A 57424-nucleotide genomic window follows, 5' to 3' on the forward strand; every position below is an offset into this window, starting at 1 on the left:
CAGCGGCCTGATCGAAGCCATCGGCGACTGGGTCCTGAACCGCGCCTGTCAGGAAGCCGCCGGCTGGCCGGACAAGAGCCTTCGTGTCGCCGTCAACGTGTCCGCGGCCCAGTTCATGGCCGGAGAAACCCACAAGAAGGTTGCGCGCGCCCTGCGGGATTCAGGTCTCGATCCGTGCCGTCTTGAAATCGAGATCACGGAAAGTCTGCTGATTTCGAATACCGACGCGGTCGTTGAAACCCTCAACCAGATCCGCGATATGGGTGTCTCGATCGCCATGGACGACTTCGGCACCGGCTATTCGTCGCTGAGCTACCTGAGCCGTTTCCCCTTCGACAAGATCAAGATCGACCGGTCCTTCATCCACAATCTCGGCAAGGACGCCGGCACCGATGCCATCGTCACTTCGATCATCGGCCTTGGCCGCTCCCTTGATGTCCTGATCACCGCCGAAGGCGTGGAAAACCAGGAACAGGTTACCCTGCTGCGCGCGGCCGGCTGTAACCTCGTCCAGGGCTATCTTTTCGGCCGACCGGGATCGGTGGAAGCCCATGCCAATTTCATGGCCCGCAACGACCCTCGGCCGGCAATGGTCCATACCAAGGCGCATGCGAGCATCGCGCAGGCCGCCGAAGAACTCGCCGATACAGAGATCGAGGCAGCGGACCAAGAGCAGAACGCGCAGCCTCAGCCTCCCGTCAGCGCGACGGGCTGAGCGTCAGCCGTTGGTCGACTGGTTCACCCGCGCAATCAGTTCCTCACCGGTTTCCTTCCGCTCCGAATAGCGGTCGACCAGATAGTCTTTCCGCCCACGCAGGAGCAGCGTGAATTTCATCAGCTCCTCCATGACATCTCGACCACCCGGTTATAGAGCCCGGAAGGGTGCATCCGGCCATCCTCGTCAAACTGCTGGAAAGCCTTGGGCACGGAGGACTGGTTCGGGATGGTGAACATGCGCATCCAGCGGCCGAGCACCCGCATCTGGTTGAGCGCGTTGAACGACTGGGACCCGCCGGAGACCTGCATCAGCGCCAGCACCTTGCCCTGGGTCGGACGCACGGCGCCGATACTGAGCGGGATCCAGTCGATCTGGGCCTTCATGATGCCGGTCATGGCCCCGTGGCGCTCCGGCGAACACCAGACCTGGGCTTCCGACCAGGCGCTCAATTCGCGCAGTTCCTGAACCTTGGGATGGTCCGGACCGGTATCGTCCGGTAACGGCAGGCCGGACGGATCGAAGATCCGCGTCTCCGCGCCGAAAGACTGAAGCAGCCGCGCCGCCTCCTGGACGAGAAACCGACTGTAGGACCGCTCGCGCAAAGACCCGTAGAGAAGCAGGATGCGCGGCGGATGGCTCAGCTCCGCAGGCGTTTCCAACGTCTGCCGGTCGATCGGCCGGAAGTGTTCGGCGGCGATATTGGGAAGATCGGAACAGTCTGGCTTTTCTGTCGTCACCGTCACGCGCCCTTCTTCACCACCTCGCCGTCCTCCTTGACGAAGTCTCCGATGTCCTGCGGCAGCAGGTCCAGAACCGTTTCGGACGGCCGGCACAGACGGACACCCTTCTCGGAGACCACGATCGGGCGGTTGATCAGGATCGGATGTTCCATCATGAAATCGATCAATTCGTCATCCGACCACTTGTCTTCGCCAAGCCCCAGTTCGTCGTAGGGTGTCCCCTTCTGGCGCAGAACTTCGCGCACAGGCACCCCCATGCGCTTGATCATGCTGACCAGTTCTTCCCGGCTCGGCGGGGTCTTCAGATATTCGACGACGGTCGGCTCGACACCCGCCTTGCGGATCATTTCCAGCGTGTTGCGTGAGGTGCCGCACTTCGGGTTGTGGTAGATGGTAATCGTCATTTGGTCAGGTAACCTCTTCGTTGGCCGGCGTCGCAACGCCACAAATTTCCGGTCTGCCACCGCAGCAATCCTCGGTCAGAAAACCGAGCAGACCGCGCATCCGATCGAAACAAACCGTATAATAGATCCGCCGCCCGTCGCGCCGGGACGTCACAAGCCCGCCGCGTTCGAGCGCCGAAAGATGGAAGGACATGCGCGTCGGCGCCACCGACAACCTGTCCGCGACATCCCCCGAAGCCATACCCGCCGGCCCTGCCTTCACCAGAAGCCGGAAGGCCGCGAGCCGATCTTCCTGGGCAAGCGCTGCCAATGCGGCTATGGCGGTGTCATCCTTCATATTTCGACATTACAAGAATATTTGTAATATTCAATGGCAGGATAACGATTGATCCCTTTGCTCCGGATTCGATTGACCGAGATCACATGGCAGCAGCAGCGCGGGCGGCCTGGTCGTAATTGCCCGAAACCAGGCGCAGGGTTGCGGCAAGGCGGGAGAGTTCATTCTCGTCGAGCCCAAGCGCCTTCATCGGCTTGACCAGAAGCGCTTCCCGCAAGCGGCGGTATTCCAGGCAAGCCGTTTCGCCGCTTTCGGTGATTTCCGCCGTCTTCTCCTTGCCGCGCCGGCCGGATTTGATCAGGCCGGCCTTTTCCAGCTTCTTCATCGCATAGGTCACTGTATGTGTGTCCTCGATGTTGAGCACGAGGCAGATATCGGACAGGGTCTTCGGGCGTCCGCGATGATTGATCGTATGCAGGACAAGAACGTCGAGCGGGCTCATGCCTTCGGTGCCCGAAGCGGCCATGCAGCGCACCATCCAGCGGTGATAGGCATTGACCATCATGGTCACTGCGAACTCGACTTCGGAAAGCGCCGGCATGGCGCCGGACGCCAGATGGGCCGACGACACCACAGGGCCGATGCTGGCGGGCTGATCCGGCGTCTTGTCACTCATTGGATATGTCCTTGTCCTCCCAACCGCCTCGCAACCGGCTGGCTTCTTTGCGCCCCTTCTAATGCGACATCATGTTCTGGGGCAACCACAGAGCCAGTTCGGGGAAGATGACGATCAGCACCACGGCCAGGATCATCAGCAGGAAGAACGGCAGGGCCATTCGCGCGACCTTGAAGATGTTGTGGCCGGTCATGCCCTGCAGCACGAACAGGTTGAAGCCCACAGGCGGCGTGATCTGGCTCATTTCCACGACCAGCACCAGGTAGATGCCGAACCAGATGAGATCGAGACCGGCCTGTTCGACCATGGGCAGGATCACCGACGTGGTCAGCACGACGACCGAAATCCCGTCCAGGAAACAGCCGAGCACGATGAAGAACACCGTGAGCGCCGCAAGCAGCTGCAGCGGCGACAGGCCGAGCGAACCGATCCAGCCGGCCAGTTCCCGCGGGATACCGGTAAAGCCCATGGCGACGGTCAGGAAGGCAGCACCCGCCAGGATGAAAGCGATCATGCAGGACGTCCGTGTCGCCCCCATCAGGGCGTCGGTGAAGCTCTTCTTCGTCAACGTGCCGGAGCCCCAAGACAGAAGAAGCGAAAGAACCACACCAATGGCGGCCGCTTCGGTCGGCGCGGCGAGGCCTGCGTAGATCGAACCGATCACACCGGCAATCAGGGCGATCACCGGGAACAGGCGGCGGGTGGCCTTGACCCGGTCCCAGAATGGAATCTGCGGCTCCTTCCCCGGCATCTTGGATGCATTGAGCGTTGCCCAGATCGCCACATAGCCCATGAACAACACGCAGAGCATGGCGCCCGGAATGACGCCAGCCATGAACAGACGGGCGATGGACTGCTCTGTGGCGGCCCCGTAGACGATCAGGATGATCGACGGCGGGATCAAAAGGCCAAGCGTGCCGGATCCCGCCAGCGTGCCGATGGCCATGCGTTCGTCATAGCCACGCTGCTTCAGTTCCGGCAGGGACATCTTGCCGATGGTCGCGGTGGTCGCCGCCGACGAGCCGGAGACAGCGGCGAAAATCCCGCAGCCCAGGATATTCACATGCAACAGCCGTCCAGGCAGGTTCCGCATCCACGGCGAAAGGCCGGCGAACATGTCCTCCGACAGCCGCGAGCGGAACAGGATCTCGCCCATCCAGATGAACATCGGCAGGGCGGTCAGGTCCCAGGAATTGGCCGCCCCCCACACGGTGGTTGCCAGAACCGGGCCGGCGGGAGCCGACACCAGAAACATCATGGCGATCAGCGCGACACCGAAGAGCGCCACAGCGACCCAGATACCGGTGGCCAGCGCCGCCAGCATCCCCAGTCCCAGGAACAGGGCGATAAGGGAGAGATCCATTATTCCACTCCCTCAATCGCATCGCTGAGGTCGGCCGCCTGATAACTGACCGGCCTGCCCCGCAACGCGCATAGAAAATCATCGAGGATCGAAATCGCAAAAACAGCCAGACCCGTGGTCATCACCAGTTGGGGAACCCACAGCGGAATGGGAATGATGCCGAAGGAAACCTCGTTATAGACATAGCTGTCATTCACCATCCAGCCTGCATGCCAGGTGAAGAAACCGACGAGAACCAGCGCCACGCCAAGGCACCAGACCTCAAAGGCCCTCGCGACCGGTGCCGAGACATGCTGCAGCAGGATGGACACCCGGATGTGGTCTCCCATGCGCAAAGTGGAGGCCAACGCCAGGAACGAAGCGCCAACCAGCAGGAACCCGGCGATCTCGGCAAGGGAAGGAACCAGAAGGCCGAGTGGCTCAAGGCCGATCAGCTTTCGAAACCCGTCGATGAGCCGGCAGGACACCTGGATGACGACAAGCGTGGCAATCGTTACGAGGCAGGCAGCGGCCAGTCCGCCGGCCAGACGGTAAAGCGCATTGAGAAAGGCGCGCATCGGCAGGGTCTCCCGCACGGACAGGAACCATTAGAGCGACCTGCGTCCAAGTTGACTCAACTCACTCTAACAAAAGAGCCGGGCGTGTTGCCCGGCTCTTTCATAGGATCACTTACTTGGAAAAGGTTTCGATGATCGCCTTGCCATCGTCACCGGCGCTGTCCTGCCATTCGGTAACCATGGTCGCACCGATTTCCTTCAAGGAGGACTGCAGCGCCTCGGAGGGAGCCGCAACCGTGATGCCGTTGTCCTTCAGCATCTGGGTCTTTTCAGCTGTTTCCGCCTTGGAGGCTTCCCAGCCGCGGGTTTCCGCGGTGGCAGCGGCTTCCATGACGGCAGCCTTTTCCGCGTCGGAGAGACCGTCAAAGGCCTTCTTGTTCACGAACACCATGTTCTTCGGCAGCCAGGCCTGGGCATCGTAGTAATGATCCAGGTAGTCCCAGGCCTTGGAGTTGGCACCGGTCGACGGCGAGGTGATCATCGCTTCGACGCGGCCGGTGGAGAAAGCGGTCGGCAGATCCGGCACTTCCACCTGGGTCGGCACGGCACCGGCCAGCTGGGCGATCCGTTCGGTCGACGCGTTATAGGCGCGGAACTTCAGACCCTTCAGGTCATCGATGGTGTTGATGTCCTTCTTGGCATAGATGCCCTGCGGCGGCCCACGGCACGGCAAAGAGCAACTGCAGCCCCTGCTCACCGAGTTTCTTTTCCAGGTACGGCTTGGACGCCTGGTAGAGCTTGAACGCGTCGTCATAGGAGGTTGCAACGAACGGCACGGAATCCACGCCGAAGACCGGATCTTCGTTCGACAGGCGCGACACCAGCACTTCGCCGATCGGCGCCAGGCCCCTTGCGGACCGCGTTCTTGATTTCCGGATGCTTGAACAGCGAGCCGGCGGAATGGATCTGAATGGTCAGCGAACCGCTAGTCTTGTCGGAGACGTCCTTGGCGAACTCGGCGATATTGACCGTGTGGAAGTTGCTGTCGCCATAAGGCGTCGGCATGTCCCACTTCGTCTGCGCGGAAGCAGAAGCAAGGCCCGAAAGACCGATAACGGCAGCAGCGGCAAGGCGCACGCCTGCCTTTGAAAAATGGCTTAGATGCAGCATGTTATACTCCTCTTGGAAGCGGGACTTTTGTCCTCGTTCGGTGACCCGGCAGGCCCTTCCCGCCCCTTTGACAAGAAGGCAAAACCAAGTCCAGATGACAGGCTAGACGTAGCGGAAAGAAATATCAACAATTTATCGACAAATTGTAATTGTTCGCATTATTCTTGAATACGACAATCGATGCACGGGGGAGAAAACGCATGGCCGTCCGATACGAAATCCTGGTCCCGGGCTCGAGCCTCGCATTCGACGGCGGCTTCTTCGGCATCTCCTCGATCGTTCTCATCGAGACCGGCGGCAAGCGGGCGCTGTTCGACTGCGGCCACGGCACCACCCGCAGAATGCTGCGTGAACGGCTCGCCGGGCTCGATCTGGGCCCTGGACGACATCGACCTTCTGATCTTCTCACACGGGCATTTCGATCACGTCCTGAACCTGGACCTGTTTCCAAAGGCGCCGATCCTGATGAGCCTTGACGAACGCGACTATGTCGAAACGCCGTTCGAAGATGACTTGGTAACGCCCCGCTTTCTGCCCGCCTTGCTTTCAGACCGTGACGTCCAGCTGATCGACGGCGAGGCCGAAATCCTGCCCGGCGTTACATCCTTTCCGACCCCGGGCCATGCACCGGGGCATATCTCGCTTGAGCTTGCCACCGACGACGGACCCGTCGTCCTTGCGGCCGATGCCTTGAAGACCGCCCGCGAAGCCCTTTCCGGCATCCCGGACATGGAGATCGATCCGCAGAAGCGCGGCAAGGCGGCAATTCAGGAAGTGCTGCGCCGGGGAAAAGTGATCGTGCCCGGCCACCACCCGACCCTCTACAAGGATGAGACCGGCAAACTCACCTGGAGCGACCTCCAGGAGATGCCGCTCCTGATCCGTTAAGCCGTCAAGCTTTGGGGCAATCTTGAAGCGGGCACCCTTGCAAGTCTCCAGAACCCTGCGCAAGGCGATGAGAAAGTATCCGGCCGGAGCCAGCGCGATCAGCGAAATCGGTACGACGACGCCGTAACCCCGGCTGATGAACATCACGGCGGTCACGACGAACAGCGATAGCCGCTCATAGCGCAGAAAACCGCCTTCCATCCCAAGCCGGGTAATCAGCACCAGCGGCACGACCAGCAGAGCCGTGTCGTAATCGAGAAAATAGGGCGAAGCGACACCCGCACCCGCCACCAGCAGCGCACCTTTGAGCGCCATCGGGATCGGACGGGTCCAGGCCCAGATGACCGAGAGGAGAACGCCGCCGGCCGCAGCGACCTGCACCCCCATCGCGATTTGGGCTGTCACCCCGAACTGTCTCAAAAAGCCGTAGGGCGAGGCGTATTTCTGCATGGGAACGCAAGCCTCGAGCAGGCAGCTTTTGACGAAATCCATGCTCGCCAGAAACGCGATCCAGGATTCCAAGCCGAAAAGAAGCACACTGAGCAGGGCAATACCGACGCTGGTTAAAGCCGCCGAGAAAAACGCCCGGTACTCCCTCCCCGCCAGAAGGGCGAAGGGAATAAGCAGCCCCATGTGGGGCTTATAGGCCAGAAGCCCTATCAGGACGCCGGCCAGCAGCGGCCGCCCTCGTTCAAGACCGACAATCGCCCCGCCGATCAGGACCGCGTTCAGAATGCCGTTCTGGCCGTAGAGGACACAAAAGAGCACGCCCGGAAACACAAGCGCCATCCATCCCGCCTGACGGCACTTGGCAAGCAGTGCACAGACACAGGCCAGCAGCGCCAGACCAAACGCCTGAAACGCGATCGCGGCTACCGGATAGGGAACGAGCGCGAACGGGAAGATATAGAGAAACCAGGTCGGCGGATTGAAAAAGCCGAGCCCTGTCTTTCCGAACACGTCCTTCTGGAAATCGACAAAGGCATGAAAATCGTAAGGGGTCAGGAAATCGCCCTTGAGCGCGAAATGGGAACCGCTCCAGAAGGCGATGAAGTCGCTGAAGAAATTGTTTGAAATCCCGAGCGGACGGTTTGCCAGTTCGATACCGATCCGCGCCGCATACACAAACAGGATAAAGACAGCGACACCTTCGAGCAAAGACCTGGAACCGAGAAGACCTTCTATCCGGTCGAGAGCGCCGGTACGGCCTGCCGGATTTCCAGTTTCAGTCTGCGCCATCGCCGGCATGTCCCCGATCATCAATTGAGCCTCCTGCTATACCGCGAACGCTTTAAAATCGGCTAAACAGGCGGAAATTGAGCGCCGCAACATTTTTTCATCGACAATTTATCGATAAAATGTAAACGTAAGATCAAGGCAAGGCTGGCAGTGGCTGGAGGAATTTGCGGCTGCAGGTGAGAATGCGGTAGCCATGCCGGCAGGACGACGACAATCAAAAGAGGGAAAGAACATGACGGCCAAATGGGATTTCTGGATCGATCGCGGCGGCACCTTCACCGATATCGTCGGCCGTGCGCCGGACGGCAGCATCCATCCCCACAAGGTGCTGTCTGAAAAATCCCGAGGCCTACCGCGACGCCGCCATCCAGGGCATCCGCGAGCTGATGGGCATCGAGACCGGGGCAGCGATCCCATCGGACCGGATCGCCACTGTCAAGATGGGTACAACGGTTGCCACCAACGCCCTGCTGGAGCGCAAGGGCGAGCGTACCGCTCTGTTCATCACCAAGGGTTTCCGCGACGCGCTGGAAATCGGCTATCAGGCCCGTCCCGACATCTTCGCCAAGGAAATCATCAAGCCGGAACTGCTTTACGAGCAGGTCTTCGAAATCGACGAGCGCGTGCGCGCCGACGGTGCACTCGAAACCCCACTCGACGCCGACGGCGGTAAAAAGGCCCTGCAGGCGGCCTATGACGACGGCATCCGCTCCATCGCCATCGTGCTGATGCATGCCTATGCCTTTCCGGACCACGAGGTGAAACTGGCAGCAATCGCCCGCGAGATCGGCTTCCCTCAGATTTCGGTCTCCCACGAGGTCTCGCCGCTGATGAAGCTGGTCGGCCGCGGCGACACCACCGTCGTCGACGCCTATCTGTCGCCGATCCTGCGCCGCTACGTGAACCAGGTGCAGGAAGAACTGGGCGAAGGTCCGCGGCTGATGTTCATGCAGTCGTCCGGCGGTCTGACCGCAGCGGATCTGTTCCAGGGTAAGGACGCGATCCTCTCCGGCCCCGCCGGCGGCGTCGTCGGCGCGGTCGAAACCTCCAAGATGGCCGGCTTCGACAAGATCATCGGCTTCGACATGGGCGGCACCTCGACCGACGTCTGCCATTTCGACGGCGACTACGAACGCGCCTTCGAGACCGAAGTTGCCGGTGTGCGGATGCGCGCGCCGATGATGATGATCCACACGGTCGCAGCCGGCGGCGGCTCGATCCTGCATTACAAGGACGGACGCTTCCAGGTCGGCCCGGATTCCGCCGGCGCCAATCCGGGTCCCGCCTGTTACCGCCGCGGCGGCCCGCTGACGGTCACCGACGCCAATCTGATGACCGGCAAGCTGGCCCCGGACTTCTTCCCGAAAATCTTCGGCCCGAACCGAGACGAACCGCTGGACGAAACCGCGGTCAAAACCAAATTCGCCGAGCTGGCTGACAAGATCGGCGACGGCCGGTCTCCCGAAGACGTCGCCGACGGCTTCCTGAAGATCGCCGTGGAGAACATGGCCAACGCGATCAAGAAGATCTCCGTCCAGCGCGGCTATGACGTCACCGAATACGCCCTGACCTGCTTCGGCGGCGCCGGCGGCCAGACCGGCTGCATGGTCGCCGACACGCTCGGCATGACCACGGTGATCGTGCACCCCTTCTCCGGCATCCTCTCCGCTTACGGCATGGGCCTTGCCGACATCAGCGCCAGCCGCCAGCAGGCGGTCGTCAAACGGCTCGAACAGAACCTCCTGCCCGAACTCGACAAGCTGCGCGGCGAACTTGCGGCGATCACGGAAGCCGAGCTTGCATCACAGGAGATCGGCCCTGACGCACGCCAGACCCGCACCATCGTGCACCTGCGCTACGAGGGCACCGACACGCCGCTGCCGGTCGAGCTCGCAGGCCTCGACACCATGCGCTACGCCTTCGAGGAAGCGCACAAAAAGCAGTTCGGTTTCGCCTATGAGGAAAAGCCGGTTGTGGTCGAGGCGCTGGAGGTGGAAACCTTCGGCGGCGGCGCGGGCATTTCCGAACCGGATCTGGGACTTTCCGGAGAGATCCCCGCAGCGGTCACGGCGACGAAATTCTTCTCCGACGGTGCCTGGCACGAAGGCTGCATCTACAAGCGCGATGCGCTCACGCCCGGCATGACCGTCGACGGTCCTGCCCTGATCATCGAACCGCATGCGACCATCGTGGTCGAACCCGGCTGGCAGGCGCAGATTAACGCCAAGGACCACGTGATCCTCAACCGCGTCGTTCCGCTCGCCCGCGCCGAGGCCATCGGCACCCATGCCGATCCGGTCATGCTGGAAGTGTTCAACAACCTGTTCATGTCGATCGCTGAGCAGATGGGCGTGACCCTGCAGAACACCGCCTATTCGGTGAACATCAAGGAACGGCTCGACTTCTCCTGTGCGGTCTTCGACCATGACGGTGCGCTGGTCGCCAACGCGCCGCACATGCCCGTGCATCTGGGCTCCATGGACCGCTCCGTGGAAACCGTCATCAAGCTCAACGAGGGCAAGATCAAACCGGGCGACGTCTTCGCCCTCAACGCGCCCTATAACGGCGGCACCCACCTGCCCGATATCACGGTGGTCTCGCCGGTCTTCGATGATGACGGCAAGGAGATCCTGTTCTGGGCGGCCTCGCGCGGTCACCACGCCGATGTCGGCGGCTCCGCGCCCGGCTCCATGACCCCGCGCGCCACCACCGTGGACGAGGAAGGCGTCCTGTTCGACAATTTCAAGATCGTCGATCAGGGCCAGTTCCGCGAGGCGGAGCTGGTGGAGCTGCTTACCAACCACCCCTACCCGGCCCGCAACCCACACCAGAACGTCGCCGATCTCTCCGCCCAGATCGCGGCCAATGAAAAAGGCATCCAGGAACTGCGGAAGATGGTCACCCACTTCGGCCTCGACGTGGTCCAGGCCTATATGGGCCACGTTCAGGACAACGCGGAAGAAAGCGTTCGCCGGGTGATCTCGGCCCTGAAGGACAGCGAATACGAATACCCGACCGACCAGGGCTCGGTGATCAAGGTGAAAATCACCGTCGACAAGGCGAACCGCGAAGCGACCGTCGACTTCACCGGCACGTCGGGCGTGAAGCCGAACAACTTCAACGCGCCTGAGCCTGTGACCCGCGCGGCGGTGCTTTACTGCTTCCGGGTGATGGTGGAAGGCGACATCCCGATGAACGCCGGCTGCCTCAAGCCGATCCGCATCGTCCTGCCGGACGACTGCATGCTTCGGCCATCCTATCCGGCCGCGGTGGTGGCCGGCAACGTGGAGACCTCGCAGCACGTCACCAACGCGCTCTTTGCCGCGCTCGGCGCCATGGCCAACAGCCAGGGCACCATGAACAACCTGACCTTCGGCAACGACACCTACCAGTACTATGAAACCATCTGCTCCGGCTCCCCGGCCGGTCCCGGTTTCAACGGCACCGACGGTGTCCATGTCCACATGACCAACTCGCGGCTCACCGATCCGGAAGTGCTCGAGTTCCGCTTCCCCGTGCTCCTTGAGGATTTCCATATCCGCAAGGGCTCCGGAGGAACCGGCAAGTGGCACGCGGGCGACGGCACGAAGCGCACCCTGCGCTTCCTGGAAAAGATGGATTGCGCCATCCTCGCCTCCCACCGCACCATTCACCCCAAGGGCCTGGACGGCGGCACCGACGGCGAACTCGGCCGCACCGAAGTCCGTCGCCTGGACGGCAAGGTCGAAGTACTGGAAGGCTGCGACCAGACCATCCTGGAAGCGGGCGAAGCCGTCACCGTCATCACCCCGACCTCGGGGGGATGGGGCAAGGCCTGATCGATCAGGGTCAGAACCCAATAATCTATTATTCTCATGGCCCGGGGCGCGAACATGCGCTCCGGGTTTTCTATTCCCGCCACTGCACCAACACGAAACAGAAACCTGCCGCGATCGTATTTCGTTGGCAGCAGACTTCCTGCGCATCCCGAGGCATCAGCCGACCAAATTGCGACAACCTCACCCAGTAGTGGAAATATTTTCGCCCACACTCATAATTTTAACAGAATGGAAACACTACTAAACTGTAAAATGATGGAACGTATTCGGCTACACATGGCACTATTACCAATATAAAAAATAACCAGAGGAAACCAAAAGGTAAAATATAACTATAATTGAGAAGCGAACTCACGGAATCCGGAAATATCGCGCCAGTAAACATATGCGCACATCCAACCGATTCACCGCAACTGACGGGTTAAAATGAACATCATCGCTTTTCGGTCGGTATCCTCCAAGATCCTGGCGCTGGTCGCCCTCCTGAGCCTCGCGCTTGTTATTGTCGCGGTTGTCGGCATCTATCAGATGAGCCGGATCGGCGGCGAGCTCTACGCGATCGCCGAAGAGGATATCCCCCTCACGGAAACCGTGAGCGCAGTTACCGCGCATCAGCTCGAACAGGCCGTCATGCTGGAACGGATGTTGCGCTTCGGCGGCATCAAGAGCCACGATGCCGAAGAAGGGTTCCACACCAGCGTTCAGCGCTTCGAAGAACTGGCCCTGGAAGTCGACAAGGTCATTGCTTCGGCGGAGACCCTCGCCCGTCGCGGCCTGGACCATGCAGCGACGGCCGAAATGAAAGACAAATTCCGGACCGTGCTTGCCAGCCTGGAGAAAATCCACACCGAGCACGACCGCTTCAACGAGGATTCGCGCCAGGTCACCAAACTGATTGAGGGCGGCAGGATCGAGGAGGCGAGCACGCTTGCCGAAACGGTTGAAGCAGAAGAAGAAAGCCTCGACCACGAAATGGTCGCGCTGATGACGGATCTGCAGGCCTTCACCGCCAAAGCGGCCTTGTCGGCCGAACAGCACGAAATCGCCGGCATCCGCCAGTTGATCATCGTCTCCCTCGTTTCCATTCTGGTCGGCGTCGGCCTATCGCTGATCCTTTCTATCAAGTCGATCAGCCGCCCGCTCAAACGGGTCACGCACGCTCTGAACCGGCTCGCCGAGGACGACACCTCGATCGAATTGAAAACGGGCGGCGCAGACGAAATCGGCCAGCTCACCCGGACCTTCGCCAACTTCCGCGAAAAGACAATCGAGATCAAACGCCTCCAGGCCCAGGCCAAGGAAGAAGAAGAGCGCATCGAGCGGGAAAAGCGGGAAGTCACCCTGCGCATGGCCGATGAGCTGGAAAGCACGGTCAAATCTGTTTCCGACCGGATCGGCGAGGCCGTGAATGAACTGGCGATGACAGCCAACCGCATGTCTGCAACCGCCGTTCAGACCTCCGAGCGCGCCAACGGTGTCGCCAGTGCGGCAGAGCAATCCTCCACCGGGATTCAATCGGTCGCGGCCTCCACGGAAGAGCTGGTTACCTCGATCCAGGAAATCAGCCGGCAGGCTTGTTCGGCAATGGAGCTGGCGACCGCGACCAACGAACGTGTCGCCGCCTCCAACAAAACGGTCGAAGGCCTGTCCCATTCCGCGCAGAGCATTGACGCGGTGGTGAAGCTCATCAACGACATCGCCGATCAGACCAATCTGTTAGCCCTGAATGCGACCATCGAAGCGGCCAGAGCGGGTGAGGCCGGCAAGGGCTTTGCGGTCGTTGCCTCGGAGGTCAAGGCGCTCGCAAACCAGACGAGCAGCGCCACCGAAGAGATCAGCCGGCAGATCAAGGAAATGCAGACCGGCTCCAGCCAGACCGCCGAAGCCATCATGGCCATTGTCGAAGCGATCACCGACATGAACCAGCAGATCACCGGCATCGCCTCGGCCGTTGAAGAACAGAACTCCGCCGCTGCGGAAATATCGCGCTGCGTGACCGATGTCGCCCAGGGCAGCAGCGACATCACGACCAGCATCAGCGATGTCAGCCACGGTGCGACCGATTCCAGCGCCGGTGCCCAGCAGGTCCTCGACACGGTAGGCATGCTTTCGGATCAATCGGCACAGCTCCAGCGCGAGCTTGACGGTTTCCTTCTGAATATCCGCGCGGCCTGACCGCTTCAGTCTCTCCGGATCGGGGAACCGGTAGCCACACCGGTTCCCGTCATAACGCTCTCAGAGTCGAGGTTAGCTCCGCGCCTTTTTAGCCAGGTCCACCAGTACCCCGCGCACCTGATCCGGCGTTTGCAGAGGTTCATCGAACCAAAGGCGCCGGACATCATCGCCGGCGGCAAGGTCCAGCCCTTCCGGATCCAGGGTGGCGAGCCGCCAGTTGGCGGGATCGGCGCCGCACAGGACCTCCGCATAGAGCTTGACCGCATCGCTGTGGTCGGCGTTCATATGGGCGACGGCTCCGGCCTCCATCTCCGCAAACTGCATCCAGTCCCCTTGCAGGGCCAGGTCCTCGCGCTTGAGTTCATAGGCCTTGCCGAAACCGCCGTTCAGACTGGCACGCTCCATCTCCAGCCGAAAAAAGGCGAAATCGCCGAAATCGACATAGAGTTCCGCCTTGGGATTGCGCGCAAGATAGCGCCGCCGCAGCCGGGCGTGATCGTCGCTGCCCCGCTCGATGCGCCGGGCTTGCGTAAACAGGGTGATCCGCGCATGGGCGAGCGGATCGCCCTTGCCCGGCTCGCCGACCAGTAGGGATGATCGTGGATCGGCCAGAATGGCCGCCGTATGGCCTGAAAGCGTGGATGTGAGGATCACCGGTGTGCCGTCGATATCGGTTGCCAGCGCAACCCGGCTGGCAAGGGGATGGCCGGTCACCGGTTCGATCGCGGCAAGTGCACCGAAGCGCGCGCTACGGATCAGCTCTCTTGCCAATCGCCGCGCCGTGTCGTCGGTCTCACGCAAGACATCTTTCTTCTTTTCCGGTTCCTGGTTCGGGGCCGTCATGGCTACTCCTTGAATGCGTCCGCGTTAAAACCCGTTCCTCTCTCTCCATCGCGGCGGACCATAGCACTCCACCCGAAAGAGTGGAGGCATTTTCCGTGGTCGGATGCCGTTTGAGAAACCTGAACGCCAGATGAACGCCGGCCTCAGGATCGGTTCAGTGCCGTTCAGGCAAATTGGTTTCATCAAATCACGGCGACCCGACACGAGCCTCGGGACAGCCCCAAGGAGCCAAGACCATGACCACGATCACCACACGCGTTCTCGCAATCGCTCTGTCCGGCGCCCTGCTTATGCCGGCGATCTCCACCGCCGAGGCCGGTCCCCGCCATGGCTGGAACGATCATCGCGGTGGTTGGAACGATCACCGCGGCGGCCGGGATCGCCATCAGCCCCAGCATCGCCACGGCGGACACAAGAAGAAGAACAATGATGTCGGCGCGGCGGTTGCCGCAGGCATCATCGGCCTTGCCGCCGGCGCCATTCTGCTGGGCGCCACCAATCAGAGAAGTTATGCGGAACCGGCTCCGAACTACTATCCGCCGACGCCTTATCCGGGCCGCGTGTCCGGCACCGGCTACCAGCCCTGGAGCCCGGCCTGGTACGACTACTGTTCCTCCAGGTTCCGCACGTTCAATCCGTCGACCGGCACCTACACGACCTACCGGGGCGAGCAGAAGTTCTGCCAGTAACCGGCACGAATTCCGCCCGGGCACCTAGACCCGTCCGGCACCAGGTCAGCCGAACTGACCAATTGCCAATGGACGCAGCCTGACGGCAGCAAGGGACCGTTCTCCCCGGCGGTCCCTTCGCCCGTTCATTGGCAAATGCGATAGGTGCAGGTCTTGCCGTGGCAGCCGATATCCACGTGGATATGGCCTTCATGGTAATCATCCGCGCCCGGTCCGAGGACGGTTGTAAAGCGCTTGCAGGCCGTATCGTGAACGGCGTGCAGGAACTTTCTGCGGGGCTCCGTGTCCGCCCCCTCGCCTGACCAGTCGTTTTCTACGGAAACGACGTCGCCTGAAACGAACTCGAAACCCAAGATATCGAGCGCATTGCCCACCGCATGTTCCGACAGCTTGCCGTCTTCCAGGTTGTTCCTCCGGCGGCACTGGTAGCCCGGACCGGCATGAACCGCCTTCAGGCGCTCGCCCTTCGTTGCCATGGCGATCTGCGCCAGGTCCTCTGCAATCCATTTGGAAAGCGCCCCGGCAAAGCGGCAGTTGACCATCGGCTCGGGAACGAACTTCACGTTGGCCGTTCCGTTCACCCCGGCCAGCCGGACAGCGGATGAAAATCCGCAACCGTTTTCCCCGACGATGGCCGGCAGATCGACGACGTCCGCGAATTGCTGGGTGCACGGGACAGGCGCGGCGTCAGGCATCTCCTCCGCCGCTTCGGCTTGTGGGGGTGCAGTGTTTTCGCTCACGGAAAGGTCCGGTTTCGGCACAGGGACAGGAACCGCCCCGCTTTGCCTTTCCGGCCGCTTTTCCGGCACCGGCGTTACCGACGGCACCACGAAGCCGTAACCGGCATCCGATAGGCAAACTGTTGCGGCGGCCAGAAAGGCTGCGGCAATCCGGCGCCCTCCACGGCCCATGAAATCCATCCGTCCTCTTCCCTTGGAACCTCACCTGCGATACCGATAGCAAACACAGCAAAATAAGACGATTTAGCGGCTCAGAGCCAGATTACACCAAGAGACGGCCATGACACTGGAACTCTATTCGGCATATGTCGTTGCAACACTGATCCTGCTTGCGATCCCCGGTCCGACCATCATGCTGGTGATCAGTTACGCCCTTGCGCAGGGCCGCCGGTCCGCGACCGCGAGCGTGCTCGGTGTCGCTCTCGGCGACGCGACGGCCGCGACCGCCTCTCTCCTGGGCGTCGGCGCACTTCTGGCGGCATCGGCCAGCCTGTTTGCCGTCCTCAAATGGGTCGGCGCCGCTTACCTGTTCTGGATCGGGCTAAAAATGTGGCGCGCCCGCGCCCATGGCCTGGATACGGTTGCCGTCGCACAGGTGCCGCCGCTCAAGGTGTTCCGGCATGCCTATATCGTCACCGCGCTCAACCCCAAGGGCATCGTCTTCTTCATGGCCTTCCTGCCGCATTTCGTCGTGGCGGACGCTCCGGTTGCCCCGCAGCTTGTCCTTCTGGGAACGACCTTTGTCGTGCTCGGCATTGCCAACGCCGCCGTCTACGCCCTGGCGGCGGCCGCCATTGGCGAACGGATGCGCAGCCCCTCGCTGGTCCGTCTGATCAATCGTGTTGGGGGAGGTTTCCTGATGTCCGCCGCCTTCATGACGGCAACGCTGCAACGCAGTTCAGGCTGAACGCATCTGTCTTAGCGGTGGACCGCGAACGCGATATCTGACTTCGGCGAATCCTTTTCCGGTTCGCCCGGCTTCTTCATGTTCTTTTCCGCGTTTTCGCGAATGGCGATGAGCGACCGGCTCGCGGCATCATCGGTAAACTGCTTGTAGCGCTGGATGGCGTCGTTGACCGCCAGACCGGACATGCCCAGGTGCCGGGCCCGCATCGTCAGGATATTCTTGAACGCGTCTTCGGAGACGCCATTCGCCTTGCAGATGATGATAAGCGGCTTGTCCGACTTGCTGTAGACCAGCTTTGAAACAGCCGCGACCGGAAGATGGCTGACCTTGGCGAGCAGAATTCCTAGTTCGGTCGCCCGGTCGGAGCGTGCGAACAACCGCACCGCATCATCCAGCTTGGCCTTGCCGCTCTGGACATCCTTGATCAGCTGATCCGACTGCTCCTTGGCTTCCGAAATCCGGCGCGCACGCGCGGCCACTTCCTCTGCTGCCCGCTCGGCCATCACCTGGACCAACGTATTGTCCGCGCCGAGTTCCTTGACCCGTTCGGTCAGTTCTTCGGAGAGGAACGGCACAAGCATTCGCGCCGCATCGCTTGGTAGATCCGTGCGATTGATCAGGGCTTCCTGAATCGCCGGATAGGCCATAGAACGGTCGACCAGCCGGAGAAACGTTTCTTCGCTGAAACTGGCTCCAGCGTTATTGGCAACCTTTGTCAGGACCTGATTGTCTCCACGCGATACGATGACGCGGGTCACGATCTCATCGACGGTCTCGCGTCCGGAGATGGCCTTCAAGTGATCCATGGAGCCGGTCGTGGCGATGTCCGCGAGATCCTCCGCCTGCAGCACCGGAGACTCCTCCAGAACAGGCTGTGCAATATCGATCTGATCCTTGGCAAGCGTGACCATGAGCTCGTGAGGCGCAGAAGCATGGGAACAAACCCGCTTTGCCAGCGCCCGTCGAGCCTCGTCCTCTAACTGGCCTAGCACACGCATCACGATGTCGCCGAACATCAGGCTAACCTGTTCAGCCTGATCGGATTCCGCGGACACAAAAAGGTCCGTCAGGGCCGCAACCAGACTTTTGCGTCCACCCGAGCTATTGTCTTTTGCAAGCTGGGAAAGCTTTGTCAGCATTGAGCCTCCCTGGCGCGATTCACTCCCATTTTCGAAAGACTAGCCAGCGCGCGTTAATATTGCGCTACTATTATTAGAAATAATTATTAACGATAAGCCACCAGGGGCGCAGAACTTAGATTCAAATTCCGCCGAGCGAAATTTGAATACAAACAATCAAGAAAAGGCACTCCCGAAACCTCAGTATTTGGCAGATGCTATTGCAGTCTGCCGTGGTTGTCGGCACCTCCGATTTCAACAGGCCTGCTGCGATGCAGCATCTTTTTTCCTTCGCAACCGCTGCGCTCTCCCCTAAAGTCACAATGTTCTGGAAGGTAATCGGGAGGCCAAAATGATCCTGACACGCAACCTGAATATGATAGCCTTTTTTGTCGCATTCCTGTTTTTGACGGCAATCGTGCTCGGTATTTTCTGATCAATCCGGCATCGCACGGCGATCTGAAGCCGAGAATAAACAAAACGGTATATGCCGCCGAAGGTGAAGGAGTCGCCGGGCGGTTTTCCTGAATGAATCTAACTGGTGCTTAGGGCAGACGAGCCCGGAGGACAGCGTCCTCCGGCAAAATGGACTGCCGTCCAGACTTCATACCGAAATTGCGAAAGCCGGCTGCGAAGGCCGGCTTTCCGTGTTCGTTGGATAGCTCCCGCCTGAACGACACCTCTGTCCTTGGAACGCCTGTCCCTTTGAACCGCGACGATCGTTCCCGAATACAGAACCGCCCTCAGCCGCAGTTCAAGGAAGCGCCCTACTCGGCCGCCTCCATGCGCCGCGGATCGTAGTTCAGGATCGGCGCGAGCCAGCGTTCGGCGAGACCGAGGTCCCAGCCCTTGCGGGCGGCATAATCAACAACCTGATCCCGCTCGATCTTGCCGACGCCGAAATAGTGGCTCTCCGGATGGGCGAAATAGAGCCCGGACACCGAGGACCCCGGCTTCATGGCAAAGCTTTCCGTCAGTTCGATACCAGTCGCCTTTTCCGCATCCAGCAGCGCAAACAAGGTTTCCTTTTCCGTGTGATCCGGCTGGGCCGGATAGCCCGGCGCCGGGCGGATACCCTGGTATTTTTCCGCGATCAGATCCTCTGGTGAGAGGTTCTCATCCGCGGCATAGCCCCACAGTTCGGTTCGGACGATCTGGTGCAGCTTTTCCGCAAAGGCTTCGGCCAGCCGGTCCGCCAGGGCCTGGCTCAGGATCTTGTTGTAGTCGTCGCCGGCTTTTGCGTAGTGCTGAGCCAACTCGTCCTCGCCGTGGCCGGACGTGACGGCGAACCCGCCGATATAATCCGCAATGCCGCTCTCCTCGGGCGCGACGAAGTCCGACAACGCCAGGTTCGCGCGACCGCCGGCCGTGCGCGCCATCTGCTGGCGCAGGCTGTGCAGGATCGCGCGGTCGGCGCTGCGGCTTTCATCCGCGTAGACGACGATATCGTCGCCCCGAGCAGCTGCGGGCCAGAGCCCGGCAACTCCACGCGCGGTCAGAAGCTTCTTCTCGACGATCTCGTCGAGCATCCGCCTTGCGTCGTCGTGAAGCGCCTTGGCCGCCGGGCCGTAGCGGTTGTCGGTCAGGACCTGGGGATACTGTCCCTTGATCTCCCAGGTCGAAAAGAACGGCGTCCAGTCGATGACGGGAACCAGATCCTCCAGAGGGAAATTGTCGAAGACCTTCGTGCCGAGCATTATCGGCTGGACCGGCGCGGCCGACGCGAAATCAACGGCGAGCTTGTTGGCCCGCGCCTCTTCGATGCTGACGCGCTGCGCCTGATTGCGTCCCGCATGCTTCTCCGCGATGTCGACGTATTCCTCGCGGACTTCCGCATAGAGCTTCTTGCGCTGTTCCTGGTTCATCAGCCGGCTGGCAACCCCGACCGCCCGTCCGGCATCGGTGACGTAAATCGCCTGTCCGCGCTCATAGTTCGGATGGATCTTCACCGCCGTATGGATCCGGCTGGTGGTCGCCCCGCCGATCATCAGCGGCACATCGAAGCCTTCGCGTTCCAGTTCTGCCGCCACATGGCACATTTCATCGAGCGACGGCGTGATCAGGCCGCTGAGGCCGATGATGTCGACCTTCTCCTGCCGCGCCGTTTCCATGATCTTCGCGACCGGCACCATGACGCCCAGGTCGATCACCTCGAAATTGTTGCACTGGAGAACCACGCCGACGATGTTCTTGCCGATGTCGTGCACATCGCCCTTCACCGTCGCCATCAGGATCTTGCCGTTGGAGGACTGTCCCGTCTGGCCGAGTTCTTCCTTTTCCTTCTCCATGAAGGGCATCAGATAGGCCACGGCCTTCTTCATCACCCGGGCGGATTTCACCACCTGGGGCAGGAACATCTGACCCGAGCCGAAGAGATCGCCGACGACGTTCATGCCGTCCATCAGCGGCCCTTCGATCACGTGGAGAGGCCGGTCGAACGACTGGCGCGCCTCTTCCGTGTCCTCGACCACATATTCGTCGATCCCGTTGACGAGCGCATGCTCAAGACGCTTGGCCACGTCCCAGGTCCGCCACGTCAGGTCCGCTTCCTTCTTCTGGCCGCCTTCGCCTTTCCAGCGCTCGGCCGCTTCCAGCAGCCGGTCGGTCGCGTCCGGGCGCCGGTTGAGGACCACGTCCTCGCAAAGTTCGCGCAGCTCCGGTTCCAGCTTGTCATAGACGGCAAGCTGGCCGGCATTGACGATGGCCATGTCCATGCCCTTGGCAATCGCATGGTAGAGGAACACCGAATGCATCGCCTGGCGCACCTTCTCGTTCCCGCGGAACGAAAACGACAGGTTGGACACCCCGCCCGACACATGGGCGTGTTCCAGGTTCTCCCGGATCCAGCCGGTCGCCTCGATGAAATCGACACCGTAGTTGTTGTGGTCCTCGATGCCGGTCGCCACGGCAAAGATGTTCGGGTCGAAGATGATGTCTTCCGGCGGGAAACCGACCTTTTCCGTCAGGATCTTATAGGAGCGCCCGCAGATCTCGATCTTGCGCTCGAACGTGTCCGCCTGCCCCTTTTCGTCGAACGCCATGATGACGACGGCAGCACCGTATCGGCGCACCTTCTTGGCCTGTTCGATAAAGGCCTGTTCGCCTTCCTTCATGGAAATGGAATTGACGACGCCCTTGCCCTGGATGCACTTCAGACCGGCTTCGATCACGCTCCACTTGGAACTGTCGACCATGACCGGAACCCGGGCGATATCCGGCTCGGCGGCCACCAGGTTGAGGAAGGTGACCATCGCCTCTTCGGAATCAAGCAGGCCTTCGTCCATGTTGACGTCGATGATCTGCGCGCCGTTTTCCACCTGGTCGCGGGCAACGTCGAGGGCGGTCGCGTAATCGCCTTCCTTGATCAGTTTCCGGAACCGGGCGGAGCCGGTCACGTTGGTGCGTTCGCCCACGTTGACGAAATTGGTTTCCGGCGTCAGCACGAAGGGCTCGAGACCCGACAGGCGCATGTGACGCGGAATATCCGGAATGACGCGCGGCGCCTTGCCGGCAACCGCTTCCGCGATCGCCTTGATATGCGCCGGCGTCGTGCCGCAGCAGCCGCCGATCACGTTGACCAGACCGGAGTTGGCAAATTCCTTCAGAAGCCCGGCCATATGTTCCGGGCTTTCGTCATATTCGCCGAACTCGTTCGGCAGTCCCGCGTTCGGATAGGCGCAGACCAGCGTGTCGGCCACACGGGCCAGCTCCGCCAGGTGGGCGCGCATTTCCTTTGCGCCCAGCGCACAGTTCAGGCCGACGGTGACCGGATTAGCATGACGGATCGAATTCCAGAAAGCCTCCGGCGTCTGTCCGGACAGTGTTCGTCCGGAGAGATCTGTGATCGTCCCCGACACCATCACGGGTAAGGTCTTGCCCAGTTCCTCAAACACCTCCTCGATGGCGAAAAGGGCCGCCTTGGCGTTCAGCGTATCGAAGATGGTTTCAAGCAGCAGGATATCCGCGCCGCCTTTGATCAGCCCGCGGGCCGCCTCGCCATAGGCCTTGCGCAGATCGTCGAAGGTCACTGCCCGGAAGCCCGGGTTGTTCACATCCGGGGAGATGGACGCGGTCCGGTTGGTCGGGCCGAGCGCGCCGGCAACGAACCGCGGCCGGGACGGGTCCTCCGCCTCCATTTCCTTACAGGCCTGCAGCGCAAGCTGGGCACCCGCCAGATTGAGCTCATAGGCGACCTCTTCCAGACCGTAGTCCGCCTGGGCGATGGTCGTGGAGGAAAAGGTGTTGGTCGCAACGATGTCCGCGCCAGCCTTCAGATAATCCAGATGGATCTGCCGGATCGCATGCGGATGGGTCAGATTCAAAAGGTCGTTGTTGCCCTTCAGGTCCGAAGCCCAGTCCTTGAACCGTTCACCGCGGAACGCCGCCTCGTCGAGCTTCAGGTTCTGGATTTCGGTGCCCATGGCGCCGTCCAGCACCAGAATGCGCGTCGCCGCCGCGCTCGCAACGCGGTCAAAAGTATCGGTCTTTGTCACTCTATTGCCCTTTCGGCGCCTTTCAGGCGGCCTTTTTTTCCCGCGCCTGCGGACCCATGCCGAGCATATGGCAGATCGCATAGGTCAGATCGGCCCGGTTCATGGTGTAGAAGTGGAAGTCGGAAATGCCCCGGTCGACCAGATCCATCACCTGCTCATAGGCGATGCCGGCACCGACCAGCTTGCGGGTCTCCGGATCGTTGTGGAGACCGGCAAACCGGCGCGCCAGCCAGTCCGGGATCGACGTGCCGCATTTTGCGGAAAAGGTCACCGTCTGCTCGAAGTTATGGATCGGCAGAATGCCCGGGATGACCGGAATGGTGATCCCCGCCCGGGTAACCCGCTCCAGGTAGTCCTCGAACATGTCGTTGTCGAAGAAATACTGGGTGATGACCCGGTTCGCCCCGGCGTCGACCTTGCGCTTCAGGTTGTCGATTTCGCCCTGCCAGTCCGCGCTTTCCGGGTGTCTCTCCGGATAACCGGAAACCGAGATGTCGAAATCCGCGATCCTTTTGATGCCCGCCACCAGATCGGACGCATAGGCATACCCGTCCGCATGGGGCTCGTAGATCGATCCGATCCCGTTGAGCGGGTCGCCGCGCAGGGCGACCAGGCTGCGCACGCCCAGATCCCAGTATTCCCGGATGATCTCGTCGACTTCCCCCTTCGAGGCCCCGACACAGGTCAGATGGGCCGCCGGACGCAGATCGGTTTCCTTGAGAAACCGTGCAACGGTCTTGTGGGTGGTTTCCCGTGTCGTGCCGCCGGCCCCGTAGGTCACGGAAACGAAGGAAGGCGCCAGCGGCTCCAGCCGTTCGGCAACCGACCAGAGATTTTCCGCCATCTTTTCCGACTTGGGCGGAAAGAATTCAAAGGACGCCGTGATCGGCGAGGAGGAAGCCAGGCGCGAGCGCCGTGTCAGGAAATCTTGGGTCATGGTCAGGCAACCTCTCGGGTGGGGTCGGCTACAGGCAGGTCGGTCACAACGCGCCGGTCCTGTGCAAGCCAGAGTGTCACAGTCAATTTTGTGTCGTCGTTTTCTTGTGGTGTCAGGTCGGTGACCTGTTCCAGGTCGAGATCCAGCGTTTCCAGCCAGCGCTCCATCTGGTCATGACCGAAGCCAAGGCGGCGGTGGGCATGGGATTCGCGCAGGAACTCCAGTTCGTGCGGCGCGAAGTCGATGATCAGCAGACGTCCGCCGGGCCGCAGGGCCCGGGCCGCTTCGGCCAGCGCGCGCGCCGGATCATCAAGGAAGTGCAGCACCTGATGGATCGCGACCACGTCGAAGGACCTGGGCGGAACATTCAGGGCATAGATGTCGCCGTAGCGGACCTGGGCCTGGCTCAGACCGGCGCGCGAAAGATTGGCGCGCGCCACGGCAAGCATATCATGGGAGGCATCGATCCCGAGTGCGGAGACGTAGTGATCGGACAAAACTTCCAAGAGCCGGCCGGTGCCGGTACCAAGATCCAGGAAGGTCTGGAACGGCTTGTCGCCGAGCACCGCCAGCAGCGCCTTCTCGACCTCCGCGTCCGCCGCATGCAGCGAGCGTTCCTGGTCCCAGGTCAGTGCCTTGGAGGCAAAATAGGCGGCCGCTTCCTCGGCCTTGGCCTTGCGGATTGCCTTGAACCGTTCCTGATCCCCGATCAGGATCGGATCTTCCGCGGAAATCCGGGCGACGAGATCGCGGGCGATATCGCCCGCCGGGCCGTCCGCCAGCCTGTAATACACCCACCCGCCTTCGGGAAAACGCAGGATCAGACCGGCTTCCGCCAGCAGTTTCAGATGCCGCGAAATCCGCGGTTGGCTCTGGCGCAGGATTTCGGTGGCGTCCTTGACGGTCAGTTCGCTCTCGGCCAGCAGCGCGATCAGGCGCAGACGCGTCGCCTCTCCGATCGCCCGCAGCGTGTTCAAGGTCGCATCTACCGAAAGTGTCTGTTCGTCCGCCATCTCAGCCGTCAGGTCTCGTACGTTGATATAAAGATATCTTTATACGAACAACTCGACTGAGGCAAGAGTCGAGTGAAAGGGTCACCGGAGCAAAGTGAACACATTGTAAAGACCCCGGCACGGGATCGCGGTGCGTCAGGCCTTCCATCAGAAAGACAAAAGGGCGCCGGCTCGTATCCGGCGCCCCTTTAGGGAATTAACAGAAGAGAAAACGTGCCGGCATGTCCGGATGCGCAGATGTTTTAATGGCAAATCATCTGACGCTTGTGGCAAGCCAGGTGCGCCGGCCCCTCAATGCTGCCCTCCCGGATTACCTTCATCGTCCGCCATCATGGACTGTGCCGCGGCCCCTGCGGCCGCGGTCTTGGCAGCCTCACTGATGGCCGGCTGATCATCCGCCGAATTTTCGTTGTCCGAGGCGACATGAACGGTGACCTGGCGGTGAGCGAACTTGATGCCGTTTTCCCGGAACAGGTCTTGCAGGCCGGCATAGACGACCTTGCGCAGGATGAACTGCTTGCCGGGCTTGGTCATGAATTTCACCCGGGCCACCATCGCCGAATCTTCCATCGACATGATGCCCTGCGATTTCAGCGGCTGCAGGAACATCGGACCGTATTCCTCGTCCTCCATGAGCTGCTGGCCGAACTTCTTGATGATCTTGCGCATCTTTTCGACGTCGGTGTCATAGGTCACCCGGAACGCCAGCTTCATCATCGCCCAGTCGCGGGAGAAGTTCTGAACATGCTGGATTTCACCGAAGGGAATTGTCGTCAGCGCGCCGCGGTGATGACGCAACTGCATGGAACGGATGGAAATCTTCTCCACGACGCCCTTGGCGCTGCCGATGTCGATGTATTCCCCTTTTCGGAACGCATCGTCGATCAGGTAGAACGCACCTGAAAAGATATCCCGGATGAGGGTCTGTGCGCCGAAGCCGACCGCGAGGCCGACAACACCGGCGCCGGCGAAGATCGGAGCGATGTTCACGCCTAGATCCGAAAGGACGATCATGGCCGAGATGGCGACAATCGTGACCAGCAGGAAGTTACGGAAGATGGGCAGCAGCGTGGCGATCCGGCTTTCCCCGGTGCCGCCGACTTCAGCTTCGCTGTCGTGGCCCGCCCCCGGGTTTTCCTTGGCGATCTGCAGATCGATTGCCAGAGCCACCGCGCGATAGGCCATGTAGCCGAGGAAAGTCACCAGCAGGACATCCAGGAACCCGCCGAAGAAACTGTCCCGTTCCGTCAGTGACACGCCCCAGCTGCTGGCCGCCAGATTAAGACCGCAGAATGCAGACAACAGGAGCGCGCCATGGTCGAGCAGATGGCGGAACGGCTGGCGGCCTGCTTCCCGGTCCGTGGCCTCGGCGAAAGCCTGCGCCTCGATGCTGTGCGGGTCGTCGACTTCACCTTCGCCTTCGTTTTCCTCCAGGCGCCGGATGTCTTCCGCGATGCCGGCCTGAACCTTTGCCGTATCCAGGCGCGGCAACAGCACCTTGTCGATAAGCAGAACAAGCAGACCATAAGCGGCGGCACCCACGATCAGCCCGAGGATCGGCGCTCCGACGAGACCGGAAGCGGACGGCAGGTTCAAAAGCATCCGGACTGCCGTCGTCGCCCAGGCGACGATAAAGTAAGCGATGGCGATCACGTGCCAGTACCGGCCGAGCAGATCGCGCCACATGGGCGCGTCTTCGCCCTGCTCGCCCCGGATGATGGTCCCGATCCCCCGCCGATAGGCAATCGCGATTCCGCTCAGGATCAGGGTGGAGACGAGCGAACCGGCGATCAGGGAAAGATTCTGCGCCCTGACCGGCAGGCCGAGCAGCCCCATCCACAGGCTGAACCCGAGGAAGACCCCAACGGCTGCCGCCCCGAAGACAAGGCTCAGATAGAGCCCCCAGGCCTGTCCGTTGGACATCTTCAGCAATCGGAGCCTGGGCGAATCCGGGGCCAGTATCGTCCGAACGATGATGCGCACGAACAGCACCAGCGCCATTATGCCGAGGAAAACGAGCGACGTGCGGCCGGAAATCTCAACGCCACCATTGAGAAGCAGGACAACGGCACCCGAGACCAGAACGAACGCCATGAGCCCGAAGGCCATCAGGATCGCGCGCAGGAAGAGATAGGAGATCTTGTCCGCCCGATGGGGCAACTCTTCTTCGTAGAAATGGGCGAACTGTTTCCGGCCCATGCGGTCCACGAGATGAAGCGCGCCCAATCCGAGCAGCGCCGCAATGATGGCGTTCAGGACCGCACTCCAGACCCATCCCGACCCGGCGGTTGGGTCATGGGCGGAAATAGCCGACTGGAATGCTGCGGGAAAATTCGGCGCGGCCAGCAGAACGTCGCTGAAGACCTCCTGCGCCTTGCCGATCCGGTCCAGGTAGCCTTCGACGGCGGATTGCGCACTCTGCGATGCTGCCGTCGTTTTCTCGCTCTCTGCCGCAGCGGGTGTCGCAGCCTCCGGCGCCTTTTCGGCCTCCTTGGACAGAACCTGCTTCAGGATAGCGGCTTGGGCGTTGGCCGGCGCCGTCAGGCTTATAAAGCCGGGCGAAGCAAGCAAAGCAAACGCAACCACGAGAGCTGCCGCAACCAGTTTAAATCCGGACCGCCTTTGTGCAAAGGATCGCAGATTGACAAGTATCTTCATTGAACAGCCTCCCGCCCCTGGGCCGAATTGCAAATGACCTCAAGTCATCATAACGGTCCAATATCAACAAATAGCTTAACATGAATGACGGCGGGAATTCGACGATCCGGACAGGCGCTGGTTCACACAAAGAAACAGCCTGACCGATTGGTCAGGCTGCCAGTAAGCGGGGATATGCAACTTGTCGGTCAGTGCAGGACGGTGTGATTCCAGTGAGCCATCTTGCGTTTGGCATCGCCAACGGTCATGCGTTCGAAGGTCTTCATGGCACGGCTGCGATCGTCCAGCGACAGGCGATGGCGCCAGGGGCCGATCGACAGCAGGGCACCAACCGTGATCGCCGACAGGCCGCTTGCTTTGGCCGTGATCAGGAACGGTTCCGGATCGGAGCGGACCATCCAGTGGCTGACTTCTTCCACGCCGCAGCGCACCAGCCAGGCGAAGGCGGCAACCGCTTCCGGGAACCTGTCTTCGGACGCGAACCGCCGGAGCGTCGCCTCGGAGACCATGCCGCGCTTGGCCAGCAACAGGACGCGGCTGCGGGCGGTTTCGAAATCATAACGGCCGAGCCAATACTGGTTGGACATGCGCTGTGCGGCAATTTCCGTTGCTTCGTCCAGACGCTCGGCTTCCGTGCTATCCCCGCGGGAGCGCAGCCGGCGGCGAATCTCTTCGCCCGCGACGGCGACCAGGGAACGGATATGCGCTTCGGCCAGATCCCCACGTTCGCTCAGAGACGACTGCAGCGTCGCATCGGAAGCGGAATCGCCGATCAGGGCCATCATTGCGGCGTCGGACAACACGGCGCCTTCGTTGCTGGCTACCTTGCGCTTCACGCGCAGATCGCCGCGGCGAACCAGAACCTCGGTCACTTCTTCCGACAGGACATCGCGATGGGCGATCGCCAGGCGGTGGCTGTTGCCGCTGGCATCGGCGATCCGAACCAAATCGGCATCGCGAAGCACAGTGGACTTCTTCAGGAGCGGTTCCGCAACCTCGATCTGGTCGTCGGCGAGGCGGCGGATCGTTTCCTCGGGACCGCGGCGCAGACCAGCCATCTGTTCGGCGACGAACCTGCGCACTTCCGTCTCGACCATATCGACAAGACGGATCAGGACTGAGTCATATATGTCGACCTGTTCATCCGAACAGCGGTCGGAAGTCAGCGCGAACAAGGTGGCCACATGACGTGCAAGTTCCGCACGGCGGGCGCTGCCAGCTTCACCGGAAAGCTCCGAAAAGTTCACCAGCTCGGTTTTCAACGCATCAGACATGGTTCGTTACCCGATTGAGGACTAAATCTGATCCGAAGATGAAGGTGAGCTTTAAAGAAGAAAAAAACGCAAAGCCGGGAAATCGAAATGTTTTTTGTTAAAACTTGCGGGTAATTCGATACACATTGCCGACACCTCACCCAACCAGCTGATTTTTATGGCATTCTGCGATCAGAACGGGATTGCGGAAGGGCAAGAACCGGCAAAAAATTTCTTGCAGAAAGACGAATCTTTTTTGCAACGCCCAGCTTGCTCCAGGCTTGGGAAACCGGAAAGATCCGTAAAAGTAACGTTTTTGGAGACTGCGGATGACCGACGCCCCCCGCCCCGGAGAAATCGCCCTTTCCCGAGACCCGGGCAGCCTGAAGCCCGACGCCGGGCTTGTATTCATCGGCCAGATAAAGACACCCTGGACCGACCGCCATTCCTGCCCGCGCAGCGGCGGCGGCTCCGATGAGATCTGCGAAGTCACGCTGGAGGCAGACTATGAACCGGGATTGCAGTCGATCGACAGCTGCAGCCATCTGATCGTGCTGTACTGGATGCATCAGGCCCGGCGCGACCTGATCGTCCAGTCCCCCGCCTTCGACAGCACCACCCACGGCTGCTTTGCGTTGCGCACCCCGATCCGGCCCAATCCGGTTTCCTTGTCGGTGGTGGAACTGATTGAGCGCGAGGGACCGGTCCTGAAGGTCCGCGGCCTCGATTGTCTTGACGGCACGCCGCTGATCGACATCAAGCCATATTTTGCAAAAAACGATTCCGTGCCTGATGCCCGTGTCGGCTGGCACGAACACCGCACCCACCCGGATCGGCGTTCTCCGGAACTCTAGACAAAAGAAGGGGCGGATTGCTCCGCCCCTCAAGTGGCACCAAACGTTTACCGGCTGCATGACCGGTAGATTGCCTTCACTCAGGCAATATCGAAGCGGTCTGCGTTCATGACCTTGGTCCAGGCCGCGACGAAGTCCTTGACGAACTTCTCCGCGCTGTCGTCCTGGGCATAGACTTCCGCATAAGCCCGCAGGATCGAGTTGGAACCGAAGACAAGGTCCATCCGGGTCGCCGTCCACTTGGTGGAACCGGTCTTGCGGTCCTGGATCTCATAGACACCATTATCCGCCGGGACCCACTTGTAGGCCATGTCGGTCAGGTTGACGAAGAAGTCGGTCGTCAGCGCACCCACGCGGTCCGTGAAGACACCGTGCTTGGTGCCGCCATGGTTGGTGCCCAAAGCGCGCATGCCGCCGACCAGGACGGTCATTTCGGCCGCGGTCAGACCCATCAGCTGGGCCCGGTCGAGCATCATCTCTTCCGCACTGACCACATAGTCCTTCTTCAGCCAGTTGCGGAAACCGTCGGCAAGCGGTTCCAGCACGTCGAACGACTCCGCGTCGGTCATCGCGTCGGTCGCGTCACCACGGCCCGGTGCGAAGGGAACCGAAACGTCGTAACCGGCAGCCTTTGCGGCCTGCTCGATACCGACATTGCCGGCCAGCACGATCACATCGGCGATGCTTGCGCCGGTTTCCGCCGCGATCGGCTCCAGAACGCCCAGAACCTTGGCGAGACGAGCCGGCTCATTGCCTTCCCAGTCCTTCTGCGGAGCAAGGCGGATACGGGCACCGTTGGCGCCACCACGCATGTCCGACCCACGGTAGGTGCGGGCGCTGTCCCATGCGGTCGAGACCATTTCGGCGAGGGACAGACCGCTTGCCGCGATCTTGGACTTGACCGCATCGACATCATAGTTGGTCGGGCCGGCCGGGATCGGATCCTGCCAGATCAGGTCTTCTGCCGGGACGTCCGGACCGACGTAACGGACCTTCGGCCCCATGTCGCGGTGAGTCAGCTTGAACCATGCGCGGGCAAAGGTGTCCTTGAAGTAGTCCGGATCGGCCATGAACTTTTCGCAGATAGCGCGATAGGTCGGGTCCATCTTCATGGCCATGTCGGCGTCGGTCATCATAGGCATGCGGCGAACCGACGGATCGCTCGCGTCGACCGGCATGTCTTCTTCCTTGATACCGACAGGCTGCCACTGGTTGGCACCGGCCGGGCTCTTGGTCAGTTCCCACTCATAGCCGAACAGCAGATCGAAATAGCCCATGTCGAAGACCGTCGGATTGGTCGTCCATGCACCTTCGATACCGGAGGTGACGGCTTCGCTGGCCTTGCCGTGCTGGTTGGGGTTCACCCAGCCCATGCCCTGGTTTTCGAGGCCGGCTGCTTCCGGCTCCGGACCAAGCGCGCCGGCGTCACCGTTCCCGTGTGCCTTGCCGACCGTGTGGCCACCGGCGGTCAGGGCCGCGGTTTCTTCGTCGTTCATGGCCATGCGGGCGAAGGTTTCGCGGACATGAAGCGCCGACTTCAGCGGATCCGGCTGACCGTTCACGCCTTCCGGGTTGACGTAGATGAGGCCCATCTGCACGGCGGCAAGCGGGTTTTCCATGGTGTCCGGCTTGGCGACATCGCCGTAGCGGCCGTCACTCGGCGCCAGCCATTCCTTTTCCGCACCCCAGTAGGTGTCGATTTCCGGATGCCAGATGTCATTGCGGCCGAAGCCGAAGCCGAAGACCTTCAGGCCCATGTTTTCATAGGCGATGGTACCGGCCAGGATGATCAGGTCAGCCCAGGAGACCTTGTTGCCGTATTTCTTCTTGAGCGGCCACAGCAGGCGCCGCGCCTTGTCGAGGCTCGCATTGTCCGGCCAGGAGTTCAGGGGCGCGAAACGGATGTTGCCGCAGCCGCCGCCGCCGCGACCGTCGGCCAGACGGTAGGAGCCTGCCGAGTGCCATGCGAGGCGGATCATCAGGCCGCCGTAATGACCCCAGTCTGCCGGCCACCAGTCCTGGCTCTCCGTCATCAGCGCATGCATGTCCTTCTTCAGCGCTTCAAAGTCGAGCTTCTTCAGCTCCTCGCGGTAGTCGAAGTCCTTGCCCAACGGATTGGTCTTGGTGTCATGCTGATGAAGAATGTCCAGATTCAGGGATTTGGGCCACCAGTCCATTACCGATGCACCCGTTTCGGTCAAACCGCCGTGCATCACCGGGCATCCGCCCGATTTTTCGACTTTAGCGTCCATTTTGTGCTCCAATCATTTTCTTACGGAAATTTGAGATAGCTCCGAGCGGCGCTACCTGGCTCCTCGTTCCGTTCGCGATCGCTTTCGTTGGTGGGGGCGCCACCGCATCAAGGCCTCGAACGTCGTCCTCCCGTCCGTTGGACTGTGAAAATTATATAGGACCACCGTGACGATCAGATCCAATTGGATTGATTCCAAACTGCAATCAGTTATTCTTATCAACCATGATATCCTTGAGACAATTACGTTATCTCGATGCACTGGCCACGCACCTGCATTTCCGCAAGGCGGCGGATGCCGTCGCCGTGTCCCAACCGGCCCTATCCATGCAGATCAAGGATCTGGAGGAGGACCTCGGGGTGAAGCTGGTCGAACGCCTGCCGACAGCCGTCCGGCTAACGCCGGAAGGCGAGGAAGTCGTCGCCCGCGCGCGCAAGATCCTGACCGAAGTGGCCGACCTGACGGATTATGCCCGCCAGCGCGCCCAGCCGCTCGCCGGCGCCCTGCGCCTCGGCATCATTCCCTCGATCGCCCCGTATCTGCTGCCGAAGATCCTGCCGGCGCTGTCCCGGTCCCATCCGGACCTGAAACTGACGATTCGCGAAACGCTCACGGAAACGCTGACGGAGGAACTGCTCGCGGGGCAGCTCGACGCCATTGTCATCGCCTTGCCGGTCGAAAGCACCCTGCTCAGGGCCGAACCGCTGTTCATCGACCGGTTTCTGCTCGCCCGGGCCAAGGAGCCCGACTGCGATCTGCGCCGGCGGGTCGCTCCGGAAGAGATCAACCCGGACAGCCTGCTGCTCCTGGAAGAAGGCCATTGCCTGCGCGACCAGGCACTCAACTACTGCCAGAACCTTCCCGTGCCGGACAAGGCGCCCTCACTGGGCGCGACCAGCCTTGCGACCGTGATGCAGATGGTTGCCGCCGGCTATGGCGTCACCCTGCTGCCGGAAATCTGCGCCGACGTGGAAGTCCGCGACGACCGGGTCGACCTGCTGCGCTTCCAGGACCCCCAACCGGCCCGCACCGTCGGCCTCGTCTGGCGCAAGTCCTCACCCCGGGTCCGGGACTTCGAAAGCCTGCTGGAGACCCTGAGGCAAACGGTCAGCGAAGCGGGCTGCCGGATGGCGGGGTGAGGAAAGTGGGGCCATGGAAGTGCTCCTGAAGCCCCCCTAGAACCCGCATGCGATTTACCGGGATTCCGAGGTTGTCAAAGCGCCTTTTCCGGTTCCGGAGTTTGACTTCCGCCATCGCTGGGCGGAATGGCGGCGCGTTCGAGCGCGGACAATTCAAAGGCACGCAGACGTTTGTAAATGGACATCAATTCTACGATCGTCGGCCAGGAATTTACAAGAATTTGAAACGACGAGGCGACCTGCGAGAAGGCCGTCAGGATCTGCTGCATAACCCCCAGAGATATTCTCTGCGCAACTGCTGCAGTTATTGTCGGGATCAGTATGAAATAACCGAAGACGTTGTTTGCATTGATATAAAGAGATCGAACCATATTGAAATAGACGTAGTGAAAATAGATTCGGAAATAATTTCGCCGTACGTTTATGAACAATTCAGACAAGGTAAGCGGCTGAGCCCTGTCTTCGTGATCCTCCCCATAGACGAGTTCTTTACGATAGGCAGCCTCCACCCGCTGGTTGTGGAATTGCAAACCAGGCAGTTTAATTCCGGCAACCGCCATAAGGACCGTGCCAAAGATCGACCAGAAAATGGCGGCGGAGACAAGAGGCGCTGGAATTTCACCAACAATCGGCAGCTCTTTCACATGTTTGGACAATTCCAGCAAAATCGGCAAAAACGCAATCAACGTCATGACGGCATCGATCATGGAAATGCCGAGATCTTCCATGATTTGGGCAAAGCGCATCGCGTCTTCCTGGATACGCTGCGAAGCCCCTTCGATATGGCGCACATGCCCCCATTTTTTCACGTAGTAGTCGTTCATGGCCGTGCGCCATCTGAAAATATAGTGGCTCGTAAAATACCTGGTCAGGGCAAAGACTATGATCGCGACCACCGCAATCTGCGCATAGATGAACAGAAGTTTGTACAGATCCAAAGCTGTAACCGAAGGGTCATTATTGAGCGCACGCTGGATGGCATCAAAGAATGGGCGAAACCAGTTATTGATCGCCACCGAAACTTGAACACCATAGTAAGTTATAAAAACAAGAAGAGACGTTCCCCAGATCGACCAAAGCTGCCAGCGGTGGTTCCTGGAATAGATCCACCAGAATCCTCCGAAAATGAACGTGCAGATCGCGTAGTAGACATAAAACCAAAGGGCTTCCGGTGTCACGAAATGGCCGAGGCCAATGATCGGCTCCTGTCCCTCGGGCGTGGCGCCAAAACCCAACTTCGCGCCGAGGCTTTCAGCAAATCCGTACCAAATAAGAACCGCAGCGAGCGACCAGACGGCTGCCGAAGAAAAAAACAGTTTCGGTTTGGGAAAAAAGGATTCGAACACTGGGGAGACGCCTCTGGAAATGGATGGAATCAAAGTCCCACTGGTATTACGCCAGATTGCGGCAAGATCAGACCGTTTCAAATGAATAATTGGAAAGAAACCACAGGCTGAATACGTGACCTGTCGCAAATCACGATGACAAAACCGGCTCTGCCTTGGAGAAAGCCGTTACCCGCAAAAAGAATGCCCGGATTTTGACACCCGTCAGACCATCCTGGCGACGATTTCCGTGCGCACGTCATTGGCGATCTTCAGGCCGAAGAACACCATGAAACCGCCGGCAATCCGGTTAAGCGCGGTTCCCAGCCGGGCATACCAGGCCCGGATCAGGTTCGTGGACAGGAGCAGGGACACGCCGCCGTACCAGAGCGCCGACTGCACCGTCATCAGCGCCAGCACCGCGGCATGGAACCAGAGCGGCGCACCGGCGGGCAGGACCAGGGCGAAGACGCTGGTCCAGAACACGGCGGATTTCGGATTGCTGAGAGTCGTCAGGAACCCCGCCCGGAACGGCGAGCGGTAGACTTGGCGGGGAACGGTATTCGACTGACCGCCCCGCGATACCAGCATCCGGATACCGGCATAGACGAGATAGGCCGCACCGGCGAGCCGCAGGAACCGGAAGGCATCGCCCGCCTGCGCCAGAAGAGCCCCGGCGCCGAGCAGGCTCAGAAGCACCCAGAGAAAGGTCGCCGACGAGACGCCCGCTACCGCCATCAGTCCTGCACGTCTGGAGACGGTCGCCGAACAATAGCTCACCACGACCGTATTCGGTCCGGGGATCATGGCCATCAGGATATGGATCAGCGAAAGCTGCAGAAGCGTCGGGACAAGGTCCATGGAATTTCCGTGGTGACAGGCGCAAGAGGCGCGGAAGCCGGGCCATGGTGTCTCCAAGTTCCCGGTCCGTCAATCAAGGCTCTTATCGCAGCTTGTCTTTTTGAGTAGCATCCGGCCGATTGACAATGAGAGCCGCCATGTACACGCCCCCCGCCTTCGCCCAGGACGACCTCGCCACCATTCACGGGATGATCCGCGCCACAGGACTGGCCACGCTTGTCACCATGACCGACGAGGGCCTGATCGGAACGCCGTTGCCGCTGATCCTGAAGGAGGACGAAGGCGCCTGCGGCACGCTTTATGGTCACCTGGCCCGTCCCAACCCGCAGTGGAAACTGGCGCCGCAGGCGGAAGCGCTGGTGATCTTTCCCGGACCCGATGCCTATATCAGCCCGAGTTGGTACGCCGCCAAGGCCGAACACCACAAGGTCGTCCCGACCTGGAACTACGGCGCGGTCCATGCCTATGGCACGCCGGAATTCTTCGAGGATCCGGACCGGCTTCTGGGCGTCCTGAACGCCTTGACCGATCAGAACGAGGCAAACAGGCCGTCCCCCTGGTCGGTCTCCGATGCACCGGAAAAATTCGTGCAGGCACAGATGCGCGGCATCGTCGGCCTCAGGCTCGAAATTGCACGGCTGGAAGGCAAACAGAAGTTCAGCCAGAACAAGCCGGAAGCGGACCGGGCAGGCGTGGCCAAGGGCCTCGCCGAGGAGGCCGATCCGTCGGCGCAGGAAATGGCCGGTCTGATCCCGCGTTAGAAATCGAGCGGCGGCACCCGGCCTAGCCCCTTTGCAAGCAACGCCTTTGACCGGTCCGGCTTCGGGATGAAGCCCTGCTCTGCCTCAATCCAGGTCAAAAGCATATCGAGCAGGAAGGGACCGTCCTTCTGCGGATCGATGTCCCCGACCAGCCAGGTCCACTTGTCTCCGGCGGCAAAATTCACCCGGCAGCGCCGCTTGCAACCGCCCATGCAGGTATAGCTTCTGACGGCGACCCGATCGGCAAGACCGGCTTCCTCGACAAGGTCCCTGCAGAGCGCCAGCACCCGTTCGCCATCTGTCGGCGACCGGTCGGTGCCCTCATGGGCGGGCAGCTGGCAGGCACCGCAGACCTGGATGACGCAATCGGCCCTTGTCTCCGCCATCACGCCGCCCTCGCGCTCAGCGGGATCACGGAGAGATGGCCCGCGCTGCTGCGCAAGACTTCCGCCTCAACCCGATAGACCGACCGGATCATGTCGCTGGTCAGCACGTCGTCAGGGGTGCCATCGGCATGCAGCCTGCCGCCGTTGAGGCAGAGGATACGGTCGGCAAAACGGGCGGCAAGGGTGAGATCATGCACCGCCGCCACGGCGACAATCCCGTATGTCCGGCAATAGTCGCGGATCGTGTCGAGCACGAAGAGCTGGTGATTGAGGTCGAGTGCGGCTGTCGGTTCATCGAGCAGCAGCACCTCGGGCCGGCGGAACAGGCTCTGCAGCAGAAACACCATCTGCCGCTGACCGCCGCTAAGACGGTCCAGGGTGCGCTCACGCAAGTCCTCCAGATTGAAGGCCGCAAGCAGGGCCGCCGCCTGCTCTACAAGCGTGGGATCCAGACGCAGGGCCAGAGCATTCACCCTGCCGAGCAGGATCACTTCGAGCACGGTCAGCGCAGACTTCTGGCTGGTGTCCTGGGGCATATAGGCGACCGAGCTAGCACGAATGCCGGCCCCGTTGAGCACCATCCGCCCCGACGCCGGGATCAGACCGGCAACCGCCTTGAGCAGGGTCGACTTGCCGGTGCCGTTGGGGCCGATCAGGGCGGTCAATCCGCCTGCGGGAAGCGCGGCCGATATTCCACGCAGGATTTCCGCCGAACCGTAAGACACACGCATATCTTCAATCTGCAGCATTACCAGAACGACCTTCTGCTTTTGAGGATGAGGGCGAACAGAAACGGCACCCCGATGATGGCCGTGACGATCCCGATCGGAATGACCGCACCCGGCGAAATGGACTTGGAGGCAACCGATGCCGCCGCCATGACGAAGGCACCGGACAGCGCCGAAGCAGGCACGAGAAACCGCTGGTCCTCGCCGACCGCCATGCGCGCCAGATGGGGCGCGACCAGTCCGACGAAACCGATGGTGCCGACGAAGGCGACAGCCCCTGCCGTCAGCAGGGAGACAGCGAGGAAGATCCGCAGCCGCAGCCGGTCGACGTTGATGCCGAGCGCGCGCACGCGTTCATCGCCGAGCCGGAGCGCCGTCAGCCGCCAGAAATCCGGCACCAGCAGGGCGATGGCAAAGACAAGGATGGCGCCGGAGACGGCGACGCTGGTCCAGCTTGCCTTGAGCAGCGAACCGAACAGCCAGAATACGATCTGCTGCAGCACTTCCGGGGCAGCCAGATACTGCACCAGCGATTGTGCCGACTGAAACAGGAACAAGGTGGCGATCCCGGCGAGGATCATGATCTCCGACGTGACGCCACGTGCCCGCGCCAGTCCGTAGACAATGAGGCAGGCAAGTGTGGCGAAGACAAAGGAAACGGCCGGCACCGTGAGCGTCGCCAGCAGCGGAAGCTGGAAGGCGAACAGGATCGCAAGCGCGGCGCCGAAGCCGGCGGCTGCGGAAAAACCGAGCGTATAAGGGCTGGCGAGCGGGTTGCCGAGGATGGTCTGCATTTCGACCCCGGCGATGCCGAGCGAAGCGCCGACGATCACCGCCATCAGCGTCATCGGCAAACGCACGCTGAAGACAATCGCCGAAAGCATCGGATCGTCTGTGGCACCGAACATCGTCGCCAGAACCTCCAGCGGCGACAGGAAGGCCGGGCCTGTCAGGATATCGAACAAGATGGCAGCAATGGTGGCAACGGCGAAACCGGCGACACGGACAAGCCTGTTCCGTGTCTGCCGGTGGTAGCCGGCCACGATTGCGTCGGATGCGGTCTCGGTCACGGACATATCTCCTGGCTCTATGGCGTAGCGGGAGCATGCGGCTGTGGCACGCTCCCGCCTGAGCCTGTGTCAGTCGAGCTTGACCATGAACGAGCCTTCCGCCTTGACCGGCAGATAGGCCTCGTAGAACCGCTTCAGCGTCTGCTCCGGATCCACATCCGCAAAGGCTTCCGGATAGAGAACCTTGGCGACGTACTGCAGAAAGGCGTAGTCGTAGAGCGTCCGGGCGCCACCGTGATAAAGCGCGTGGATCTCGCCGTTCTTGACGGCATCGAGGCCGGCCCAGCCAGGGCGGGCGGTATAGGGCCGCAGCCGCGCTTTGGTCTCCTCAGGATCGACGCCGAAGCCCATCACCACCGACTTGTCGGAGCGCACCCAGTAGGAACCGGGGATCAGAATGACCTGCGGATTGCTGGCAAGTACGTATTCGGGATTGAGGGCCGCCCGGCCGTCGATGGCGCCGTCCGCGATGTTCGCACCGCCGGCGAGATCGATCACACCGCCCCACATCTGCTTGGCGTAGCTGACGCCGTATTCGCCGGCGCCGTTGTTGCCGAGTTCGACGTAAACCCGTTTCATGTCCCCGCCGGCAGTCTTCACCCGCGCCGTCACATCGGCAACGGCGGCGGCATAGTCGTCGGCAAGTTTCCTTGCTCGGTCCTCGGTGCCCATGACGGCACCGATCGCAAGGGCGCTGGCGACATGGGTCGGGACGGTCTGGGCATTGAAATCGACGGTGACGATCGGCACGCCGGCGGCTTCCAGCTTCGCCGCGACCTCACCGAGACCCTTGTACTGGGCGGCAGCCAGAATGGCGACGTCCGGGCGGGCAGCAAGGGCGACCTCAAGATTGAGTTCGCCGTTTGCCGTCATGCCGATATCGGCAAGCTCCTCGATCCGCGGCGCGACCTTGGCATAGGCCTGCCACTGCGAATTGCGCCAGTCGTGCCAGCGTCCCTTGGAAATCCCGACGACACGGTCATAGGCGTTGTCGCCGACGATGGCGTAGAAGTCCTCGAAATAGAAGCCGAGCAGCACGCGCTGCGGATCTTCCGGCACTTCGACCTGACGGCCGAGAACATCGGTAACGGTCTTGGCTTCAGCCGAGCCGAAACAGGCGAAAGCTGCCAGGGCAGCGGCAAGGATTTGTCTTTTCATATCGACACTTTGATGTTCGCCGGAAACCCACTCGCAGGCTCGAAAGCCATTGGGGCAGGCGAGTGGTTTCCGGCCCGCACGTGAAGTGCGGATTCGCAAAAATTGGTGTGTGAAGGTCCGCACATCGAGCGTTACGGCTGACCTCAAGCGATCAGCGCCGGCTCAGATTTTGGAGCGGAATAGACGCAACGAACGGATCAACCGCCGGTCGTTGCGGCTCAGGCGATGGCCTTGAGGGAAACCGGGGGCGCGCGTGGCGCCTGAATGCGCTCCGGCGCGTTGGAAAGCGTCTGCGCTGAGAGCGGAAATGCCGGTTCCGCATCGTCCGCAGACGGACACGCGACGCTGTCGGCCGGGGCAACCAGCAGACCCGGTGAGGAGGTAATCAGGCAGGCATCGCACGTGGCGCCGACCGCCCCGTCAGAGCTGCCGCCCGGCGCACCGCTCAGGCAGAGAACGGGAAGCGAACCGTCCGGCAGGACATAGGCGGCAAGTTCGGTCGGCGAGACCGAATATCCATCCGCTTCGAGGACCAGCGGCTTGTGCGCATAGGCAACCAGGCTCAACGCCAGCGCATAAAGCGCGGTGAAGATCAGACGAACCTGTTTGTCCCGAAACCCTTGCATCGACTGTTCTGAAATGCCTCCCAGACATTCTGGTATCGGGAAACAAGTGGAGCGGCAAGCTGCAAAAACGACGCGGGCGGGCTTGCCCAAGATCGGTTCACATCATTCCGGCACCGGAAACAGCCAGTCGTAGGCGAGATTGAACACGAAGGCGTAGACCATGAAGAACAGCGCAAAAACGATGTCGATCGAAAGCGCCTCGAGAAGCGTGATGTCCAGATACCAGGCGATCGCCGGCATCAGGGTAAGAACAAGCCCCACCTCGTAGAAAACGGCGTGAAAGATCCGCAGGACCAAGCCCTTGTCCGTGCGCCCGGTGAAGTGCCGGAGAACCAGATCGAAGCCGAGATTGAACAGGTAGGTCCAAAGCATGGCGACCATCGACCCGCCGATGCCGATCACCCCGGTTTCCTGCGCTGGCAGATCGAACAGCCAGGAGACGAGCGGCATAATTAGCGACAGGCCGATGACCTCGAAACTGACGGCGTGGCGGATACGATCCGGTGTCGTGCGCATGAAAAAAGCCCCAATCGGATGATCGGGGCGTCCCGATGAAACTATGTGCTCGGACGGCAGAGGTCGTCCTCTTCAAAAAGCAATATCCGGCTCGTTCATCCATGACAAGTGAGGCCGGTCTCCGCCCTGCCCGTTTGGCAGGGCGGAGGTAACACGGTCAAGCGGGTTCAGGTCTGCTTCCGCGCCCCAAGGAAGAACAACATCGCAAGAGTCTGCCCCGCAAGCACAAGCCCCAGCACCGCGTAACCGGTCTCCTGGGCTCCCGCACCAAACAGCCCGATCACCTGCGGGCCGGCGAAATATCCGATCGCCCAGAAGAGGTAATAGCCGCCGGAGACGGTTCCTCTCAGATCGGGTTGGACCGCCTCGCTGAGGTCCGCGATGGACGCGACGCAAAATGCGCCGAGCCCGAGGCTGGCAAGGAACAGCGGACCCAGCGCCCACAGACCGGGCACGAAGAAGACCGTACCGAAGCCTAATGCGGCAAGTGCCATGCCCCCGATCAGGAACCCGCGCCGGCCGTGCCGGTCGGACAACGGCCCCGCCACCACCTGCGACAGGCTGATTGCGGCATAGAACAGAAAGAACAGGATCCCGGTCTCCTGACCGCCGAAACCGTTCAGCAGCGTCAGGGAAATCGGCAGGACACTGACGAAGATCCCGTAGCAGGCTCCATAGAGCAGAACGCCAGAAAACAGGACCGCGTGGCGTCCTTCCGTCATTACTCTCAAGAGTGCCCTTGGGTCGGCTTTTCCACTCAAGGCAGGTTCTGCGTGCCGCGTCTCTTCCGGTAGCAGCAAGAAAATCGCCAGACCACCGGCGAAACAAAGCGCTGCAAATATCAGGAACGGTAGATTGCTGTCGCCGGAGGCCCCGATTGCCAGCCCAGCCAGCGGTCCGAGCGTCAGGCCCGCATGGATCGCCGCATTGTAAAGGCCGATGGCGCGGCCCTTGGACTGGGCATAGGCCCGTGACAGGAGCGCCGGCCCCAGTGCCCAGATCGGTGCTTCGCCGATCCCTTGAATCAGACGGCCGAACAGAATTCCGTCCGCGCTCGGTGAGAAGAAGAAGACCAGCCCGGACAGGCCACAGACGCCATAGCCCAGAACAAGGAAGACCCTGGCGCCGAACCGGTCGGACAGGATTCCGGCCGGCAATTGCGCCAGCAGGTAGCTGACTGCGAAGACTGAGGCGATCAGGCTGACGCTTTGCAGGTTTCCGGACGCCGCATAGACCCGCTCCGGCATGATGGCGACGATCATGCCGACGCCGATCATCAGGAGCGATGCGGCAAGACTCAATACGAATAGGGATGTAACCCGAGGCATGGTGATTTCACCTTTCGAATGCCCGGCCTGCCGCGCGAATGCGATCCCGGGAAAATCCGCGGGCGCATCGGCACGGAGGCTCAAATCAATGGTCTGGAAGAAATCGAGAAGCTGCGGGCATAGCTCCGCACCGCGTGTGTCCAAAGGACACGCGCCGGAGGCCGCGCAGGCGTCTCGCAGACGGGCTGTTCGGAAGGTTTAGCTCACCGCGCCCGTCTTAACGGGAGAAAGGCGGCGGGGGTGAAACCGTGTAGAAAAAAGTCGGCAAAGGGTTCATGTCGGCAGGGCTTTCCTGAAGGAGACGCCAAACCATGGCATAAATGACGGGTGCCGGACAACAAGAAGATGTCCGCCCCTGTCCTCACGCTGGCCGTGGCCCGAGCCCCTTGATGATCAGCCATAGGGCGAAGGCGAGTTCGGCAGCCAGCGGGATCGCATAGGCGAGCGCGAAATCGTCGGAATAGACCGGGGCGAGAACGCGCAGGGTGCTACCGGTCAGATAGACCAGCCCGGCGGCAATCAACCCGATACCGAACACTCTCGGCAGCCAGCCTGAGATGAACAGCAGGTAGCCGGTGATCAGGCAGTTGATGCCGAAGAAGAACAGGCCCATGTCGTAGCCCGCGCCATGCAATTCCAGCCAGAGCCGGGCGGGCGCACCTGGTCCCATGCCCTGGAGCCCGGCGCCTTCCAGAATCAGGACCGCCATGTGCTGACTGAGCAGGTTCGCCCCTAAAATGGCAGCCTGAACGAGACGGAACACCATGGCGGCCATCGCTGCCGCCGCATTCACCGGTTTCAGGAGTTGATAGAGGACCAGCGCCAGCGCCACATCGGCGAGCACCATGATCGTGTCGGCGGCAAGGCTCCAGCGCAGACTGCTTGCGACTTCGGCCGAACTGATACTCGGAATCCCGCCTGCCGCCATCAATGGCCCGCGCAGGAAAACCTCGCTGCCGATGCCGCAGGCAATGATCACCAGATAAAGCACACCGGCGAGGCGTCCACCCGAAACCGGTTCGCTGGAAGGTGAAAAATCGGGATTGGTCATTTGGACGTTTCGTACTGTCGTTCGAGGCCCCCCAGGGCACCGCCTGACGTATCAGGTACCACTGCCTGCCCGGAATTGCACTTTCCAATAGCTTCGTCGCCAGAACGTTCCGGACCTGTACGCACACGGCCGACCCGCTGCCCTGCCCAGACCGAACCGAGCACGATCGCCGCACCCAGCCACTGCACCAGGCTCAGGGTCTGGCCGAGAACGACCCAGCCGAGAATGACCGCGGTCATCGGGCTCATCATGGGCAGCATGGAAACCGCCGACGGTTCGATCCTGGCAACGCCGCGAAACCACAGGTAATAGGTCGCCGCCCCGCCGATCAGACTGAGATAGGCGATCCCGCCGAGATAATGCGGCTCCAGCGGCGGCAGGGATGGTTCGAACACCATCGCAACCGGGACCAGCAGCAGCCCGCCCGCGGTCAGCTGCCAGGCAGTGAAGGTGAGCGCCGACACCGGCGGTTGCCACTTGCGGGTGAGCACGGTCCCCGCGCCCATCGACGCGGATCCGCCAATGCCCGCCGCCACGCCGATCGGATCCAGCGCCGCCTCGGGGCCGAGCACCAGAAGCGCCACGCCGAAGACGCCGGAAAGCGCGGCAATAACGGACAGCAGGCGCACCGGCGTGCCCAACAGGCCGCGCGCAAGGGCGATCACGAACAGGGCCTGCATGGCCCCGAGCGTCGCCGCGACACCGCCCGGCAGCCGGTAGGCGGCAATGAACAGACAGCAGAAGAAGATGGAGAAGTTGAGCGCGCCGACCAGCATCACCTTGCCGAGCCAGTCGCGCCCCGGCAGTTTGCGCACGAATAGAAGCAGGAGCAGGCCCGCCGGCAGCGCGCGCGTTGCCGCCATGGTGATCGGATGATCCGGCGGCAGGAACTCGGTGGTGACCAGATAGGTGCTGCCCCAGACGGCCGGGGCAAGCGCGGTGACAATGACATCGAGGCCGCGGTTCATGGGTTTCATATCAGGACACTCACTTCAGGCCGAAAGACGAAGGGCCGCGCCGAGCTGGGCGCGCAGGTCCCCGATGGGACCGTTGACGAGACGGGTTCCGGTTTCACGCACGATGACGGTGGGAACCGAGATCACCTGCATACGCCGGGCGAGTTGGCGGTCAGCTTCGACCGCGCTCCGCGTACCGGGATCGAAGACCGCGCGCCGGATCCGGTCCCGGTCAAACCCCAGGTCCGCAGCGATATCGAGCAGACCGTCCATGTCGGCAACATTCCGCGCCTCCGTGATGTGGGCTTTCTGGATCGCATCGAACATGTTCCAGTGGGCCTCCTGCCCCGACAGTCGTTCCGCCGCCTTGCAGAAAAGCGCTGCGGGAAGCCCGTACGGATAGTCGAAGGAGGTTGCACGCATGCCCTCGATGTTGAACAGCTCCGGCGTGTCGCTCGCCGCCCGGCACGCGGCCCAGTGACCGAGGATCGTCTCCTTGGCCTGGCCCATGGAACCGAACGCCGCGATCATCTGCTCCGGGCTGTCCTGAAGCACGAAGGTGCGGTGGCGCACCTGGATATCGAACTCCGCGGCCAGCACCCGCAGGCGCGGTGAAATGTTGAAACACCAGCCGCAAACGACGTCATGGAAGAAATCGACAGTCAGCCCCATCACGCCACCTCCCGCATGATCAGGGTGTCCGGGTTTGCGGCCAGGCGCGCGGCGATTTCCGCCACATGGTGCCCCTGGAACCGGGCGCCGGCAAGATCCGTCTCCGAGGGCTGCAGCGAGCCATCGCCACCGGCCACCGTGCCGGCCCCATAAGGCGATCCGCCGACGATCTCGTCGATGCGCATCTGTCCCTGAAAGGTATAGGGCAGCCCTACGACCATCATGCCGAAGTGCAGCAGCGGCACATGGGTGGTCAGAACCGAGGCCTCGTGGCCGCCGTGCTGGGACCCGGACGAGGTGAACACCGATCCGACCTTGCCCACCAGCGCATTCTTTGCCCACAAGCCGCCGGCCATATCGAGGAACTGTTTCATCTGGGCGGCCATGGAGCCGAACCGGGTCGGCGTGCCGAAGATGATGGCGTCGTAGTCGGGCAGATCCGCCACCCGCGCCTCGGGCGTGTCGTCCACCACGTAGCCGGCGCTTTCGCGCACGGCCTGCGGCACGGTTTCCGGCACCCGGCGAATGTCGACGCTGACGCCCGGCACGGACCGTGCGCCTTCGGCCTCCGCCTCGGCCAGGGCGCGGATATGGCCGTAACTGGAATAATAAAGAACAAGAACGCGAGCCATTGTGAGCCCTCCGATATGTGCTGTTGCGATTGCACGGAGGATAGGAAGGAGGCGGATCGGCAGTAAGCAGTCGGGGCGAAAGTCACTCTTTACGTGGGTTGAAGAATGTCACCCGGAGCCGCGAAGGGCTTCGGACAGATGATCGACAAAGGCGAGCGTGCGGCTGTCGGCGCCATGGCGCGCCGCGATCACCGCGTAGACATGGCGCTCCGATTGCGACCAGTCGGGCAGAACCCGCACCAGTACCCCGCTTTTTTCCGCCGCTTCGGACAGAAACGATGGCAGCGATCCGATCCCGCGCCCGGCAATCAGCATGTCACGCAGAACGAGGCTGCTGCCGAGACGGAGCTTTGAGGTCAGCGCGTGTTCATGAGTGCCGCCCGGCCCGTTCAGCGCCCAGCTCGCCGGTGCGTCCGACATCAGAAAACTGACGGTCTCATGACCGGCAAGCGCCTCCGGCGTTCCGGGCGTTCCATGCGTTTCAAGATAGGCGGGTGAGGCAAACAGACCTTGTTGTACCGTGGCGATCTTTCGGGCACGCAGGCCGGAATCGGGAAGCTCGGCCCGAACACGGATCGACAGGTCGTATCCGCCTTCGACCATGTCCACCACCCGGTCGTCGAAGGCAAGCACCAGTTCGAGGTCGGGATACCGGTCCATGAAAGAGGGAAGCAGCGGAGACAGAACTTCCAGGCCGAAGGAATAGGGCGCGTTGATCCGGAGCGTTCCGCGCAAGGACCCGGCGCCGGAGCGCACCCGCTCCTCCGCCCGGTCGAAGGCATCGAGCAGCCCCCGCGCCTCCTCGTAATAGACCTCGCCGTGCTCGGTCAGGGACATGCTGCGGGTGGTCCGGTTCAACAGCGTGCAGCCGAGACTGTCCTCAAGCAGCTTGATGTCCCGGCTCAGGAGCCCTGCCGAAATCCCAAGGTCCTCGGCGGCCTTGGCGAAGCTGCCGCGCTCCACGATCCGGCAGAACGCCTTCATCACCGAAAGCCTGTCCATCGGTTACAGGGCTTCCCGGATTCGATAGACGCACCGGCGTCCGCCCGACAACAGATGCTCTTCGCGGGTCAGACTGATATCCGGCCCCAACAACTCCTGGAACAGCGCCATTTCCGAGCGGCAGAACCCCTGGCAGGCCGTGGCCGCCGCGCAAATGGAACAATGGCTTTCGATCAGGAGATAATCGCCATCTTCCTGCTCGACGCTGGCCATATAACCTTCGCGGCTGCGCAACTCCGCCAGGATCTCCAGCCGCTCGCCGAGGCCGGCGGCTGCCTTCAGTTCCTTCGAATAGGTCTTGCGCGCCGTTTCCTGGCGGTGGGCGATCAATCTGTCGATACCCTCCTGCCCGTAAAGCTCCTTCATGCCAGACAGAAGCCCCGAGACCAGTCCGGAATGATTGTCGGGAAACCGTCCGTGGCCTTTCGGCGATAGCGCCCAGACACGTTTCGGCCGGCCGACGCTGCCTTTGCGGTCCTCGAAGTCGACCAGGTCCTCGGCCAGCAGACCGTCCAGATGCTGGCGAATGGCGACAGGCGTAACGTCGAGGCGGCTCGACAGATCACCGGCCGTCTGTGGACCGGACGCTTTCAGCGCATTCAGAAGACGGGTTCTGGTACGATCGGACATGACATGTTTGTAACACGGCCCATCGCTTATAAGAAGATTTTGCTTTTCAAATGCGGCGCAAGGCCACGGCCGCTAGGGTACAGATCACTGCTGTCCGGTTTAACGGCGTATGGTTTGAGTTTCTGATTTATCCGCTTGTTTTCCTCTCCCCCCTTGAGGGGGAGATGTCTCCGTCAGGAGACAGAGGGGGGTATAAGCCTCTCGGAAAATTCGGCTTTTCAGAAAATGCGGCACCGTTTCACCCCCCTCTGTCGGCTCGCGCCGACATCTCCCCCTCAAGGGGGGAGACGGGAGTAGGCGGGACGGCTTTTCGTGTCCGCTTTAACTCGGAGTAGGAAAACCCGTGACATGTCAAACGCTTGGCGAAAGACTTCGTAAGTAAACTGGATAGCAGTGGGTGCGGGTAGGAAATGACCGGTGGAACGAAACGTCAGAAAGAGATGCGCAAGGCCCTGCGGGCGCTGCTCCCACGTGTGCCGATGGCGGATGCGGAGGCGATCCTCGGCCTTGCCCTTGCCAGTCATCTGCGCCACCTACCGCCGTCGATCGCGCTCTGGCAGGCGACCGCCAGCCATATCCGCCATACGCTCACCAGCTATGATGCACTCCTGGAGGAAGGCTATGACCGGGATGCGGCCCGGTTCTTCGTCATCGACGATATGAACAGGGTGCTGGAAGACTGGGGCTCTGCCCGGCGGATCACCGCTGAAGAGGACGGACAGGATCCGCCGGACTGAGGACTTTCGGACTGTTACCGGCAGGTTTCCAGGATCCAGAGGAAGGCCAGCGGCACCATGGTGAGGGCCGGAACGATGATGGCCGGATAGCCGATGAAATAGATCGCCAGCATCCAGGTCAGGAACAGGTTGCCGGCAAACCAGTATTTGGCCTCTTCGGCGCCATACATGGCATCGCGCAGAAACAGGTTGAAGATCGGCACCAGCAGAAGAAGACGAAGAACAAGCGCAGGCTTTTCAGCCGTTTGAGACGACATGAGCAACTCCGGTCGAGTGTAGGGAAAACCGCCGGCAGGAGGGCCGGCGTCCGCATTTCAGGGAAACTACGGATAGGGCTTTTACCTAGCGGCTCGACCTGCGCCCTTCACTGCGGCACATGGACCGCTCCCTGCGGCATCTGGCCTCGGGCGCCTTTTCCCGGCTTGCAATATCGGCTCCTGCGTATCTCAAGACGCAGCTATTTGAACAGGGAAAGAACCTTTTCAATCAGTCCCTTCCTGGGCGGCGGGACGATACCTCTGAAGCTGACGAAGTCGGCGGCTTCCAGAGCTTGTTCATGACGGAATTTCAGAGAGACAGCAGCTAGGTCTAATGGGATTTCGAAAATATGGTCGCAGCCGAATTCGTCATCACTTTCGTTTTCTTGTTCCTGGTTTTTGAAATGCTCTGTCCGGATGGCAGAATAGTCCGGAGGCAGAGTACCCGTCTCCGTCAGATTAAAAATGTCATCTCCATCGCCCGCGTGAGTGACCTTCCATTTCAGGTCGCCATTCGACCAGTATTGCGCCGACGCCCACATCACGCTTTCAACGACTTCGCAGGCAATCAAATCCACCTTCTGTGATGCGCTTTCAAGCAGAGCGATATTCTTTTCGACAAAACGCGCGTCTTCCAGCCACACAAGCGTCCAGTCGGACCCTTTCAGCATCCCGACCCAAGAGTCCATGGGCGGCCAATCACCGGGTTCTTCCGCTTCGATATCAAGGGACAGGTATTCCGCCGCTTTTTCCACCGGGCAACGGAGCCCGAGATAACAGATGCTAAAGCCCATGCTCCGCCCATGCCGTATTGTCGAAAATCACAACCCTGACTATCAGACGGCAACGCGTCACTTTCAAGCGCCGGGGTCGTAAATCCACTGTTCGGGGATATGCGCGGTCATGCCTTCTCCGGCCTTGATCACACCCGGCTTTTCAACAAAGCCGACCAGTCCGCGCAAGCGACGGGCCTTTTGCGGGAACAGAAGATCGAGCCCCCCGCGGCCTGGCACGTTTTCCGCGATTGCCCTGCCGGCCACCCGGCACGGTGCGTTGTCGCCGTCGACCCGGATCACCGCACCGCCTTCGAAGACAAGCCGTGTCCGCGGCGGGATGAGCGTCAGGCGGGGCAGGCCCTCGATGACGATATTGGCGCCGATCCATTCCGGCTTCAGGTCTTCGAGCTCCATAAGCTTGGCGATCTCGGCCAACTCCTCCACCGAGAGAATCGAAATCTGCCGCTCGTTGACCATTTCCGTGCCGCGCGGATACCACGGCTCACGGCCGCCGGACAGGCGTGTGAAGCCGCTGTGCCGGTCGCCGGGAATCCCCTCGAAGATGAGATCCAGTTCGTCGCAGGCAGTGGTCTGGAAATCCTCCACGCCTTCGGTCCGCAGTACCTGGGCCACCGTTCCGGCCAGCTTGCGCGCCCGCGTCAGCTTAAAGCTGTCCGGCAGGCCCGTCTCAGAATCGCTCATGGTCAATCGCCCTTCCCTTTTGTCCTGTCATAACGTGTCCGGGAACCTGTCTCCAATGAAACATGTTGATCCGACCATCGCTGCGGAAAATGGGTTTTAACGAAAAGTAAAATTCTGAATTGCACGCCATTATTTATGCAATCTGCACAATGTTTTTTCTTCGAGATCTATGCCAACGCATTGTAAAATTGTTGAAAGTCCAGAGCAAAAGGCATGCCTCATGACGATGAGCGAGGTGAACGAAAGCACCTTCGGCAGACTGATCAACATTTCTGCCCGCCAGCGCATGCTGTCGCAGCGCATCGGCTTTCTGTTCATGACCATCAGCACGGCGCTTCACAAAACCGAAGAGCCGCCGGAAAATCTTCTCGCCCTGTTACGAACCGCCGCCGATGATTTCGTCGAAGGCTACCGAATTCTACAACAGGGAAAGCCGGAGGACGGTCTGCCTCATTTGAACACGCTGCGGATCCGGAACATTCTTGGCCAAAGCGTGCCTCACGGTAAAGACGGATCAAGCGGGCGGGCGGTAATCGAGCGCTTCCTGGGCGAAGTGTCAAACGGCATCGAACACCTCTCCCAAGGCAAACCGATGAGCGACGACCAGGCCGACTGGTTTTCCAGGTTCATCCTGATCGACTTGCTGGCGGTCCTGCAGAGCATCGTCGCAGCCATCGAAACCGACTTCAGCGAGGAAATGGACCGCCGCCGCGAACTCCGTAATGCGGATGCCGCCCGGGTTATGCAGGCGCTTCAGGATATTCAGAAAGCCTCGAAGTTCTCGCGTATGATTGCGCTCAACGCCAAGATCTCCGCCGACCGGGCCGGACCGCACGGACGCGAGTTCGGCGCGCTTACCGACGAAATCAAGCAGATCGCCAACGACATCACCGACAGCTCGCAGGATATTCTGAAACACCTCTCCTATGTCTGAGGCAGGACCAGGGACGACTGCGCGGAAGACGCCCGTCAGGCGTCCTCGAACATGCCTGTCGGAAAACCGTCGATGCTGACCTGGTTGTTTTCGCGCTGGTAGGCTTCCATTTCCTCCGGCGTCTTGGCCGCGGCCCAGTTTTCGAGCGACGGACGCTCGCCCTGATAATCGTAAAGCGGCACGCCGTAGCCGCAGGAGGTCTGCACCAGGTCGAAATCCAGCCGGACGATCTGGCGCGCGCCCACGGGCTCCTCGCCGCCGAAGGCGCTTGCCAGCAGTTCCGCGTAGGCCTCCGTGCCGCTGCGCAGGATCTGGCCCCTGCCGTAAAGCCGCATGATCTGCGGCGGGCCATCGACGGCACAGAACATGACCGTCATCCGGTTGATCTGCCGCAGATGGGCCGCCGTCTCGTTGCCGCTGCCGGTCCGGTCCATGTAGACGACCGTGTTGGGCGACAGCACCTTCAGCGCCGTTGTCGGCCGGGGCGAGACATTGACGCGGCCCGTGGGCGCCGCGGTCGCGGTGAAGAAGATATGCTGGCGCTCGATAAAGGCGCGGTGCTGGTCGCTGAGTTCGGCAAACTGCTTGGCCATCTGAAATCTCCCGGTTTTGTACTAATGAGAGTGCCGCCACGAAAAGAGGCCGACAAGGCCGGATATCCGTAAAACCGTCTGCTTCCGACCAGACAACAAAAACGGCGGCCCGATGGACCGCCGTCGCGCAGTTGCCTGACAGGCCTGCAGCCTTATTCCTTGGGCTCCAGGAAGAACCTCTGGCCGTTCACCTCGATGTACTGCCGGCCGGTCTCGTCGACCTGAACCTGCGGCTGGCCAGCAGCGGGCTGGGCCTCCACCGGAGCCGAAACGCTCGCAGCCGTGGCGGCCGGTGCCGGCTGGATACCCGGCTGAACCGGCGCAGCCTGGGGTGCTTGCCCCGAACCCGGCTGCGGTGGCGACGCAAATCCGCCTGCCGGAGTTCCAGTTGCCGGAGCGTCCGACAGCGCCGGACCCGGCTGAGGCGGAGCGCCCTCCGGCGGGATGCCGCCGGCTGCGTCGCTGTCCTGCACGGGCTGCGGATAGGCGAGGCTGAACAGGATCTGGGTCTGTTCCGGTGTCAGTTTTCCATCCGGCACATCCGGAATGCCCCTCTGGAATTCCCGGATCGCCTGGCGCGTCCTGCGACCGGGCGCACCGTCGACCGGCCCGGCGTTATAGCCGAGCCTGTTCAGGGCATCCTGGATATCCATCCAGTAGGCGCGTTCCTCCGCGGATCGCCCGGGTGCAGGCGCGCGATAGGTATGATGTCTTTTCTTGGCCAGCTGATTGCCGACAATGGCGCCGGCGGCAAACCCGACGATCCCGCCGGCAATGACTCCGCCCGCATTGCCTGCCCGGACAGGCGTGGCAGTCAGGGCAAAGGAAGACAGAGCCACCCCGAGCGCGGTGACGATACTGATTGCCTTGATCATTCCGATTACCTTCCTTCCCTTTGAAACCGCCCTACGACACGCGATGCAAAAGAGATTAGCGCGCAAACCGCCAAATGGCTACGTGGCTATAGGTTGCGCCACATCAGGCTCTCACCAGCCCCCGACACAAAAACGGCGGGCCTTTCGACCCGCCGTTCATGAACTTCGCTTCTGCCCTGACGATCAGCGCGTCAGCGGCTTGTACTTGATCCGGCGCGGGTCGGCGAAATTAATTCTCAATCATTTTGTTCCTTAAGCCACGCTCGCCAGCGGATAATAATCTCATTTGGTTTCATGTTCTCATCTAGCCAATGATCTGGCCGAATGAGTCGGTCCGGCAAAAGTGTGCTAGCACTTCCTAAAGCGGAATTGATTTGATCCTGAGAAATACCTTCACTGGCGTGCAGATCAGCGGAAACCAATAACGATCCCCCAAAATCGGCTCCAATGGTTTCGGCCCCGCTCAGGTCTGCCCCGCTCAGATCCGCTTCACTCAAGTTTGCCTTGTACATGTTCGCTGCACTCAGGTTCGCTCGACTCAAATCCGCTTCACTCAGGTTAGCCTTGAATAATGATGCCCCGCTCAGGTTCGCCTCGAACAGATCCGCCCCTGCCAGATTTGTCATGTACATATTAGCATCGTTCAGATTTGCCCTGCTAAGGTCCGCATTACCCAAGTAAGCGGAACTAAGGTCCGCGTTGCACAAGTCCGCTTCGCTCAGGTTCGCGCTGGCCAGTTGCGCCTTGAATAGAAACGCCCCATTTAAGCTCGCGCCACTCAGATCAACGTTTCTTAGGTTAAGTATTTCCAAGATGCATTCAGTTCCGTCGGACACAGTAAAATCAAGCCAACCAAGACAAAGATAATGCGCTGTTGTCCGATCATTGGTTATCTGCAACGTCTCGATCAAACGCTGTGCCGACCGGGTATCAGGCCAGTCCAGCACCACACGAGCTTCTTTCAAAACCTCTTGTCTTTCATCCGCCCCTTCAACATCCATTAGCTCCCCAGACTGTAGGATTTCTCTCCCCTGTGCTGACGCTAATGCTGACAGAACAGCCATTAACGCTCCTGTCGCATTCCTCTGACGTGCTTCAGCCATACTCCAAGATGATATGTTGTCCAATTTGTGCGCAGGAAACCCGCTATCAAGTACCCAATTCATGTGTTTGATAAGCTGCGTTTTCAGAGTTTTGACATATCGTACATCTTCCAGCCGGCACTGATCCTTTAAAAATCCCTGAATTTCCGGTGTCACCGGCTGCACCCCAAACATTTCCAGCCATTCAAGGCAGAAATCTTTGGGACGCTTGAACTGGCTCGAGAGTTCCCGAGCGGCCCGCAGCAATGCGCACCCAGCTAAATATTCACCAAAACTCTTATGAACGAACTCAAATCCCTGGTCCGTATCTCCAACAGATCTAGTATAAAACTGAAGCGCAACGTTCTTGAGAGAGGCAAATTCCTCATCCTCGAAAAGCTCTTCTCGATCATAGGCATGTAGCCCGCGGTACTTTTCAAAATCAGCTTTAGAACCGGTACGCCCGCCACCCTGCCAAATAGCTAGACCGAGGCACTCCATCAAATGAAAAAACGCCTTTTTATTCAGTCTATGGCTTGAGGGGTGCCCAGTTGTATTACCTTTGTCCAACTGTCCTTTATCACGCTTGTGCACTCGGCGGAAAATCTCGCGATAAACCCTGTTGCGATTGTCTGCGGCCCTGTCCGCGTCCTTGTCTGCATACCCGGACAGGATCAGAAGATAAAACAGCAGCGGCTCGGCAGTTAGGTCATCTAGATTCTTGTTGACCAGTGCCATTGCCTCTGTCTCCTCAGGCTGGCCCGAAGCCGCTAACCAGCGTTTCCAGAAGACCTTGCGATCGTCGTTTTTCCGTATTTCTGCCGGGTCGTTGAAGTCTTCTTGATCAGGCTCTTCGCCTGTTTGTTGAGATCCAACTTCCAAAGTCTTTTGATCAAGTGGCTTTAGCGGCATGACGTGCAGAAGAGCGGATAACTTCATAGCATCCGCCTCGTCGAAAGCATCCTTAACTGCCACTGACCTCCCGAGGACAATGGCTGCGGCCTTAAGGCCACCGCGGTTCATCGCGCCGAGTAACTCCCGGACATTTCGGATGAATTTTTCCGAAACTCCTTTTGCAGCCTCTTCGCTACGCGATAACTCGTCAAGCCCATCGAAGACAAAGAGCACAGGCGGTGTACTTTCAACATCCGACATCTTGAATATGTCATCGCCAAGGCCTGCTCCCTTGTCCACCGACGCAAAATACGCGCGAACCCTGTCTTTGAAATCGTCCTTGAAAGACATGTGCTGCAATTCGGCATAGGCAACATTCCATCGGCCGGACATTGCAACATCATGTGCAAATACCCGTGAAAACACCGACTTGCCGCTGCCTGGCGGCCCGGCAACGATCCGGATCGTATTAGCTGGATCTGGAGCAATTCGCCTCACTGAAAGCCCTTCAAGCCAAGTGTCCAGAGTAGCGTCCAGCCAGCCGATATTTGCCACCCGGCGGGTTCTTTTTTCGTAGCCCTCGGAGCGTGTGTTGAAAGCGGCAGCATCGTTATCATACTCTGAAGGAATCTCCTGATGATGATTGCAGCGAAGCGGCGTATAAACGTCGCGCAATGTGATGCCCGTTTCTTCTTGCCCAAACAACGGCTGCTTGCTTAGACGACGGTCAATCCAGCTGTAGTGCCTCTGCCACGCTTGCCGCCGCGCAAAGCCCTCCGCTACTGGACCCGACATGACACTGTTGGCATAGTTGCGAAAGGATACGGATTTTTCTTCGACCCACACCTTCCAGGCCCCTTCGCGCAATCCGTTGTCGAGTTGCCGTTCTAAACAATCTCGATAAAAGTCCCGGTCCGGAGAGATCGCGATGATCATCTCCCAAAATTTCTCCCGCAAATCCTGATAGGGCTTAAAGCCAGTCGGCTCGTCCAGACAGGCGGCGTCATAGGCGACAGGTTTTTCCATCACCGGGCCGAACTGCTCTGCGACCTTCGCCAACCGGCCGCTTTCGTTTTTCAGGTCGGCGATCTTGTTGCGTCCGATCACATCCATCACCGCATAGGCCAACACCGCACGCCAAAACCCATGGGCTGCCTGCGCGCCGCTTTCCGTCTCGCGCCCCATCGCCCCCGCCGCGTCGATGAGATTGGAAATCGTACCGCCGCCGTTAAGGAAAGCGGCTTCGCCCGCCGCCTTTAAAAGGCTCATCACGGATTCTTTAACTTTCAAAGACGGTTTGGACGGATCGGTTTCGAGGCTCATGAGAATTTCCGGCGTAGCAAAAACTGAAAGACTTACCGACACATTAGCCCGCCCTGCAGTACAGTCAAAGATTGCAGGGCTAATTTTGAGCAACTGAAACAGAAGACAAACAAAAACGGCGGGCCTTTCGACCCGCCGTTTTGAACTGTTCGGTTCCGCTTGAACGATCAGCGCGTCAGCGGCTTGTACTTGATCCGGCGCGGATCAGCGGCATGGGCCCCCAACCGGCGGACCTTGTCCTTTTCGTAGTCCTCGAAGTTGCCCTCGAACCATTCCACGTGGCTGTCGCCTTCGAAGGCGAGCATGTGGGTGGCAAGACGGTCGAGGAACATACGATCGTGCGAGATGATCACGGCGCAGCCGGCGTAGTTTTCCAGCGCGTCTTCGAGTGCTGCAAGCGTTTCCGTGTCTAGGTCGTTGGTCGGCTCATCGAGCAGGAGCACGTTGGCGCCCTGCTTCAGCACCTTCGCCAGGTGCACCCGGTTGCGCTGACCACCGGACAGATCGCCCACCTTCGCCTGCTGGGCCGGGCCCTTGAAGTTGAAGGACGAGCAATAGGCGCGGGAGTTAATTTCCTTATCGTCGAGGTAGATCACCTCGGCGCCTTCGGAGATTTCCTCCCATACGGTCTTGGACGCGTCGAGCTTGTCGCGCGACTGGTCGACGTAGCCCAGGTGCACGGTGTCGCCGACAATGACTTCACCGCTATCCGGCTTTTCCTGGCCGGTGAGCATCTTGAACAGGGTCGACTTGCCGGCACCGTTCGGGCCGATCACGCCGACGATGCCGCCGCGCGGCAGCTTGAAGGAGAGGTCGTCGATCAGGAGCCGGTCCTCAAAGCCCTTGGAAACGTTCTTGACCTCGATAACGTTCGCGCCGAGACGCTCGCCCACCGGGATCAGGATCTGCTCGATGGTCGGCAGACGTTCTTCCTGAGCAGAAAGCAGGTCCTCATAGGCCTTGATACGCGCCTTGGACTTGGTCTGGCGGCCCTTCGGCGACATGCCCATCCATTCGCGCTCGCGGTCGATCGCCCGGTTGCGGGCCATGTCCTCGCGGCCCTCCTGGATCATGCGCTTGGTCTTCTTCTCCAGATAGACCGAGTAGTTGCCCTCGTAAGGAATACCGTGACCGCGGTCGAGTTCCAGGATCCAGCCGGTGACGTTGTCGAGGAAGTAGCGGTCGTGGGTGATGATCAGCACGGAGCCCTTGAACTCGCGCAGGTGCCGTTCCAGCCAGTGGACGGTTTCCGCGTCCAGGTGGTTGGTCGGCTCATCGAGCAGCAGCAGGTCCGGCTCCGACAGTAGCAGCTGGCACAGGGCCACGCGACGGCGTTCACCGCCGGACAGGTTCGTCACCTCGGAATCTTCCGGCGGGCAGCGCAGGGCTTCCATCGCCATGTCGACCTTGCTTTCCAGGTTCCACAGGTCTTCCGCGTCGATGATGTCCTGCAGCTTCGCGCCTTCGTCGGCCGTTTCGTCCGAGTAGTTCATCATCAGTTCGTTATAGCGGTCGACGATCGCCTGCTTGTGGGCCACGCCCTCCATGCAGTTCTCGCGAACCGTCTTGTCCGGATCGAGCTGCGGCTCCTGCGGCAGATAACCGACGCGCGCACCTTCTGCGGCCCAGGCCTCGCCGGTATACTCCTTGTCGAGCCCGGCCATGATTTTCAGAAGCGTCGACTTACCGGCCCCGTTCGGACCCAGGATGCCGATCTTGGCGTCCGGGTAGAAGGAGAGGTTGATGTTGTCGAGGACTTTCTTGTTGTTATAGGCCTTGGAGAGGCCATGCATGTGATAGATGAACTGGCGCGCCATGGGGCTCCGCATCTCCGCAGTTTGGAATTGTCGGGATTCTTCGCATGAAATCTGGGCGCCCTTTTACGCGATCAGGCGAAAAGGGGCAATGCGTTTGGGGCGTATTTGGGGATTTGGTTAGGAAGGCGCAAGCGGAGGGTACGATTTATTCCCTTCGCACTTCCCCTCCCTCCGTCATGCCATAACGCCTCCTCCCGGAACCGCTTTGCCAGAAAGCAACGGAACGGCATGGATGCCCGGATCAAGTCCGGGCAGGACGGCGGAGATTAGATGTGAACCTATACTTTATGCACGTACGATCCCGGCTTTGCTTATAAATGCCGAGTCTGAGCGAAAAACTGGAAAGTGACTACTGCTTCACACCTAAAGAGAGCACCCCTAGGTGGCAATACTTACGCAAACAATCTTCAAACTGCGGCAATTGAGTTACAGCCAGACACAAGCCTGCTTGTTATAATTCCCCCAACGTCATCCAGACACAGTCACGCGTAATTTTCGGAGGTCGATATGAACACGTCCTATGCAAGAAAAGTTGGCATTGGCATTGCCGCGGCCCTGATGGCCGGCACGGCCCTTGTTTCCGGCGCAGCCCAGGCCGCGGATTATGGCACTCCCGCTGGCAGCGGATTTACATGGTCCGGGCTTTACTTCGGTATCAACGGCGGCATCGGCTGGGCGACCAGCCGGCACACGGACACCACCGGCGCAACCACCGGCGACTTTGACCAGAGCGGAGGACTGATCGGCGGTACCGTCGGCTATAACTGGCAGATGAACAACATCGTTCTCGGTATCGAAGGCGATTGGGGCTTTGCCGGCATCGACGGCTCGACCACCACATCCTGCGCCGTCGGCTGTAAAACAGACCTTA

General features: G+C 60.7%; 51 protein-coding genes and 3 pseudogenes (1 of these 54 cut by a window edge). 14 read left to right on the forward strand and 40 right to left on the reverse strand.

The window, feature by feature from the left end:
• A partial coding sequence (locus ABIN98_RS16715; protein ID WP_346911720.1) for an EAL domain-containing protein occupies positions 1-715 on the forward strand: 715 nt, incomplete at its 5' end.
• A 3-nt stretch (positions 716-718) separates the two neighbouring features.
• Here ABIN98_RS16715 and arsH read toward each other — a convergent pair.
• The 8 genes and pseudogenes from arsH to ABIN98_RS16755 form a co-directional block, all read right to left on the reverse strand.
• Positions 719-1392 (reverse strand): annotated as a pseudogene (arsH, locus tag ABIN98_RS16720) (arsenical resistance protein ArsH).
• A 65-nt stretch (positions 1393-1457) separates the two neighbouring features.
• The gene (gene arsC / locus ABIN98_RS16725; RefSeq protein WP_346911721.1) at positions 1458-1862 is read right to left on the reverse strand and encodes an arsenate reductase (glutaredoxin); all 405 of its coding nucleotides are present in this window, start codon (positions 1860-1862) and stop codon (positions 1458-1460) included.
• A 4-nt stretch (positions 1863-1866) separates the two neighbouring features.
• Positions 1867-2199 (reverse strand): metalloregulator ArsR/SmtB family transcription factor, encoded by a 333-nt coding sequence (locus tag ABIN98_RS16730; protein WP_346911722.1) that lies wholly within the window; start codon positions 2197-2199, stop codon positions 1867-1869.
• Positions 2200-2281: 82 nt separating this feature from the next.
• Positions 2282-2815, reverse strand: coding sequence for a winged helix DNA-binding protein (locus ABIN98_RS16735; RefSeq protein WP_346894284.1), 534 nt, complete (start codon positions 2813-2815; stop codon positions 2282-2284).
• A gap of 58 nt (positions 2816-2873) precedes the next feature.
• Positions 2874-4178 carry a TRAP transporter large permease subunit gene (locus ABIN98_RS16740; RefSeq protein WP_346911723.1) on the reverse strand — a complete coding sequence of 435 codons (1305 nt, stop codon included), beginning with the start codon at positions 4176-4178 and terminating at the stop codon, positions 2874-2876.
• Entirely contained in the window at positions 4178-4735 is a 558-nt protein-coding gene (locus ABIN98_RS16745) for a TRAP transporter small permease (protein WP_346911724.1), read from the reverse strand. Before ABIN98_RS16745 ends, ABIN98_RS16740 begins: the two co-directional genes overlap by 1 nt.
• Before the next feature lie 112 nt (positions 4736-4847).
• Positions 4848-5432, reverse strand: a complete 585-nt coding sequence (gene dctP, locus ABIN98_RS16750) for a TRAP transporter substrate-binding protein DctP (RefSeq protein ID WP_346911725.1) — start codon at positions 5430-5432, stop codon at positions 4848-4850.
• Between the two features lie 53 nt (positions 5433-5485).
• Positions 5486-5845 carry a hypothetical protein gene (locus ABIN98_RS16755; protein WP_346911726.1) on the reverse strand — a complete coding sequence of 120 codons (360 nt, stop codon included), beginning with the start codon at positions 5843-5845 and terminating at the stop codon, positions 5486-5488.
• A 200-nt stretch (positions 5846-6045) separates the two neighbouring features.
• Between ABIN98_RS16755 and ABIN98_RS16760 the strand changes: the two genes are divergently transcribed.
• Positions 6046-6321 (forward strand): hypothetical protein, encoded by a 276-nt coding sequence (locus tag ABIN98_RS16760; protein ID WP_346911727.1) that lies wholly within the window; start codon positions 6046-6048, stop codon positions 6319-6321.
• Positions 6281-6733 carry an MBL fold metallo-hydrolase gene (locus ABIN98_RS16765; protein ID WP_394701538.1) on the forward strand — a complete coding sequence of 151 codons (453 nt, stop codon included), beginning with the start codon at positions 6281-6283 and terminating at the stop codon, positions 6731-6733. Before ABIN98_RS16760 ends, ABIN98_RS16765 begins: the two co-directional genes overlap by 41 nt.
• A 276-nt stretch (positions 6734-7009) precedes the next feature.
• Here ABIN98_RS16765 and ABIN98_RS16770 read toward each other — a convergent pair.
• Positions 7010-7993, reverse strand: a pseudogene (locus ABIN98_RS16770) (glycosyltransferase family 87 protein); the annotation flags it as partial.
• 211 nt (positions 7994-8204) lie between these two features.
• Between ABIN98_RS16770 and ABIN98_RS16775 the strand changes: the two are divergent.
• The 3 genes and pseudogenes from ABIN98_RS16775 to ABIN98_RS16785 all read left to right on the forward strand — a co-directional run.
• Positions 8205-8270, forward strand: a pseudogene (locus ABIN98_RS16775) (hypothetical protein); the annotation flags it as partial.
• Positions 8266-11790, forward strand: a complete 3525-nt coding sequence (locus ABIN98_RS16780; RefSeq protein WP_394701531.1) for a hydantoinase B/oxoprolinase family protein — start codon at positions 8266-8268, stop codon at positions 11788-11790. The pseudogene ABIN98_RS16775 and the gene ABIN98_RS16780, both read left to right, overlap by 5 nt.
• A gap of 426 nt (positions 11791-12216) precedes the next feature.
• Positions 12217-13965, forward strand: coding sequence for a HAMP domain-containing methyl-accepting chemotaxis protein (locus ABIN98_RS16785; protein ID WP_346911729.1), 1749 nt, complete (start codon positions 12217-12219; stop codon positions 13963-13965).
• Positions 13966-14037: 72 nt separating this feature from the next.
• Here the strand turns inward: ABIN98_RS16785 and ABIN98_RS16790 are convergent, their stop codons facing one another.
• Complete coding sequence (locus ABIN98_RS16790; RefSeq protein WP_346911730.1) at positions 14038-14808, reverse strand: HugZ family protein; 771 nt, start codon at positions 14806-14808, stop codon at positions 14038-14040.
• A gap of 236 nt (positions 14809-15044) precedes the next feature.
• Between ABIN98_RS16790 and ABIN98_RS16795 the strand changes: the two genes are divergently transcribed.
• A complete protein-coding gene (locus tag ABIN98_RS16795; RefSeq protein ID WP_346911731.1) occupies positions 15045-15497 on the forward strand; it encodes a BA14K family protein in 453 nt (150 codons plus the stop codon).
• A gap of 125 nt (positions 15498-15622) precedes the next feature.
• Here ABIN98_RS16795 and ABIN98_RS16800 read toward each other — a convergent pair whose 3' ends face one another.
• Complete coding sequence (locus ABIN98_RS16800) at positions 15623-16417, reverse strand: extensin family protein (protein WP_346911732.1); 795 nt, start codon at positions 16415-16417, stop codon at positions 15623-15625.
• Positions 16418-16517: 100 nt separating this feature from the next.
• Here ABIN98_RS16800 and ABIN98_RS16805 point away from each other — a divergent pair, with 100 nt between their 5' ends.
• On the forward strand, positions 16518-17144 hold the full coding sequence (locus ABIN98_RS16805; protein WP_346911733.1) for a LysE family translocator: 627 nt from the start codon (positions 16518-16520) through the stop codon (positions 17142-17144).
• Positions 17145-17155: 11 nt separating this feature from the next.
• Here ABIN98_RS16805 and ABIN98_RS16810 read toward each other — a convergent pair whose 3' ends face one another.
• The 6 genes from ABIN98_RS16810 to ABIN98_RS16835 form a co-directional block, all read right to left on the reverse strand.
• Entirely contained in the window at positions 17156-18283 is a 1128-nt protein-coding gene (locus ABIN98_RS16810; protein ID WP_346911734.1) for a DUF2336 domain-containing protein, read from the reverse strand.
• Between the two features lie 746 nt (positions 18284-19029).
• Positions 19030-22755, reverse strand: coding sequence for a methionine synthase (metH, locus tag ABIN98_RS16815; protein ID WP_346911735.1), 3726 nt, complete (start codon positions 22753-22755; stop codon positions 19030-19032).
• A gap of 22 nt (positions 22756-22777) precedes the next feature.
• Positions 22778-23692, reverse strand: a complete 915-nt coding sequence (metF, locus tag ABIN98_RS16820) for a methylenetetrahydrofolate reductase [NAD(P)H] (RefSeq protein WP_346911736.1) — start codon at positions 23690-23692, stop codon at positions 22778-22780.
• A gap of 2 nt (positions 23693-23694) precedes the next feature.
• The gene (locus tag ABIN98_RS16825) at positions 23695-24705 is read right to left on the reverse strand and encodes a metalloregulator ArsR/SmtB family transcription factor (protein ID WP_346911737.1); all 1011 of its coding nucleotides are present in this window, start codon (positions 24703-24705) and stop codon (positions 23695-23697) included.
• Between the two features lie 291 nt (positions 24706-24996).
• A complete protein-coding gene (locus tag ABIN98_RS16830) occupies positions 24997-27363 on the reverse strand; it encodes a mechanosensitive ion channel family protein (protein WP_346911738.1) in 2367 nt (788 codons plus the stop codon).
• 188 nt (positions 27364-27551) lie between these two features.
• The gene (locus ABIN98_RS16835) at positions 27552-28637 is read right to left on the reverse strand and encodes a DUF2336 domain-containing protein (protein ID WP_346911739.1); all 1086 of its coding nucleotides are present in this window, start codon (positions 28635-28637) and stop codon (positions 27552-27554) included.
• Between the two features lie 308 nt (positions 28638-28945).
• Between ABIN98_RS16835 and tsaA the strand changes: the two genes are divergently transcribed.
• A complete protein-coding gene (gene tsaA / locus ABIN98_RS16840) occupies positions 28946-29470 on the forward strand; it encodes a tRNA (N6-threonylcarbamoyladenosine(37)-N6)-methyltransferase TrmO (RefSeq protein ID WP_346911740.1) in 525 nt (174 codons plus the stop codon).
• 80 nt (positions 29471-29550) lie between these two features.
• On the opposite strand, the gene katG is transcribed toward tsaA, so the two are convergent.
• The gene (katG, locus tag ABIN98_RS16845) at positions 29551-31722 is read right to left on the reverse strand and encodes a catalase/peroxidase HPI (RefSeq protein WP_346911741.1); all 2172 of its coding nucleotides are present in this window, start codon (positions 31720-31722) and stop codon (positions 29551-29553) included.
• Positions 31723-31946: 224 nt separating this feature from the next.
• Here katG and ABIN98_RS16850 point away from each other — a divergent pair, with 224 nt between their 5' ends.
• Positions 31947-32861 (forward strand): LysR substrate-binding domain-containing protein, encoded by a 915-nt coding sequence (locus ABIN98_RS16850; RefSeq protein WP_346911742.1) that lies wholly within the window; start codon positions 31947-31949, stop codon positions 32859-32861.
• Between the two features lie 74 nt (positions 32862-32935).
• On the opposite strand, the gene sbmA is transcribed toward ABIN98_RS16850, so the two are convergent.
• Both sbmA and ABIN98_RS16860 read right to left on the reverse strand, forming a co-directional pair.
• On the reverse strand, positions 32936-34207 hold the full coding sequence (gene sbmA, locus ABIN98_RS16855; RefSeq protein ID WP_346911743.1) for a peptide antibiotic transporter SbmA: 1272 nt from the start codon (positions 34205-34207) through the stop codon (positions 32936-32938).
• 204 nt (positions 34208-34411) lie between these two features.
• A complete protein-coding gene (locus ABIN98_RS16860) occupies positions 34412-35047 on the reverse strand; it encodes a LysE family translocator (protein ID WP_346911744.1) in 636 nt (211 codons plus the stop codon).
• A gap of 137 nt (positions 35048-35184) precedes the next feature.
• On the opposite strand from ABIN98_RS16860, the gene ABIN98_RS16865 reads away from it, so the two are divergent.
• Positions 35185-35808 (forward strand): FMN-binding negative transcriptional regulator, encoded by a 624-nt coding sequence (locus ABIN98_RS16865; RefSeq protein ID WP_346911745.1) that lies wholly within the window; start codon positions 35185-35187, stop codon positions 35806-35808.
• On the opposite strand, the gene ABIN98_RS16870 is transcribed toward ABIN98_RS16865, so the two are convergent.
• From ABIN98_RS16870 to ABIN98_RS16930, 13 genes are all read right to left on the reverse strand, one after another.
• The gene (locus ABIN98_RS16870) at positions 35805-36194 is read right to left on the reverse strand and encodes a DUF1636 family protein (protein ID WP_346911746.1); all 390 of its coding nucleotides are present in this window, start codon (positions 36192-36194) and stop codon (positions 35805-35807) included. The two genes, ABIN98_RS16865 and ABIN98_RS16870, sit on opposite strands and share 4 nt — an antisense overlap.
• The gene (locus ABIN98_RS16875) at positions 36194-36943 is read right to left on the reverse strand and encodes an ABC transporter ATP-binding protein (protein WP_346911747.1); all 750 of its coding nucleotides are present in this window, start codon (positions 36941-36943) and stop codon (positions 36194-36196) included. The genes ABIN98_RS16870 and ABIN98_RS16875 overlap by 1 nt, the downstream gene beginning before the upstream one ends.
• Positions 36943-37998 (reverse strand): FecCD family ABC transporter permease, encoded by a 1056-nt coding sequence (locus ABIN98_RS16880; protein WP_394701533.1) that lies wholly within the window; start codon positions 37996-37998, stop codon positions 36943-36945. The genes ABIN98_RS16875 and ABIN98_RS16880 overlap by 1 nt, the downstream gene beginning before the upstream one ends.
• A gap of 63 nt (positions 37999-38061) precedes the next feature.
• Positions 38062-39150: an ABC transporter substrate-binding protein gene (locus ABIN98_RS16885; RefSeq protein ID WP_346911749.1), complete on the reverse strand. Its 1089-nt coding sequence runs from the start codon at positions 39148-39150 to the stop codon at positions 38062-38064.
• A gap of 218 nt (positions 39151-39368) precedes the next feature.
• Positions 39369-39776 carry a hypothetical protein gene (locus tag ABIN98_RS16890; protein ID WP_346911750.1) on the reverse strand — a complete coding sequence of 136 codons (408 nt, stop codon included), beginning with the start codon at positions 39774-39776 and terminating at the stop codon, positions 39369-39371.
• Between the two features lie 102 nt (positions 39777-39878).
• The gene (locus ABIN98_RS16895; RefSeq protein WP_346911751.1) at positions 39879-40292 is read right to left on the reverse strand and encodes a PACE efflux transporter; all 414 of its coding nucleotides are present in this window, start codon (positions 40290-40292) and stop codon (positions 39879-39881) included.
• Positions 40293-40459: 167 nt separating this feature from the next.
• Positions 40460-41620, reverse strand: a complete 1161-nt coding sequence (locus ABIN98_RS16900) for an MFS transporter (RefSeq protein WP_346911752.1) — start codon at positions 41618-41620, stop codon at positions 40460-40462.
• A gap of 361 nt (positions 41621-41981) precedes the next feature.
• Positions 41982-42671, reverse strand: a complete 690-nt coding sequence (locus ABIN98_RS16905) for a DUF4386 domain-containing protein (RefSeq protein WP_346911753.1) — start codon at positions 42669-42671, stop codon at positions 41982-41984.
• A complete protein-coding gene (locus ABIN98_RS16910) occupies positions 42668-43648 on the reverse strand; it encodes an EamA family transporter (protein WP_346911754.1) in 981 nt (326 codons plus the stop codon). Before ABIN98_RS16910 ends, ABIN98_RS16905 begins: the two co-directional genes overlap by 4 nt.
• Positions 43649-43663: 15 nt before the next feature.
• Positions 43664-44299, reverse strand: coding sequence for a DsbA family protein (locus ABIN98_RS16915; RefSeq protein WP_346911755.1), 636 nt, complete (start codon positions 44297-44299; stop codon positions 43664-43666).
• Positions 44299-44931 carry an NAD(P)H:quinone oxidoreductase gene (gene wrbA / locus ABIN98_RS16920; protein WP_346911756.1) on the reverse strand — a complete coding sequence of 211 codons (633 nt, stop codon included), beginning with the start codon at positions 44929-44931 and terminating at the stop codon, positions 44299-44301. The genes ABIN98_RS16915 and wrbA overlap by 1 nt, the downstream gene beginning before the upstream one ends.
• A 108-nt stretch (positions 44932-45039) precedes the next feature.
• Entirely contained in the window at positions 45040-45933 is an 894-nt protein-coding gene (locus tag ABIN98_RS16925) for a LysR family transcriptional regulator (RefSeq protein WP_346911757.1), read from the reverse strand.
• Between the two features lie 3 nt (positions 45934-45936).
• A complete protein-coding gene (locus ABIN98_RS16930; RefSeq protein ID WP_346911758.1) occupies positions 45937-46563 on the reverse strand; it encodes a metalloregulator ArsR/SmtB family transcription factor in 627 nt (208 codons plus the stop codon).
• A 410-nt stretch (positions 46564-46973) separates the two neighbouring features.
• Between ABIN98_RS16930 and ABIN98_RS16935 the strand changes: the two genes are divergently transcribed.
• On the forward strand, positions 46974-47300 hold the full coding sequence (locus tag ABIN98_RS16935; RefSeq protein WP_346911759.1) for a DUF2293 domain-containing protein: 327 nt from the start codon (positions 46974-46976) through the stop codon (positions 47298-47300).
• Between the two features lie 14 nt (positions 47301-47314).
• On the opposite strand, the gene ABIN98_RS16940 is transcribed toward ABIN98_RS16935, so the two are convergent.
• The 3 genes from ABIN98_RS16940 to ABIN98_RS16950 form a co-directional block, all read right to left on the reverse strand.
• Positions 47315-47557, reverse strand: a complete 243-nt coding sequence (locus ABIN98_RS16940; RefSeq protein ID WP_346911760.1) for a hypothetical protein — start codon at positions 47555-47557, stop codon at positions 47315-47317.
• Between the two features lie 200 nt (positions 47558-47757).
• A complete protein-coding gene (locus ABIN98_RS16945) occupies positions 47758-48351 on the reverse strand; it encodes a hypothetical protein (protein ID WP_346911761.1) in 594 nt (197 codons plus the stop codon).
• A 63-nt stretch (positions 48352-48414) separates the two neighbouring features.
• Positions 48415-49035 carry an MOSC domain-containing protein gene (locus tag ABIN98_RS16950; RefSeq protein ID WP_346911762.1) on the reverse strand — a complete coding sequence of 207 codons (621 nt, stop codon included), beginning with the start codon at positions 49033-49035 and terminating at the stop codon, positions 48415-48417.
• 220 nt (positions 49036-49255) lie between these two features.
• Between ABIN98_RS16950 and ABIN98_RS16955 the strand changes: the two genes are divergently transcribed.
• Positions 49256-49969, forward strand: coding sequence for a type IV pili methyl-accepting chemotaxis transducer N-terminal domain-containing protein (locus ABIN98_RS16955; RefSeq protein WP_346911763.1), 714 nt, complete (start codon positions 49256-49258; stop codon positions 49967-49969).
• 35 nt (positions 49970-50004) lie between these two features.
• Here the strand turns inward: ABIN98_RS16955 and ABIN98_RS16960 are convergent, their stop codons facing one another.
• The 4 genes from ABIN98_RS16960 to ettA all read right to left on the reverse strand — a co-directional run bounded on the left by ABIN98_RS16960 (position 50005) and on the right by ettA (position 56553).
• The gene (locus ABIN98_RS16960; RefSeq protein WP_346911764.1) at positions 50005-50562 is read right to left on the reverse strand and encodes a pyridoxamine 5'-phosphate oxidase family protein; all 558 of its coding nucleotides are present in this window, start codon (positions 50560-50562) and stop codon (positions 50005-50007) included.
• 152 nt (positions 50563-50714) lie between these two features.
• The gene (locus tag ABIN98_RS16965; protein WP_346911765.1) at positions 50715-51437 is read right to left on the reverse strand and encodes a peptidoglycan-binding protein; all 723 of its coding nucleotides are present in this window, start codon (positions 51435-51437) and stop codon (positions 50715-50717) included.
• Positions 51438-51673: 236 nt separating this feature from the next.
• The gene (locus ABIN98_RS16970; RefSeq protein ID WP_346911766.1) at positions 51674-54736 is read right to left on the reverse strand and encodes a pentapeptide repeat-containing protein; all 3063 of its coding nucleotides are present in this window, start codon (positions 54734-54736) and stop codon (positions 51674-51676) included.
• Between the two features lie 167 nt (positions 54737-54903).
• Positions 54904-56553: an energy-dependent translational throttle protein EttA gene (gene ettA, locus ABIN98_RS16975; RefSeq protein ID WP_346911767.1), complete on the reverse strand. Its 1650-nt coding sequence runs from the start codon at positions 56551-56553 to the stop codon at positions 54904-54906.
• Positions 56554-57060: 507 nt separating this feature from the next.
• Between ettA and ABIN98_RS16980 the strand changes: the two genes are divergently transcribed.
• A protein-coding gene (locus ABIN98_RS16980; protein ID WP_346911768.1) for an outer membrane protein crosses the window boundary here: on the forward strand, positions 57061-57424 show its 5' portion. It continues 323 nt past the right edge of the window; the window shows 364 of its 687 coding nt (coding positions 1-364); it begins with the start codon at positions 57061-57063; its stop codon lies beyond the right edge, outside the window.

This window comes from uncultured Roseibium sp. (genome assembly GCF_963675095.2).
GTDB lineage: Bacteria > Pseudomonadota > Alphaproteobacteria > Rhizobiales > Stappiaceae > Roseibium.

Coding starts and splice junctions, on each gene's coding strand:
- arsC (WP_346911721.1), bottom strand. CDS start 1,862: ATGACGATTACCATCTACCACAACCCGAAGTGCGGCACCTCACGCAAC.
- ABIN98_RS16730 (WP_346911722.1), bottom strand. CDS start 2,199: ATGAAGGATGACACCGCCATAGCCGCATTGGCAGCGCTTGCCCAGGAA.
- ABIN98_RS16735 (WP_346894284.1), bottom strand. CDS start 2,815: ATGAGTGACAAGACGCCGGATCAGCCCGCCAGCATCGGCCCTGTGGTG.
- ABIN98_RS16740 (WP_346911723.1), bottom strand. CDS start 4,178: ATGGATCTCTCCCTTATCGCCCTGTTCCTGGGACTGGGGATGCTGGCG.
- ABIN98_RS16745 (WP_346911724.1), bottom strand. CDS start 4,735: ATGCGCGCCTTTCTCAATGCGCTTTACCGTCTGGCCGGCGGACTGGCC.
- ABIN98_RS16755 (WP_346911726.1), bottom strand. CDS start 5,845: ATGCTGCATCTAAGCCATTTTTCAAAGGCAGGCGTGCGCCTTGCCGCT.
- ABIN98_RS16760 (WP_346911727.1), top strand. CDS start 6,046: ATGGCCGTCCGATACGAAATCCTGGTCCCGGGCTCGAGCCTCGCATTC.
- ABIN98_RS16785 (WP_346911729.1), top strand. CDS start 12,217: ATGAACATCATCGCTTTTCGGTCGGTATCCTCCAAGATCCTGGCGCTG.
- ABIN98_RS16790 (WP_346911730.1), bottom strand. CDS start 14,808: ATGACGGCCCCGAACCAGGAACCGGAAAAGAAGAAAGATGTCTTGCGT.
- ABIN98_RS16795 (WP_346911731.1), top strand. CDS start 15,045: ATGACCACGATCACCACACGCGTTCTCGCAATCGCTCTGTCCGGCGCC.
- ABIN98_RS16800 (WP_346911732.1), bottom strand. CDS start 16,417: ATGGATTTCATGGGCCGTGGAGGGCGCCGGATTGCCGCAGCCTTTCTG.
- ABIN98_RS16805 (WP_346911733.1), top strand. CDS start 16,518: ATGACACTGGAACTCTATTCGGCATATGTCGTTGCAACACTGATCCTG.
- ABIN98_RS16810 (WP_346911734.1), bottom strand. CDS start 18,283: ATGCTGACAAAGCTTTCCCAGCTTGCAAAAGACAATAGCTCGGGTGGA.
- metF (WP_346911736.1), bottom strand. CDS start 23,692: ATGACCCAAGATTTCCTGACACGGCGCTCGCGCCTGGCTTCCTCCTCG.
- ABIN98_RS16825 (WP_346911737.1), bottom strand. CDS start 24,705: ATGGCGGACGAACAGACACTTTCGGTAGATGCGACCTTGAACACGCTG.
- ABIN98_RS16830 (WP_346911738.1), bottom strand. CDS start 27,363: ATGAAGATACTTGTCAATCTGCGATCCTTTGCACAAAGGCGGTCCGGA.
- ABIN98_RS16835 (WP_346911739.1), bottom strand. CDS start 28,637: ATGTCTGATGCGTTGAAAACCGAGCTGGTGAACTTTTCGGAGCTTTCC.
- tsaA (WP_346911740.1), top strand. CDS start 28,946: ATGACCGACGCCCCCCGCCCCGGAGAAATCGCCCTTTCCCGAGACCCG.
- katG (WP_346911741.1), bottom strand. CDS start 31,722: ATGGACGCTAAAGTCGAAAAATCGGGCGGATGCCCGGTGATGCACGGC.
- ABIN98_RS16850 (WP_346911742.1), top strand. CDS start 31,947: ATGATATCCTTGAGACAATTACGTTATCTCGATGCACTGGCCACGCAC.
- ABIN98_RS16860 (WP_346911744.1), bottom strand. CDS start 35,047: ATGGACCTTGTCCCGACGCTTCTGCAGCTTTCGCTGATCCATATCCTG.
- ABIN98_RS16865 (WP_346911745.1), top strand. CDS start 35,185: ATGTACACGCCCCCCGCCTTCGCCCAGGACGACCTCGCCACCATTCAC.
- ABIN98_RS16870 (WP_346911746.1), bottom strand. CDS start 36,194: ATGGCGGAGACAAGGGCCGATTGCGTCATCCAGGTCTGCGGTGCCTGC.
- ABIN98_RS16875 (WP_346911747.1), bottom strand. CDS start 36,943: ATGCTGCAGATTGAAGATATGCGTGTGTCTTACGGTTCGGCGGAAATC.
- ABIN98_RS16880 (WP_394701533.1), bottom strand. CDS start 37,998: ATGTCCGTGACCGAGACCGCATCCGACGCAATCGTGGCCGGCTACCAC.
- ABIN98_RS16885 (WP_346911749.1), bottom strand. CDS start 39,150: ATGAAAAGACAAATCCTTGCCGCTGCCCTGGCAGCTTTCGCCTGTTTC.
- ABIN98_RS16890 (WP_346911750.1), bottom strand. CDS start 39,776: ATGCAAGGGTTTCGGGACAAACAGGTTCGTCTGATCTTCACCGCGCTT.
- ABIN98_RS16895 (WP_346911751.1), bottom strand. CDS start 40,292: ATGCGCACGACACCGGATCGTATCCGCCACGCCGTCAGTTTCGAGGTC.
- ABIN98_RS16900 (WP_346911752.1), bottom strand. CDS start 41,620: ATGCCTCGGGTTACATCCCTATTCGTATTGAGTCTTGCCGCATCGCTC.
- ABIN98_RS16905 (WP_346911753.1), bottom strand. CDS start 42,671: ATGACCAATCCCGATTTTTCACCTTCCAGCGAACCGGTTTCGGGTGGA.
- ABIN98_RS16910 (WP_346911754.1), bottom strand. CDS start 43,648: ATGAAACCCATGAACCGCGGCCTCGATGTCATTGTCACCGCGCTTGCC.
- ABIN98_RS16915 (WP_346911755.1), bottom strand. CDS start 44,299: ATGGGGCTGACTGTCGATTTCTTCCATGACGTCGTTTGCGGCTGGTGT.
- wrbA (WP_346911756.1), bottom strand. CDS start 44,931: ATGGCTCGCGTTCTTGTTCTTTATTATTCCAGTTACGGCCATATCCGC.
- ABIN98_RS16925 (WP_346911757.1), bottom strand. CDS start 45,933: ATGGACAGGCTTTCGGTGATGAAGGCGTTCTGCCGGATCGTGGAGCGC.
- ABIN98_RS16930 (WP_346911758.1), bottom strand. CDS start 46,563: ATGTCCGATCGTACCAGAACCCGTCTTCTGAATGCGCTGAAAGCGTCC.
- ABIN98_RS16935 (WP_346911759.1), top strand. CDS start 46,974: ATGACCGGTGGAACGAAACGTCAGAAAGAGATGCGCAAGGCCCTGCGG.
- ABIN98_RS16940 (WP_346911760.1), bottom strand. CDS start 47,557: ATGTCGTCTCAAACGGCTGAAAAGCCTGCGCTTGTTCTTCGTCTTCTT.
- ABIN98_RS16945 (WP_346911761.1), bottom strand. CDS start 48,351: ATGGGCTTTAGCATCTGTTATCTCGGGCTCCGTTGCCCGGTGGAAAAA.
- ABIN98_RS16950 (WP_346911762.1), bottom strand. CDS start 49,035: ATGAGCGATTCTGAGACGGGCCTGCCGGACAGCTTTAAGCTGACGCGG.
- ABIN98_RS16955 (WP_346911763.1), top strand. CDS start 49,256: ATGACGATGAGCGAGGTGAACGAAAGCACCTTCGGCAGACTGATCAAC.
- ABIN98_RS16960 (WP_346911764.1), bottom strand. CDS start 50,562: ATGGCCAAGCAGTTTGCCGAACTCAGCGACCAGCACCGCGCCTTTATC.
- ABIN98_RS16965 (WP_346911765.1), bottom strand. CDS start 51,437: ATGATCAAGGCAATCAGTATCGTCACCGCGCTCGGGGTGGCTCTGTCT.
- ABIN98_RS16970 (WP_346911766.1), bottom strand. CDS start 54,736: ATGAGCCTCGAAACCGATCCGTCCAAACCGTCTTTGAAAGTTAAAGAA.
- ettA (WP_346911767.1), bottom strand. CDS start 56,553: ATGGCGCGCCAGTTCATCTATCACATGCATGGCCTCTCCAAGGCCTAT.